This is a genomic window from Ferrovibrio sp. (genome assembly GCF_046297895.1).
Classification (GTDB): Bacteria; Pseudomonadota; Alphaproteobacteria; order Ferrovibrionales; family Ferrovibrionaceae; genus Ferrovibrio.
Genome location: NZ_JBKBHC010000010.1, coordinates 108,553 through 163,073, shown reverse-complemented (window position 1 = coordinate 163,073; position 54,521 = coordinate 108,553). Strand labels below are relative to the sequence as shown.

The window sequence follows — 54,521 nt, the reverse complement described above, 5'->3', positions numbered from 1 at the left end:
CCGTGCCCGCCAGCCGGCCCTCATGATCGGCCACCAACAGCACGGCCTTGCCGGCAGCGATCTCGGCGATGGCACGCTCCCAGAAGGCGCGTGCCTGGGCGTCCGAAAACGGCGTCAGGAAATTCACCGCCGCGCCATCGTCGACGCAATCCTTCAGCACCTCGGCCAGGGCGGCGATCTCGGCCTTTGCTCCGGCGGCATCAAGCTTGCGGATGACGGGAATCATGCCCGGCGTCATGCCTGCAGCATCCTCTGCAGGAACACCAGGTCGAGCCAGCGTTCGAATTTCCAGCCGGAATCGCGGATCAGGCCCGTGCGCTGGAAACCCAGCTTCTCATGCAGGGCCAGGCTGGCCGTATTCTCCGCCGTGATGCCGGCCACCATGCTGCGCAGGCCATGTCCGCGCGCCACCGCGATCAGCTCGCCCAGCAGCAACCGGCCGATGCCCTGGCCGCGCCGGTTGAGTGCGATGTAGATGGCATTCTCCACCGTGAACTGAAAGGCGGGCCAGGGGCGGAACTGGCCATAGCTGGCATAGCCCAGCACGACGCCGCCGTCTTCGGCCACCAGCACCGGCAGGTCCTGTTCGGCTTTCATCTGCAGCCACGCGATCTGTGCCTCGGCGCTGCGCGGCTCGTAATCGAACACTGCGGTGGTGTTCACCACGGCATCGTTATAGATGGCGCGGATGGCTTCGGCGTCGTCGGGTGTGGCGTTGCGGATGGCGATCATGATGGCTTGCGTCTGGCGATGATGACGAGGTAGCGGCAGGGGGCAGTCGTTTCGTTGGCGAAGGCATGCGGCTGGTCCAGCGCGCAATGCAGGCAGTCGCCGGCCTGGATGGCAAAGCGGTCGTCGCCGCTCTCGAAGATCAGGATGCCGTCCTGGCCCAGGATATGCTGGTCATAGGCGTTGGCGGGCAGGGCGGGATAGGCGATGCGCGCGCCGGGCGGTAGACGGCCCTCCACGATCTCCACCATCGAGCCGGTGCCGGCCGGCGTCACGGCGCGGCGTTCGAAGCCGGTTTCGGGGTCGCGCCATTGCGGCTGGGCTTTGCCGGGCAGCAGCACGAGGCTCTTTTCCTCGATGGCCGCCATCAGGCCCGACAGCGTGATATCCAGTCCGGCGCAGAGCCGGCCCAGCACGGCGGCGGTGGGGCTGGATTCCCGGCGCTCGATGCGCGAGATCATCGCCCGGCTCACCCCGGCCCGTTCGGCCAGTTGCTCCAGCGTCAGGTCCAGCGCCTCGCGCCGGGCCCTCAGGCGCTGGGCGATGCGGGCCTCGATCTGGTCGGGGTCGCTTGATTTCTCATTCATGAGAAAATTTCTACTTTCATGGAAATTTCTGGTCAAGACCGAGCAGTGGGAAGTGTCATATTGATTTTTAGCCTATATATACCTATTATGTTCTCGTTGAGCAATTGAATCCGGAGGCCGCGATGCCGAAGGCGCGGGACGGTGCCGGCCGCAGGCCAAGGCGGCATATCGACTGGCAGCAGGCCGCGCGCCTGATGGCCGAGGGGCAGACGCCGGCTGTCGCCGCCGCCGGGATCGGCGTTTCCGAAAACCGGCTGTGGCGCCATTTCGAGACCAGCGCCCATTTCCGCGGCCTGATCCTGCAGGCGGGGGAAAGGCGGCGCTGCCTTGCCCTGGCGCTGCAGGCCGCCAACGGGGCCGACGATGCAGCCCCATGATCGGCGATAAGCGTCCCTATGTGCCGATACGCCGTGATACGCGCCGATATGCAAAACGAACCGGAACGAACCGGAACGAACCGAAACGAACCGGGGCGAACCGAAACGAACCCCGGCGAACCGCAACGAACCCGAATGAACCGAAACGAACCGAAACGAACCGAAACGAACCGGATCGGGTTCCGGCGAACCGACGCGGCCGCAAAGGCAAACGGCCTGTTCAAACCGGGGCCTGTCCCTATCTTCCATCGTGTAGGGCATCGGGAAGGAACCATCATGCGTCGCATCGCCTTTGCCGGCATTGTCGGCCCTTCGCTCGGCCTTCTGCTCGGTGCCGTCCTGCCGCCGCCGGCCACCGCCCAGCCGGCGTCGCCGGTCTTCCGCACCGAGGAAGCGACGGTGAGGGTCGTCACCGTCGCGCGCGGGCTGGAGCATCCCTGGGCCATGGCCTTCCTGCCCGATGGCCGCCTGCTGGTCACCGAGCGGCCGGGCCGCCTGCGCGTGGTGGGCAAGGATGGCCGCGTCTCGCCGCCCTTGGAAAACCTGCCGCCGGTTTTCGCCAGCGGCCAGGGTGGCCTGCTGGATGTGACGCTCGATCCCGCCTTCGCATCCAACCGCATGCTCTATTTCACCTATGCCGAGCCGGGCCATGGCACGGAGCGCAGCAGCGCCGGTACGGCGCTTGCCAGCGCGCGGTTCGGCGGCACGCGGCTGGAGGATGTGAAGGTGCTGTTCCGCCAGCAGCCCAAACTCTCCGGCGGGCTGCATTTCGGCAGCCGCGTGGTGGTGGGCCCCGACGATAAGCTGTGGCTCGGCTTAGGGGAACGCTATCGCCGCGACGAGGCGCAGAATCTCAATGTCCATCTGGGCAAGGTGATCCGCCTCAACAAGGATGGCGGCGTGCCGGCCGACAATCCGTTCGTGGGCCGCAATGACGCGCGGCCCGAGATCTGGTCCTACGGCCACCGCAACATCCAGGGGATGGCGCGCCATCCGCAGACTGGCGTGGTGTGGCTGCACGAGCATGGCGCACGTGGCGGCGACGAGATCAACATCCCCGAGCGCGGCCGCAATTACGGCTGGCCGGTGATCACCCATGGCGTCGATTATTCCGGGGCGAAAATCGGCATCGGATCGGAAGCGCCCGGCATGGAACAGCCTTTGCTGCACTGGACGCCGTCGATCGCGCCCTCAGGCATGGCCTTTTACGGCGGCAGCCGGATTCCGGCCTGGCGCGGCAACCTGTTCGTCGGCTCGCTCAATTCGTTTTTCCTGGTGCGCGTGGTGCTTGACGGCACAAGGGTGGTGAAGCAGGAGCGTCTGCTGGCCGGGCTGGAGGAGCGCATCCGCGACGTGCGCGAGGGGCCGGATGGCTATCTCTACATCGCCACCGACAATGCCGATGGCCGCATCCTGCGCATCGAGCCGGTGAATTGAGGGCGCCACAGGATTAAAGCGCGTCAGCCCATCTCGCCGGTATTGGCGTTGTAGTTGTTGATCACGCGGTGCAGCACGTCCAGCATGTTGCGCTGGATCGGGTCCTGGCCGTTGAGGATCAGGGTCAGCGCCACGCGGGTGATGCCGAGTTTGCTCGCCACCTGGTCCAGCGTGATGCCGCGGGCGCGACAGGCCATGGTCATCTGGTCGAACGAGCCGCGGTCGAGGAAGACCCGGCCCCATTCGTCGCGGCCGGTCAGGCGGATCGGCTTGATCTCGGCCTTGGCCGGCTGGGCGGCGGCGCGGCGCGGCGCGGCGCTGGCCGCCGGGCCGGAATTGGCGCGCACCGGGGCATTGCCGCTGCGCTGGGGCGGCCGCCAGTCGGGGTCGCGCTCAAAGACCTCAAGCTGCGGCGCCTGGTCCATCAGGTGCCGCAGCATCTTGCGCATGTGGTCGAGCAGGCCGCCGGCGGTGCCGTCGGCCTCGGGGCCGTCGATCAGCAGGCCGCTCAGTTCCTCCAGCCGTTTCAGGCGCGAGTCGAAGAATTCGCGCGCGCCATAGGGCAGGGCGGTGCGCGCCTCGATCAGGTTCTCCAGATAGCTCTGCTTGACGTCGATCTCCATCTTCAGGATCTTCGCCCGCATCTGCGCCACATAGCGGCGCAGCTCGTCGCGCCGGCCGGTGCGCAGCACCGACAGGCGGCCCTCGGCCACCTCGGCGGCCTGGTGGAACTCGTCGACCAGGGTGGAGAATTTGCGGAAGCCCGAAACCGAGTTGCGCTTCTCGCCCGGATCCTCGGTGAACTTGAAGATCTGGATGGCGCGCTGCTCGATGCGCGAAACCAGTTCGTTGGCTTCCTGATTATGCGCGTGGCTGTCGGCGGTCATCGTCAGGATAGTGTCCGGCGCGGGTTACGGTAACTTTAATTTTTTACCACAATCCGGCGGCAGGGCGAACCGGTTGGTTACCGTCCAAAAGGATAGTACAGGCCGCCGCTGCGGGATTATGCCGCTTTGCGCAGGCCCTGCTGCGCCACCCAGGCCTCGGTGCGCTCCAGCGCCCGCTCGAAACGGTCGAACAGGGCGTCGATCTCGCTTTCCGCGATGATCATCGGCGGGCAGAAGCCGATCACGTCGCCCGCCATGGCGCGGATGATCAGGCCTTCCTCCTGGGCGAAGGCCATGCAGGCCGCGCCCACGCCGGCCGTCGGCGCGAAGCTGCGTTTCGTGGCCTTGTCGGCCACCAGCTCGGCGGCACCGATCAGGCCGGTGCCGCGCGCCTCGCCCACCAGCGGATGCTCGCCCAGCCGTTTCAGGTGCGCCAGGAAGCGCGGCGAGACGCGGTTGACATGGCCGTAGATGTCGCGCTCCTCGTAAAGCTGCAGCGCGCGCAGCGCCACCGCGGCCGCCACCGGATGGCCGCCATAGGTGAAGCCGTGGCCGAAGGTGCCGATCTTGCCGGAGTTGTCGCGGATGGCGCTGTAGACATGCTCGGGCACCAGCACCGCCGAGATCGGCAGGTAGGCGCTCGACATCTGCTTGGCGCAGGTAACGAAATCCGGCTTGTAGCCGAACCGCTCGGCGCCCCACAGCCGGCCGGTGCGGCCGAAGCCGCAGATCACTTCGTCGGCAGCGCTCAGGATGTCGTATTTCTTCAGCACCGCCTGGATGGCGGGGAAGTAATTCTCCGGCGGCAGGATCACGCCGCCGGCGCCCATCACCGGCTCGGCGATGAAGGCGGCCACCGTGTCGGGGCCTTCGCTCTGGATGAAGTTTTCCAGGTTGCGGGCCAGGCGGGCGACGAAATCGGCCTCGCTCTCGCCGGGTTCGGCGAAGCGGTAGTAATGCGGGCAGTCCACGTGCTTGATGCCGGCAATCGGCAGGTCGAAGTCGCGGTGGTTCGCCGGCAGGCCGGTCAGGCTGGCAGTGGCGACCGTGACGCCATGATAGCCCTTCACGCGCGAGAGGATGGTCTTCTTCTGCGGCCGGCCCAGCGCGTTGTTGTAGTACCAGACCAGCTTGATCAGCGTGTCGTTGGCGCCCGAGCCGCCCTCGGCGAAGAAGACCTTGCCCACCGGCACCGGGCTCATGCTTTTCAGCTTCTCGGCCAGTTCCACCACCGGCGCCGTCGTCTTGTGGCCGAAGCCGTGATAGTAGGGCAGCTTGCGCATCTGCTCGATGGCGGCGTCCACCAGGGCCGCCTCGCTGAAGCCGAGGCCGGCGCACCACAGGCCGGCCATGCCCTCGATGTATTCCTGGCCCTGGTCGTCGTAGACATAGATGCCCTTGCCGCGCTCGATCACCAGCGGGCCGGCGGTCTCGTGCTTCACCAGGTTGGTGTAGGGATGCATGACATGGGCGATGTCGCGGGCGGCCATCGAGTTGGGCAGGGTCGGCATATGGGCGGTCATGGGCGGCATCCTGATGCGGGGCCGTCAGTAGACGGCGAAACGCCGCGGCTGTCAAAATGTCACGGGCCGGCTAAAGTCGGTGCATGACCCTGCCGACCCTGACCCTGACTTCGCCGGCCGATGGCCTCGTGCTGCAAGGCTATGAATGGCTGCCGCCCGACCCGGCGGCCTGCCGGGCCGTTGTGGTGATCGCCCATGGCATGGCCGAGCATGCCGGCCGCTATGCCCGCTTCGCCTCCGCGCTGAACGCCGCCGGCTTTGCCGTCTATGCCTTCGACCATCGCGGCCACGGCCACAGCGCGCGCAGCCTGGCCGAACTGGGCCATATGGCCGACCGCGATGGCTGGAACCGCGCCGTGGCCGACCTGGCTGCCGCCTGCGCCCTGGCGCAGCAGCGCCATCCCGCGCGGCCGCTGCTGCTGTTCGGTCATTCCATGGGCTCGTTCATGGCCCAGCAGATGCTGTATGAACACGGCGCCCAGCTGGCCGGCTGCGTGCTCTGCGCCTCCAACGGCAAGCCGCCGTCGATCGCTGCCCTGGGCCGGCTGGTGGCGCGGCTGGAGCGCCTGCGCCGCGGCCGTCGCGGCATCAGCCCGCTGATCCAGAGCCTGTCCTTCGATGCCTTCAACAAGCGGTTCCAGCCGGCGCGCACGGAGTTCGACTGGCTCTCCCGCGATCCGGCCGAAGTGGACAAGTATGTTGGCGATCCCTTCTGCGGTTTTCCGATCACGGTGCAGGCCTGGATCGACTTCCTGGACGGATTGAGCGAGATGGCGCAGCCAGAGAACCAGCGCCGGATTCCCAAAACCCTGCCGGTCTTCGTCATCGCCGGCAGCCATGACCCGGTCTCGGGCGGCGGCAAGGGGTTGCGGCAGTTGCTGGACGCCTATGCCGCGGCGGGCATGACAAGGGTGGCCAGCCGCTTCTATCCCGAGGCGCGGCACGAGCTGCTGAACGAAACCAACCGCGATGCCGTCACCGCCGACATCATCGCCTTCTTCGAGGGGTGCCTGACCGCCGCCGGCGCGCGTTAGGCCGATCCGGCGCCGCCGGCCGCATCCTCGTCGGCCAGCGCGGCCAGATTGCCGTAAATCCTGTTCAGCAGGGCCTTGAGCTGTTCCGCCTCGGTGGCACTCAGACCCGCAAGCGCCGCCCGCTCCAGGCTGGCGGCGGCGGGGGTGAGCGCTACCGTGAGGGCGGTACCGGCATCGGTGAGCCGGATCGCAATGGCGCGGGCATCGCCGGCATCGCGGTCGCGCGCCACGAGGCCCCGGGCCTCCAGGCCGCCGACCAGACGCGAGAGGGTGGAAATCTCGATGCTGGTATGCCGCGCCAGTTCGGTCAGGCGCTGACCGTCACGTTCGCACAGCGCCGCCAGCACGCGCCAGTCCTGCAGGCTGATGCCGGCATGGCGCAGTTCGGCGCCGAAGCGGCTCGCCAGGGAAACGCCGGCGCGGTTGATCAGATAGGGAAGGTAGTGGTCGAGCCTGAGTGGCGCGGGCGGCGCGGCTTGCGTCACAGAGCTCTGCGTCTCGGGGGCCGGTTTCGCTGACGCGGCCATCGGCGGCGCGTGGCGGGTCAGGCGCCGAGCTTGCCCAGCACCGCCTCGATCTTCTGCTTCATCGTGGCGGCGTTGAACGGTTTGACCATGTAGTTGTTCACGCCGGCCTGAATGGCGGTCTTGACCATTTCGGTATCGCGCTGGCCGGTGGCCATGATGAAGGGCATGCGCTTGGTGAGCGGGTTGCTGCGGATGGTCTTCAGCAGGGTGAGGCCATCCATGCCGTCCATGTTCCAGTCCGAGATGATCAGGTCGAATTTGTTCGAGTTCATGGCCGTCAGGGCCTCGGTGCCGCTCTTGGCCTCGACCACGTTCTTGATACCGATCTCCTGAAGGCAATAGCGGGCAATGCCGCGCATGCTCATCTGATCGTCAACGATCAAAACCCGAAGATTGCTCGCCGAAGGCATCTGGTCCCTCGCTCTTCCTCAACTCGCTGGGCCGGCCCATCCTGGACCGGGGGCGCCCACACTGTGGATAACATCATGGTATCTAGCGCAAAAAACAAGGTTTCTCAACGCTGTTTGCACCGGTTCAGAATCTCCTGCGCGATATGGCCGATGCCGGCTTCCACCTGCACCGCCCCCATCAGTTTGGCCGCCTTGGGCATGCCGTAGACCAGGCTGGTCGATTCGTCCTGGCCGATGGTCTGGGCGCCGACTTCCAGCATTTTCTTCAGGCCGACGGCGCCGTCCTTGCCCATGCCGGTCAGGATCACGCCGATGGCGTTGTGGCCGGCATGCTCGGCCACCGAATTGAATAATACGTCAACCGACGGACGATGCCCTGAAACCGGCGGATCATGGTTAAGCTTGGTGTAGTAGTGGCCGCCGGAACGATGCAACGTCAGGTGATAGTCGCCCGGAGCGATGTAAACATGGCCGGGGAAGACGCGCACGTTGTCCTTGGCCTCGGTGACGGTGACGGCCGAAAGCGAGTCGAGGCGGGCGGCGAAGCTGCCGGTGAAGCGCGGCGGCATGTGCTGGGTGATCAGGATCGGCGGGCTGTCGGGCGGCATCACGGTTATGACCTCCTTCAGCGCCTCGACGCCGCCGGTGGAGGATCCGATCGCCACGATGATGTCGGTCGAGTTGAAGCCCGGACCCGGGGTCAGCCGCTTCGGCGCGGCGCCGTCGACCGGCCGGTTGCGCGCCACCACCCGCGCGGTGGAAGCCATCTTCACCTTGGCGATCAGGTCCTGCCTGATCTCCTCCAGGGCATGCTTGATGTCGAGCGTCGGCTTGGGCACGAAATCGACGGCACCCATTTCCAGCGCCTGCATGGTGATCGAGGCGCCCTTCTGGGTCAGCGTCGAGACCATCACCACCGGCATCGGCCGCAGCCGCATGATCTTTTCCAGGAAGGAGATGCCGTCCATGTTCGGCATCTCGACATCCAGGGTCAGGACATCGGGATTGAGTTCCTTGATCATCGTGCGGGCGACCAGTGGGTCGGGCGCGGCGCCAACCACATCGATCTCGGGATCGCTGGACAGCGCCGAGGTCAGCAGCTGCCGGATCAGCGCGCTGTCGTCAACGATGAGAACCTTGATCTTTTTACCCGCCACGATGTTGCTCCCAGGGCCTGCCGGCCTTACGCGATCTTGCGATGGATGTTGCGGCCCAGCAGCTTGAACCGCTCGGTGATGCCAAACAGGTTCTCGGAATGGCCGATGTAGAGGAAACCGCCGGGCGCCAGCAGATTGGCATAGCGGTCGAACAGCACGCGTTGCGTGTCCTTATCGAAATAGATCACGACGTTGCGGCAGAAAATCACGTCGAAGGGGCCCTTCATCGGCCAGTTGCCGATCAGGTTGAGGTGCTTGAAGCTGATCAGGTTGCGGGCTTCCGCCACCACGCGCACCTTGTCCTCGCCATAAGGCTCGAAATACTTCTTGGCGATATCGGGCGCCATGCCTTCCAGCGCGCCGGCCGGATAGATGCCCTCGGACCCGCGCCGCACCATCTCGGTGTCGATGTCGGTGGCCAGGATCTTGGCGTCCCACTGCTTGATGTCGGGCATCGCGCGCAGCAGCGTGATCGCCGCCGAATAGGGTTCCTCACCCGAGGAGCAGCCGGCCGACCAGATACGCAGACGGCGGCCCTGGCTGACGGCGCGGGCGCGGATTTCCTGCAACGCGGTGGTGGCCAGATGCTCGAAGTGGTGGTTCTCGCGGAAGAACTTGGTGAGATTGGTGGTCAGGGCATTCAGCGTGGTGCCCAGTTCGCCGGTGCCCTCGGGCGAGCCGATGAATTCGATATATTGCCGGAACGTTTTCATGCCCAGCTTGCGCAGGCGCTTGGCCAGGCGGGCATAGACCATGTTATGCTTGGTGGGGCCGAGTTCGATGCCGGTTTTTTCCTTCAGCATCGAGCGCAGGAAATCGTAATCCCCTTTCGAGAAGCTGAATTCCCGATCCTCGACGCTGGGCGTGTCGGCTGTTTTGGTGTCAACCGCCATGGGTGCTCCGTCGGCTCAGGCCGCGGCTCCGCTGGTTTCGGACGGACCGGGCAGCATCGGCTTGCCGCTGGCCCCGTCGGCGGCCTCCAGCATGCGGCCGGAGAACATGCGCTCCAGGCCGATCAGGCCGACCATGCGTTCGCCCACCGTGATCAGGCCTTCCATGAAACCGAGGCCGCTGACCTGCTCCATGCTGGGCATGGGGCGGATTTCATCCTCGTTGATGGTGATGATGTCCGACACCGCATCGACCAGGATGCCGACGATGCGGGAGGCGACCGACACGATGATCACCACGTTGTATTTGGTGGGTTCGGTGCGGGGCATGCCGAAGCGGGCGCGCAGGTCGAAGATCGGCACGATGGCGCCGCGCATGTTGATCACGCCGCGCACCACCTCGGGCGTGTTGGGCAGCGGCGTGGTTTCTGACCAGGCGCGGATCTCGCGCACGGCCATGATGTCGACGCCGTATTCCTCGTTGCCGACGGTGAACGAGACGAGCTGCACGGTGCGCAGCGAGCGGCCGGCATGATCAGTGGCGGTTGCGCCGGTGGTGGGGCGTTCTGCCGAAGCCATCTGCGTGCCTCCTGGTGTTTACGCGCTGGCCTGCAGGGCCGGCGCTGCGAGGCGGGCCTGCGGGGAGGGGCGCTGCTGGGTTTCGTTTTCGGCGATGTGCTTGATTCCGGCGACGTCGAGAATGAGCGAGACGCGGCCGTTGCCCAGGATGGTGGCGGCGCCAACGCCGCGGATCGGATCGAAATTCTCTTCCAGGCTTTTGATGACCACCTGCTGCTGGCCGATGATCTCGTCCACCACCAGGCCCATTTTCGAGCCGTCTTCCATCTCGACGATGATGACCAGGGCCTTGGTCGGATCGTCGATGCCGCCAGGCACCTTGAAGATGCGGTGCAGATAGACCAGCGGCACATATTCGCCACGGATGCGCAGCAGTTCGCTCTGGTTGGCCACCACATTGATCTGGTCGGGCTCGGGCCGCAGGCTTTCCACGATATTGGCCAGCGGCAGGATGTAGGACTGGATGCCGACCTTCAGCACCATCCCGTCCAGCACGGCCAGCGTCAGCGGCAGGGTGAGGATGAAGCTCGATCCCTGGCCGGGCCGCGACTGGATATGCACGCGGCCGCCGAGCGACTGGATGTTCTGGCGCACCACGTCCATGCCGACGCCGCGGCCGGAAATGTTCGACACGGTATCCGCCGTCGAGAAGCCGGGCAGGAAGATCAGGTTGTCGATTTCCTCGTTGCTCAGCACGGCATCGGGCGCGATCAGCTTTTTCTCGATCGCCTTCTTCATCACCTTGTCGCGGTTGATGCCGCGGCCATCGTCGGTGATCTCGATCACGATGCGACCGCCGCGCTGGTCGGCCGAAACATGGATCACGCCTTCCGGCGACTTGCCGACCGCAACGCGATCATCCGGGCTCTCGATGCCATGGTCGCAGGAATTGCGGATCATGTGGGTGAGCGGATCGCCGAGCTGCTCGATCACCGTCTTGTCGATCTCGGTGTTCTCGCCGCTCATATCGAGGCGGATCTTCTTGTTGGTCATCATCGCCAGTTCACGCACCAGGCGCGGCAGGCGCGCGAACACGCTTTTCACCGGCTGGGCGCGCATCGCCATCACGCTTTCCTGCAGATCGCGGATGTGATGCGACAGCTCGGCCAGGCCATTGGCTAGTTCGGGATGCTGGTCGGCATGCAGATGCTCGGTCTGCTGCGCGATCATGGCATGGGTGATCACCAGCTCGCCCACCATGTTGACCAGCTTGTCGACGCGGTCGAGATCGACGCGGATCGAGCGCACCGCCTTGGTCTCGGCGGCACCGCCAGCGCCCGCGGCATCGGGCTTGGCGGCGGCCGGCTTGGCGGCAGCCCCGTCGCCGGCGGCGGCCTTGGCTTCGGGCCTGGCTGCGGCGGCAGCGGCTGGCTTGGCGGGGGCTGCGGCAGCGGCCGGGGCCTCGGCCTTCGCCGCGGCTTCCGGCGGCGCTTCGGGTGCAGCGGCCGGGGGATTCAGGCAGGTGACCTCAAGCTGGCAATCGTCGATCACGAATTCGAAGACGTCGCGGATCGCCTGTTCGCCCTTGTCGGTCTCGATCTCGAATTCCCACTTGATGTAGGCGCCTTCCGGATGGATCTGGTCCAGCGCCGGCACGGCCGAGGCATCGGCCTTGGCCAGAAAGCCGCCGAGTTCCTTCAGCTCGCGGATCAGGATCAGCGGCTCGTTCGCGCGCTGATACAGCGCATCGCGCGGCGTGAACTTCACCATGTATCGCAGCAGCGGCGCCTTGGCGCCTGCGGGGGCCGCCGCAGGCGCGGCAGCCGGGGTGGCAGCCGGGGTCGCCGGTTCGGGCGCGGCGGCTGGCGGTTCGGCCGCAGCCGCAGCCGCGGCCACGGCATCCGGGCCGCCGGCCTCAAGCTGGGCGTCGAGCGCAGCCAGTTCGTCGTCGGCGGCGTGGGGGTCGGCATTCACGCCCACGGTGGCCGCCAGGTCGATCAGCGACTTGCGGCCTTCATTCTCATGCTCGTCCGGCAATTCGGTGCCATTCTGGGCCGCCTTGACCAGGTCGGACAGGATGTCGGCGCAATGCAGAACCAGCAGGACGGAATCCGGCGTCGGCTCCAGCCGGCCGTCGCGCATCAGATCCAGCACGGTCTCGAAAATATGGGCGAAGTTGACCAGACGGTCGAAGCCGAAGGCGCCGGCGCCGCCCTTGATCGAGTGGATGGCCCGGAACACGGCGTTCAGCGTGTTGTTGTCGCCTTCGCCGGACTGGAGCGCCATCAGATGGCCTTCCAGGTCGCCAAGCAGCTCCTCGCATTCGGCGAAGAAAGTCTGTTTGAATTGGGCTAGATCATCCATGGCGCGTCCCGCTTCTGCTCCGCGTCACCCCCAACGCCGCCCTTACGGGCTGACCTTGCGGATCACCTCCAACAGCTTGCCGGGATCGAAGGGCTTGACGATCCAGCCCGTTGCACCGGCGCTGCGGCCTTCTTCCTTCTTCGACTGGCTGCTTTCGGTGGTAAGGATCAGGACCGGCGTCGCCTTGTTCTTCGGCTTCTTGCGCAGTTCCTTGATGAAGGTGATTCCGTCCATCACCGGCATGTTGATGTCGGTGATGATGACGTCGACGTCGTTGGTCTCCAGCAGGTCGAGACCTTCCTGGCCATTCTCGCCCTGGATCACATCGAAGCCGCCCTGCTTGAGGGCGAACTGCAGCATCTGCAGCATGGTCTTCGAATCGTCGACGGTGAGCACTCTTTTGGTCATGTCTGTACCGGCCATTTCATGAGAAACGAGAACAGGCCCAAATCGTCGAAGGCGGAAACGAAGGCATCGCTCGGCGACTTCACGATGAAGGGGATGCCATGCTGCTCCATATGCTGGACGGCAGACAGCAGGATCTGGACGCAGGGGGTGGACAGGCGTTCGACGGCGGAGGCGTCAATTACAACCTTGCCGCCGGAGGCCATAATCTCGTGGAAACTGTGCAGCAGAGGTTCGGCGGTGCGCAGATCCATGCTGGCAACCAGGCCGAGCTGGGTCGCATCGTCAGACTTCGTGATCGCGAACGGGTCCATTCACCATCCCCCTGGCTTCCCGCTGAACGGGAGCCTGCCGCAGCCAACCAAACGACAGCGGGCCTTGATGCGGCAAGCCTAGCCGAGGGATAGCTGTGACGGAAGGGGGATTGCCGGATAGGTTACCAAAAAACCACAATTTCGTCCGAGGCTTCGGACGCGATTGGTTTTATTGGGTGCGGCCCAGATCAATTGTCATATGCTGGCGCGAGCGCATCGCCAGAACGATCTCGTGATAGCGCTGACGCAGTTCCTGACGGGTGCCGCCGGCGAGCTGGAACATCAGCATGATCGCGCTTTCCAGGTCGTCGGCGCAGCGCCCGACGCTGTCCAAATCGCCATCGGCCATCTCGGTCTCGCCAAGTTGGCGTAAATAATCGACGATCCAGAGCGAATGAACCGCAAGTTGTGCGAGCGACAGGCCGTGGAAGCGGGTTTCGGTGTTGAAGCGCTCGCCCATGCGGGGCAGGCGGCCCGCCGGCGCCGCGGCCTCGGCGTCCAGCCCCTCGATATCCTCCACATCCACGTCGATCACCGGATCGTCCTGGATCGAGGACGGGCTGTAGCCGGCATCCTCGATGCCCGAATCCACTTCATCGAACAACCCTTGATCGAGATCCACGGGTGTTCCTGTCCCAACAGTTGAGTCTCAAGGCGGCGAATCGGCGCGGCCCGATTCGGTTAAAATCTACCCGTGGCGATTCAGGGGGTCAAGAAAGAACCGCTAAATCGCGGGCTTATCCTGAATGAGGGCCACAATCTGTAGCGTTTGCCGCTGTTTTCCGGGATTAGGCGGTCTTGCGGAAGCGGGCCTTGCGGCCGGCTCAGGTGCCGATCCGGGCGCCGGTCTTCAGCACGACCTTTTCCAGGCCCGACACCAGTTCGCGGCCGATGGCGCCACCATCCCCGCTGATCTTCTGGCTCAGCACCACATACAGCGCGTCGATATGCGGTGACACCACCGCGCTGCTGACCCGGGCCTGGCTGTCACCAAGGCAATGCTCCAGGTAGTTGCTGAGGAAATGGGTGATGGTGGTGACCAGCGGGTAGCCGAAAGTGCCGCCCAGGCCCTTCATGTCCCAGCAGATGCGCAGCATGCGCTTGACGCCCTCGGGATCGTCCAGGTTGGTCTGCTTCATTTCCTCGAAAGCGGCGCGCATGCGGCCGAGATCGTCGTCGGCCCATTTGGCATACATCTTGTGGCCGAGCACCTGGATGGCGATCTCGGCTTCCTTGAGCGCTTCCTTGTCGATGCCGCCCGATCCCACCTTCATCTTCAGATAATTCGGGGGCGTGACGAACTGGGCCTCGCCCGCCGGCTTGGAAGAGGCGGCCCCTGCCGGTTTCTCCGGGGGCGGATTGGCGCTGTCTTGGTCAGCCATGCTTGCTATCGGCCATACTTGCTATCGGCGCTCCTGATGCGGCGGAAAAGCGACCACCACGGTAACGGTCGCAGGGTAAACGGCATGCCGGGCGGTCGCAACAGAATCGTTTGTAATGCACATGGCGGCTAGAACAGCTCAACTTCGCTTTTCTGCTGCTTCGCCGTGCGGTCCTGGCCCTGGTCGCCGCTGCCCAGCAGGTAATGCTGGAAATGTGCGCGCACCTGTTCCAGCGTCTGGCTGGCGATCAGGCCCTCGCCCCAGCCGGCGGCGCGATTGGTCAGGCGCGGCGCCCAGTTGCGGCCCGACTGGTCGCGGATGATGTCCTCGACATAGCGGATGGCATTGATCACATGCTGCTGGCGCTGGCTGCGCAGGTCGTCGGTCTGCATCAGGCTGACCACTTCGCCCATCACCGGTGAACCGGGCAGCTGCTTGCCCAGTTCGACCAGCTTGTTGGCGAAGGCCTGGGCGTTGGCGCTCTGCACTTTCTGCAGATCCTCGACCTCTTCCTTCAATGCCAGCAGGACAAGGGCGATGAAATCGAGCAGTTCACGCGGCGATGCCGGCTGAACTGCGGTCGTTTCGTCGCCTTCTGGCTTAAAATCTTGCGGCGGTGCTGGAGCCTTCCCCATAGAATAATTCTTTCATAAGCGGCGTGAATTTGCATTAGTCGGCCGACAATCCTCGGGCCTGTCAATTTGCCGGCAGCCCATCCGTACGACTTCCAGTTGTTCATGGGGGCATTTTTTTTCGATAACCATCCAAAATTCTAGGGAGATTTGACCGCGGCGCTGGCGTATGAGGGTGTGGCAAGACGCTACAGGCATGCTAACTACCGGTCAGGGCTGGCGGCGGGGCGACAGATTCAATGGACCCGATCGATATCAAAGAGATGCTGCATCACCATCATCTCTGGCTGAAGGGGATGCCGACCGGCAAGCCGGCCGATTTTTCCGGCCGTGACCTGGCCGGGGCCGATCTGTCGGGCGCCGATCTGCGGCGCGCCAGTTTCCGCAATGCGATCCTGCGCGGGGCCAGCCTGGCCAAGGCGGTGCTGGTGCAGAGCGATCTGTTCAAGGCCGACCTCAGCGACGCCAACCTGCAGGAGGCCGACCTGACCCGCGCCGACCTGCGCGGCGCCACCCTCGAAAACGTCAACATGGCCGGGGCGAACCTGACCGGCGCCAATTTCCGCCGCGGCCTCGAAATCGGCCAGAATCCCGCCGAGGCGGTCGGCTTGCTGCGCCAGAACGTCACGGGCAGCAATTTCGCGGGCGCCACCATGATCGGGGTCGACGCCCTGGGTGCCGATTTCAGCGGCAGCAACCTGGCCGGCGCCAACCTGCAGGATGCGGCGCTCACCGACTGCCAACTGGTCAGTGCCGACCTTTCCGGCGCCGATCTGGGCGGTGCCACGCTGGCCGGCGCCAATCTGGTGGGGGCCGAACTCAGCGGCGCCAACCTGGCCGGTGCCACCCTGCAGGGCGCCAATCTCACCGACGCCCATCTGCATGGCGTGGATTTGAGCGATGTGGAGACCTTCGGCGCCAATGTGGTGATGGCCAACATGGCGGCCGAGCCGGCGGCCGCCGCGCCGAAACCGCTGACGGAGCAGGAAATCCACGCCCTGCTGGCCGAACACAAGCGCTGGGTCGAGGGCGGCGACGGCCGCCCGGCCAACCTGCGCGGCCAGGATCTGAGCGGCTTCGACCTGCGCGGCCTCGACCTGTCGGGCATCAAGCTGCGCGGCGGCGCGCTGCGGGATGCCAAGCTGGACCAGGCCGTGTTCAAGTTCGCCGATCTCTCGGGCTGCGACCTGCGCGGCGCCAGCGCCCTGGGCACCACCTTTGCCGGCTGCAACCTGACCGGCGCCGACCTGCGCAATGCCCGTCTTTCCGCCAGCCGTTTCGGCAGCGCCGAAATCCTCAGCGCCAAGGGCGAGAAGACCGGCCGGCGGATATACACCGATCTGTCAAATGCCCGCCTGACCGGTGCCGTCTATGAAGGGGTGGACTGGGGCGACGCCATCCTGCACGACGCCAGCGGCCTTGAACCATGACCTGCCCCCAGCCATGATGGCCCGGCCATGAATACCACCTCAGGCATCCTGCGACGGCCGCCCAACGCCGATACCGGCGCGGCCGGTTCGGCCGGCGAGCGTCGCCGGTATTACGATCCCGTGCTGAAGGTGAATGTCGTTCAGGTGTTCCAGGGCGACTTCTTCGTGTCGACGCGCGAAGGCGAAATGCTGGCCACCGTGCTGGGCTCCTGCGTCGCCGCCTGCATCCGCGATCCGGTGGCCGCGGTGGGCGGCATGAACCATTTCCTGCTGCCCGACAAGGGTGGCGACACCAATCCCGATTTGCCGTTCTCCGCGTCGCTGCGCTACGGTAGCTATTCGATGGAGCAGTTGATCAACGGAATCCTGGCGTCCGGCGGCCGCCGCGAGCGGCTGGAAGTGAAGATTTTCGGCGGCGCCAATGTGCTGGCCGGCCTGCGCGGCATCGGCCATCAGAATGCCGACTTCATCGAACGCTACCTCAAGGCCGAAGGCTTCAAGGTCACCGCCGCCGACCTGCGCGGCAACCTGCCGCGCAAGGTTCAGTATTTTCCGTCCAGTGGCGTGGCCCGCGTCAAGCAGATCGAGGATGCCAGCGCCAAGACGGTGTTCCAGCGCGAAACAGCCAAGAAGATTACTGCCGTGCAGACTCAGGCCGGCAGTATCGAGCTGTTCGACTGAGGTCGGCTGAAGGGCTTCGCGCGCAATGGCATACAAACTCAATAACGTCGCGGTGCTGGTGGTCGACAGCAACCACAACCACATGCAGCTTATTAAGGAGGTTTTGCGACCGCTTGGTGTCAACCGCATCGCCGAGTGCACGAATGCCAAGGATGCGATCACCTATCTCGAAACCAACGTGGTCGACATCATCTTCACCGAATGGCACATGGACGGCGAGATGGACGGCCTAGGCTTCGTCGAATGGGTACGCAAGAACCCGGCCTCGAAGAACGTGTTCGTGCCGATCGTGATGGTGACGGCGCAGTCGGAAGAATGGAAGGTGATGAAGGCGCGCGATGTCGGCGTTACCGAATTCCTGGTCAAGCCGTTCTCGGCCAAGACCATGGCGCGGCGCATCACCGTGGTGATCGAGTATCCGCGCCAGTTCGTGCGCACCGACGATTTCTTCGGCCCCGACCGCCGCCGGCACAAGATTTCCAACTATACCGGCGAGGAGCGGCGCAAAGACATGCTGGAAAAAGGCGACCAGCAGATGGACGAAGACGCCGTCCAGAGCCTGCTCAACGAGCTCTAAGTCGCCGGATTTCCCGGTTTCCGGCGCGGCGTGGGGCAATCGCGGCTTGACGTAACGGCGGGGCGGGACCAAGATTCGACCAATCGGTGCGCATCGTCAGGGAGGTGTCCGTTCCGGCATGAGCGAGGTGATCACCTTGCAGCGATTTCGGCGTCCGGAGGCGGTGGAGGTCTTCTCCGCCGGTTCGGTCGCGAATGTCCCTGCCGATACCGTCATGGTCGTGCGGTCCACAGATCCCCGACCGCCCGAAGCCCGCGCCGCCGAGAGCGCGGTTTTTTTTGACCGGCGCGAATTCAACCTGATCCTCAATCTCTATGCCCGTATGGTCGGCCAGGGCGAATGGCGCGACTACGCCATCGGCCATGATCGCGAAAGCTGCAGCTTCGCCGTGTTCCGCCGCACCGCCGACGGCCCGCTCTACCGCATCGTCAAGACGCCGAAGCTGGCGCGCAAGCAGGGGGCCTTCAGCATCGTGGCGCAGGGCGGGCGCATCGTGCGGCGCGGCCGCGACCTTGCAGTGATGCTGCGATTCTTCGAGCCCAAGCGCGAAGCCGAATTCTGATCTACACAGCAAAAGGCCCCCGCCGCGTGGCGAGGGCCTGATTCTTTCGGCCGCTGATCCGTTCGATCAGGCGGTCTTTTTGGCCTTCTTGGTCTTGGCGACTTTCTTCTCGCCGGTCTTTTTCTTTTCGGCCTTTTTGGCAACCTTCTTTTTCTCGGCTTTCTTCGCCGGTTGCGAAGTCTGGGCTTCGGCGGTCGGGGCGAAGGCGGGCGCTACGGCGCCGGCCAGGAAGCCAGCCATCACAAAAGCGGCGGCGATCGTCTTCATGCGGTTCAACATCGGGGTCATCCCATGCTTTGTGCTGCATGCGGAAGGCCGAACCGGAAAGCGAATCGGACAGGCCGCTGCATCGCCGGCATTCTCGCTCTGCCGGATTCCGGCCGCAATGCGTGAATGTTTTGCGCGCCGCCTGTTTCGTTTACAGGAATTTTATATCTGCGCGAGCTGCGCCAGTTCGCGCCGGTGTTTCGGCACATTGGGCCGCTCGGCGGCACGTCGCTCGAAATAGGGCTTCACCGTTGCGATCTCGCCGGCCTTTGCGCCCGCGCGCAGCCAGAGCTGCCAGAACAGGTCGCGCTGCGCATGGCTGCCGCCGATCTGCTGCAGGCCGTCCAGCGCCGGCTTCAGGCGCGTGAAGGCCGTCCGCCAGTCGCCGCTGCCGTAAGCGGCCACGCCCTCGGCCAGCGGCAGGCCGACAGCATGCCAGATGCGGCCCATCAGCCGTTCGGGATTTTGCCGCGCAACGTAATCGCGCAGACTGGCCAGCATATCCGCGGCGGCGACGGCGCGGCCGGCCCGCGTCAGCCCCAGCAGGTAATGCGCATCCAGAAAGGGTTCGACATGCTCGGGCCCGCGCTTGCCGATGTATCCGGCCACGTCCTGCCAGCGGTCGCCGACATCCAGGCCGGCGAATTCCAGCCGCGCCAGCAGGGCCACGGCATTCACCTGGTCCTGGCTGTATTCCTTCCACACGCCCCAGACGCGGTCGTCGTAGAGCCGGAGTGCCTGTTCCGGCCGGTCGCTGTCGATGGCAAACAATGCGGCATGCCACCAGTTGTGACTCAGCATGAAGGAATTGCGGTCGGCCCAGGTATCGGCCAGTCCGCTCATGAAGTCGAAACCCTCCGCGCAGCGACCCTGGGTTTCCATCACATGGGCGATGGCGTGATGCGCCCAGGGTTCGGCGCGTTTCATGGCAATCGCCTGGCGGGCGGCAGTCTCGGCCTCGTCCAGCCGGTTCATCTCCTCCAGCGCGAAGGCCAGCATGCCATGCATCTCCGGCACATGCCGATGCACCGGCAGGGCGGCCTCGGCGACTTCCAGCATGCCGGCCAGGTCGCCGACATGGAACATGTGGAACTGGGTCATCTTCACGGCGGCCAGATCCTGCGGCCAGCGGCGATTGATCTCGCGGCACAGCGCAATCGCGGTTTCGGCATCGCCATCCACCCAGGCGGCAACCTGCGCATGCCACAGTTTTTCCCGCTCGGTTGCCGTGTCGAGATGCGGTTCGGCCTGCCGCAGCCAGGGCGCGGCCTTCACCGACGATTGCCCGGTCTGCAGAAACATCTCCAGTGCGGCGGCCTTGGCCTGCGCCATCACGCAGGCTGGATCGGTCTTTGCCGCCTCCCACACGGCCGCCGCCGTGGTGCCATAGGTGATGAAGCTGGTGTCGAAGGTATCCAGGCCGGCGACAACCGCCGGATCGTCAGTGGCAACCGGAAGAGCCCAGCGGTCGTTGAGCATTATTTCGCCCGGCTCATTTGGCGGCGTCCTGCCAGTCGTTGATCTTGTCCAGCGGATAGATTGGCCGGCGCAGGTTCTTGTAGGGGATGATGCGGTTGTCGGAGGTGGTGACGCCCTCGCCGTCTAGCGTGAAGGTGGTCTTGGCCAGCGGTGCGAAGCCCGCGCGATAGTGGATGCGCGATTTCAGCAGCAGGTAGCGCTTGTGCTGCGGGTCGATGCCCACCGAAGTGAAGACCCCGGTGTCCCAGGGCTCATGATGCCGCGAAACGACGACGATCTGCATCCTGCCCTCGACTTCCAGCACGGCGGTCGGCCCCATCATCACCTTGTAGCCGTTATACATCGGGCCGCGCACGATCCATTCGCCGTCGGTAATCGTGCGCACGCGGCCGGTCAGCTTCAGCGGCCGGCCCTTCAGCTTCAGCGACGGCATCTCGCTCTTGCCGCCCAGCTCCAGCGTCACGGTGGCGCCCACGCCGGCCGCCTGCATGATGCGAACGGCCTCGGGGTCCCACACCGCGCCGACGGCCACGTCCTCCAGGCCCTGGCGCAGCACTTCCTCGATCACCATCATCACGTCCTGGGTGCCGCCCGAGCCGCAATTGTCGGCATGGTCGAGCAGGATCACCGGACCATCCTTGATGGCCTTGGCCTTGGCCACCGTCTCGGCCAGGTCGCGGTGCCGGTAGACATGCAGATCGCGCTTGTCCCACACCCTGGCGGCGATCGCGTCGGCGGCGGCATCGGCCTGTTTCTGGTCGTTGCCGATGGTGATCACCGTGGTGCCGGCATCCCTGATATCGGCCATGGCGAAGCCGCCGAACACGCTGGCGGCCGGCAGGCCCTTGGCTTCCTCGTCGCGGCAGGCCTGGATCGCCGATTTCATCGGCTCGTCGTCGGTGCCCTGGCAAAGCGTCTGCGACAGCAGCGGCAGCTGGCGCAGGGCCATGGCCGGTTTCGGCCGCCGGCCGGCGATGAAGTCCATCACCACGCGCCCGACCTGTTCGGCCACCACGTCCATGTCGACGTGCGGATAGGTCTTGTAGCCGATCAGGCCGGTGCAGTTCTCGACCATCTTTCTGGTCAGGTTGCAATGCAGGTCCAGCGTCACGGCGATCGGCAGGTCGGGCGCGATCTGGCGGATGCGCTCCAGCAGGGTGCCTTCGCCATCCTCAGTGCCCTCGGCCACCATGGCGCCGTGCAGGTCCAGCAGGCAGCCGTCGCAGCCGGCCTTCACGGCCTCCAGGATCGGATCGGTCAGGCGCTTGTAGGCATCGGCGGTGACCAGGCCGCCCGGCATCGCCTCGGCCGCCATCGGCAGCACCACTTCGGCGCCATGTTCCCGCGCCAGCTTGAGATAGACGCCCAGCGGCATGTTGGTCTTGGCATAGGCGTCGATGGCGGCCTGGCCGGTATAGAGCCCCCAGGACTCGAAGCGGGCGAAATCGGTGACGATCGGCGAGAAGGTGTTGGTCTCGTGTTTCACCATCGCGAGGACAAGCTTCATGGGGCGGGTGATCCTTGTTTCGTAAGCAGACGAACAAGCTTAAGTCCGCCGGATCGGCCTTGTCACGGGGGAAGCGAATGGTCCGGGCTTGGTTCGGGGCGGGGACGGGCCTGGACCCCGCACAAGAAAAGGCCCTGCTGGTTTCCCGCCGGGGCCCCAGAATGCACATGAAAAGAGGCCCCGGCGGTTTCCCGCCGGGGCCTCTGGCCGTCTTCTCGGATGTTAGGCCGGGATCACTCGTTCTTCTGGCCGAAGAGCTGCAGCAGGGCCATGAAGATGTTGATGAAGTTCACGTAAAGCGACACGGCGCCAAAGATGGCCTGCTTGGTCATCACGTCGGCCGGATTGCTTTCATAGAACTCCGACTTGATGCGCTGGGTGTCGTAGGCGGTCAGGCCGGTGAAGACCAGCACGGTGATCGCCGAGATGGCGAACTGCAGCACGCTAGAGCCCAGGAAGATGTTCACCACGCTGGCGATGATCAGGCCGATCACGCCCATGAACAGGAAGCTGCCCATGCCGGTGAGGTCGCGCTTGGTGGTGTAACCCCACAGGCTCATCGCACCGAACATCGCGGCGGTGATGAAGAAGATGCGCAGGATCGACTGGCCGGTGTAGACCATGAAGATGGTCGACAGCGACACGCCCATCGTGGCGGTGAAGGCCCAGTACAGGCCCTGCACGGCGCCGGCCGACAGCTTGTTGGCGCCGAAACTCATGACCAGCAGCAGGCCGAGCGGCGCGAGCATCACCACGAAAGCCAGACCGCTGCCGAACAGGGTCTGCATCAGGGCCGGCGACTGCGAAACCAGCAGGGCGACGATGGCGCTGAGCGCCAAGCCGGAACCCATGTAGTTGTAAACCCGCAGCATGTAGGCGCGCAGCGCCTCGTCGATCGCCGGACGGTCGATCGTGGTGGCGCCGTAGCCATAGCGCGGCTGGTTGAACGGCGTCGACATGTGTAAGCCTCCTAGGGTTATGGATTATGCTAGGCAATATTGTCGGTGCGGATGCCGAATTCAAGGGTAAACGCCAGCTCGCTCTCACGATTAAGTCATTCATCTGCCATGCTTTCAGGTATCCGTTTACCGCAGAGGGCCAAATGACGCGGTTTGTGATCCCGCGCACTCGTCAGTAGGCCGATTATCCCGTAGAACCGCGTGGCCTCTTCCGGCGGAAAACCGCCCCTCCTGGATCGTCCCGTGTTTCGCATGGCCAGTTCCGACAAGCCGCACGCGCTGTGGCGCCTGACGCTCATTCTCGGCGCGCTCAGCGCCTTCACCCCGCTCGCGGTGGACATGTACCTGCCCGGCCTGCCGGCGCTGGAGCGCGCCCTGGCCACCGATGCCGGCAAGGTGCAGCAGACCCTGTCGCTGTTTTTCCTCGGCCTGGCCATCGGGCAGCTCTTCTATGGCCCCTTAAGCGACCGTTTCGGCCGCCGCCTGCCGCTGCTGGCCGGGAACCTGCTGTTTGTGGCGGCTTCCGTCGCCTGCGCGCTGGCGCCCGATATCGACAGCCTGATCGCCGCCCGTTTCCTGCAGGCCTTCGGCTCCTGCGCCGGACTGGTGATCGCGCGTGCGATGGTGCGCGACCTGTTCGAGCCGCGCGAGGGCGCACGGGTGATGTCGCTGCTCATGCTGGTGATGGGCGTCGCGCCGATCCTGGCGCCGCTCATGGGCGGTTATGTGCTGGTGTGGTTCGGCTGGCCGGCGATCTTCTGGTTCCTGGCCGGCTTCGGCCTGTTCGTCCTGGCGGCGGCGCGGCTGTGGCTGCCCGAGACGCATGTCGCCGCGCCGGAGCGCCGACTCACGCTGGGCTCGGCCCTGCGCGACTATGGCGCTTTGCTGACGCAGCGGCGCTTCATGGGCTATACCCTCAGTTCCAGCCTGGCGATGGCCGGCATGTTCGCCTATATCGCCGGCTCGCCCTTCGTGTTCATCGATCTCTACGGCGTGCCCGCCGATGCCTATGGCTGGATCTTCGGCATCAACGCGGTCGGCATCATCGGCCTGTCGCAGGTCAACCGCGCCCTGCTGCGCCGCTTCACGCTGGATGCTGTGCTGGTCGTCGGCATCGCCGTGACCGCCCTGGCCGGCCTGCTGCTGCTGGCGATGGCGGCATTTTTGGCCGGCGGCCTGTTCGGCCTGTGGCTGCCGCTATTCGTCTATATCGCCAGCCTGGGTGCGGTGCTGCCCAACGCGGCCGCCAGCGCCCTGGCCGGCGAGGCGCACCGCGCCGGCACGGCGGCGGCCCTGATGGGTACCCTGCAATTCGCCTCCGGCGCGGTCACCAGCGCCCTGGTCGGCCTGCTGCACGACGGCAGCGCCCTGCCGATGGCCATCGTGGTGGCGGTCTGCGGCCTGGGCGGTTTCGCCGCGCGCCGGCTGCTGGTGCGGTAGCGAGCCGCTGGTTTTGGCGGCCGTCGTTTACGGTTTCTCAAAACCGTCCGGCCTTCTATGATTTCCGTGAATCCCGCGAAACCGATAGAGCCGCCCATGACATCGCCCGCGCAACAGATGCAATTCTCCGCCGCGCCGCCCGAGCGGCTTCTGCGCAGCGCCATCCGGCGCATGCGGCCCTATATCGCCTCGGATCCGGGCTTCATGGAGCAGAATGCCCGCGGCATCGTGGCCGACCTGCGCCAGACCTTTCCCGACCTGGCCCCGCCGGAGGCGCCGCTTGGCGACGCGGCGCGGATCTTCTCGAAAGCCGGCCTGCTGAAGCTCGGCACCTTCGTCGGCCCCGAGAAAATCGCCGACATCCGCGCCCATTTCGCCGACAAGACAGTCGTCTATGAAAACGAGAACCGCGATTATGTCGGCGAGGGTCCGGTCGACGCGGCGCCTGCGAACACCTTCGTGGCCAACCACGGCATCCGCGACATCCTGACCTGCCCGCATCTGGTCGACATCGCCAACGACCCGGCCATCCTGTCCATCGTGCGCGGCTATCTCGGCTTCGAGCCGATCATCGACACCTATTCCGTCTGGCATTCCTATGCCGGCCGCGGCATTCCGGGCAGCCCGCAGACCCTGCATCGCGACAAGGACTGCTTCCGCTTCTGCAAGCTGTTCGTCTATCTCAGTGACGTCGACGAGGAATCCGGTCCCCACGTCTATCTGCCGAATTCCCATCGTCCGGACCGCTTCGCCGAACTCTACCGGGCCTCGACCAACGACCAGCACAATCCGCTGCAGTTTTTCGTCGGCGGCCAGCGCAACCATGCGGCCTATCTGGAACAGGTCTTTGCCGGCCGCTTCGAACACCTGACCGGCCCGGCCGGCTCATCCTTCCTGGTCAACACCTATGGCCTGCACAAGGGCGAGCCGCCGAAGTCGCGCAACCGCATGCTGTTCCAGGTGTTGTATACGCTGCTCCCCTACGGCGACGTGATGGGTACCGCGACGGGGGCGCTGCCGCTGAAAGAGCTGCCGACGCATTGCGCGCCGACGCCCGATTTCATGTATCGCAATCAGCTTTACATCTGCTGAGACGCCGTTCTCGGCGCACAGGCCGTCAGCGCGCCATAATCAGCGCGCTGGGCGCCAGCGGATCGCCGTGCCAGGCAGGTCCGGCCGGTGCGCGAGGAAATGTGGCAATTCCTCCTCGATCACGATGCGGCCGGCCTTGGCCAGCGCATGCAACTGCGGCACCAGCGACTGGTTGTAGCCCTTGCGGGCGACCGATTTGCGCATCCGCCGGTCGACCTCCACAGCCACGGCATCGGCATCGGCGGCCAGTCCGTATTGCCAGCCCACCGGCTCGATATGCAGCACGCCGGCCAGGTTTGGCATGGCGATCAGGTGATCGAAGAAGCTGTCGGGCAGATAGGTGATCTGCTCGATGCTGTAGCAACTGAAGACAAACAGCCTGCCGGCATCGCGCAGATCATCGAGCGCGGCGTTGTAGTAGTCGAAAGGCGCGGAACGGAACTGAATCTCGGGAGCCAGCGCCGCCAGCTTTTCGGCGCAGGCGCGGCCGGCCGCGGTGTATTCCAGCGCATGCAGCCGCACCGCCGCCGGCAGGCCGCTATGCCAGAGCGCGAACAGGTTGGAGCCGGTGCCGCTGCCCAGTTCGGCGATGTCGGTCACGCCGGCGGGCAGGCTGCGGCGCAGCAGCCACAGCTTCTGGGCCTCGAACAGGCGGTATTCCAGGCTGCCATCACAAAGCGGGCTCTGCGCGATGCGGCCGGCAATGCGATAGCCGATTTCCTCCAGCGCCGGCTTGTTGGTTTCCGGCTCGCCGGCAAAAAGTTGCGCCATGATGCGGGGCAGGCTGCGTTCGCCACTGGCGATCAGCCGGTCAATCGCGGCGCGGGTCTCGCTCCAGTGATGTTCGTAGGCATTGCCCGCGCTGTCGCGGCGGTTGGTGACCATTGTGTTGTCCTCCACCGGCCTGGCCGGCACTGCCGTCGCAGCCGGCGCCGCGGCAGCGGCAGCCGGCTGGGATCCGGTCGCTACCGGTTCGGTTTTCAGGAAATGCGTCAGGAAGGTGGACATGATGGCTTCCACCTTTTTCGGCCGCACATGCCGGCCGTCCTCCTCGAAGGCTTCCGGATCGGTCATGCATAATTCGAAGGAGGGAAAATAATGCACGTTCTTGAATTCGCGGCAGATCTGCGCGGCCACGGCGCGCAGGGTGGATTTGCTCTCCATGTTCGCCACCACGATGTCGTGCGGCGAAAAGGTGCGCGACAGCGCCACGGGCGACACCGTGAGCACGATGTTGCGATCCGGGAAGGCATTGAAATACAGGCTGCAGAGCCGGCGCATGTTGTCCAGGTTCTGCTCGTAGGTTGAACCGAAATAGCGGCAATCCTGCATGATCTCGCGCGATCGCAGCTTGGGCGGCTCGCAGACATAGCGGCCGTTGCCGCGCTGCCAGATTTCGGTCAGGCCCATGGTCAGCACCAGCACGTCGGCGGTCATGATGCCGTCGCGTATGGCGCCTTCCATCAGGCGGCGCATGGCCAGCAGATCTTCGTGGCTGTGGGCGAAGAGGCGGCGCTTGTAGGGCTCCTGGAAGATCGGCTGGTTGCCCTTTTCCGTTTTCTGGATCGCCGCCCAGACGTCGGAGGGCTCGTGCTGCCACAGGCCGAAGGCCTTCTCGAATTCCTGCAGCATCGAGAAGGTGGTGTAGAACTGGTAATGCACGCGCTCGTCGTAGACGCCCCAGCTCGGCATTTCGTGCGAGGCCGGCGAGACATGCTTCTTGAATTCGCCGGTCAGTTCCGGCAGCAGGGTGAAGCCGCGCTTCGACAGCGCCAGTCGGATTTCGTTGGCAAAGCAGCTGCCCATGGTGAAGACGCGGTCGGCAGCGCCGATCAGGCGGTTGTCGTCCACGCCAATGGTGCGGGTCTTGATGAAATCGTCCCAGGTACGGTTAAGTTTCGTCACGGATTTGGCCTGCCTGTGCCGGTGCGGGCGCTTTGAGCGCCTACCCTACCTCGCACGGAAAGGTTAACGCCCTGTTGCCGCAGGCGCGGCCGGGGCGGGCAGGGCCGCTATTGCGTCCGCAGCAGTGGCGCCGGTTTTGCCGCCAGCGCCTGCCAGGCCCCGGCCAGACCCAACAGCAGGGTGGCGGCCACGCCGCCCAGCGCGGTGGCCGCGGCCACGCCCGGGGCGAAGTAGAAACTGGCATTCATCATCTGCGTCACCATCGCCCAGGCGGCCAGCCAGCCAAGTCCGAAGGCCATCAGGGCGCCGACCAGGCCGACGCTGCCATATTCGATCAGATGGGCCACGATGATGTCGCGCCGCGTGGCGCCCAACGCCTTCAGGATGGCGCCTTCCCGCAGCCGCCGGCGATGCTCGGCCGCCAGCGCGCCGGCCAGCACGATCAGGCCGGCAATCAGCGTCACGCCGGCCGCCCCGCGTACCGCGCCGCCCAGCTTGGCCACCATGGCGTTCAGTTCGGTCAGCACATCCTTCATGCGCACGACCGAGATGTTGGGATATTGCTGCGTCACCGCGCGGAACAGGGCGGTTTCGGCCTCGGGCGTCGCCTTCACGGTGGCCAGCATGGTATGCGGCGCGCGTTCCAGCAGGCCGGGCGAGAAGACCAGCACGAAGTTGATGCCGAAGGAGGTCCAGTCCAGCCGGCGGATGTTGGCCACCTCGGCCTCGATGTCGCGGCCCAGGATGTTCACGGTCAGACGGTCGCCAATCCCGACATTCAGTCCCTTGGCTGCGCGTTCCTCGATCGAGATCAGCGGCGGGCCGTTGTAATCGCGCGGCCACCAGTCGCCGGCGATGAGCGTCGAACCTTCCGGCAAGTCGCGCGCGTAGGTCAGGCCGCGATCGCCCTGCAGCACCCAGCGCTGGTCGGGCGATGCCTCGATCCGCTCGCTGGGCACGCCCTTGATGCTTGAGATGCGGCCACGCAGGTTGGGCACGGTTTCCAGGTCGCGGGCGCCGGGCACGGCGGCGACGGTGGCGCGGAACTGCTCGATCTGCGCGGGCTGGATGTCGACGAAGAAAAAGGCCGGCGCCTCGTCGGGCAGGCGTTCCTCCACCTGGGCATGCAGGTTGCTTTCCACCAGCGCGATGGCGGTCAGCAGGGTGAGCGACACGCCCAGCGACAGCAGCAGCGCGGCGGTGGCCGCACCCGGCCGGTGCAGGCTGGCCATGGCCAGTTTCAGCCGCACGCCGCGCGGCGGCCGGGCATGGCGGGTCAGAGCGGCAATTCCGGCGGCGATCAGCCGGAACAGCAGGAAAGCGACCACCGCACCGATCACGAAGGCCATGGCGAAGCGGCGTTCCTCGGCACCGAACACCGCCAGCGCGGCCAGAAGCGCAAACAGGCCGAGCGTGGCGATCACATAGATCGGCCGCGGCCAGCGGCGGTTCGGCGCCACCAGGTCGCGATAGAGCGCGGCGGGACGGATGTCGGCGGCGCGTGCCAGCGGCCAGATGGTGAAGGCCAGCGCCACCAGCAGGCCATAGCAGGCGGCGAGCGCCAGCGGCTGCCAGTACAGGCCCGGCACCAGCGGCAGCGGCAGCACGGTGGCCAGCGCGCCAGCGGCCAGATTGGGCAGGGCGGTGCCGATGGCCAGCCCGAGCAGGATGCCGAACCCGGCCAGCAGCAGGGTCTGCCACAGATAGACGCGGAAGATCAGTCCGGTGGTGGCGCCGAGCGATTTCAGCGTGGCGATGGTGGGCGTCTTGCCCTCCAGATGGGCATGCACCGCATTGGCGACGCCGACGCCGCCGATCAGCAGGGCGGTCAGGCCGACCAGCACCAGGAACAAGGCGGCGCGATCGAGGAAGCGGCGTACGCCGGGGCTGCCTTCCTTCCAGTCGCGGATGCGCCAGCCCGCATCGGCCTGTTCGGCCTTTGCCGCGGCTTCCACGCCGGCGGCCTCCAGACCGGGATTCAGCCGGATGCGGTAATGCCAGTGCGCCAGCGTGCCCGGCTGCACCAGCCTGGTGGCATCCAGCGCGCTCTCCGCGATCATCACGCGCGGACCCAGCGTCAGTCCCTCGGTGGCGCGGTCGGGCTCACGCGCGATCACCGCGCGGATCACGAATTCTGCCTCGCCGATGCCGAGGCGGTCGCCGATCGCGGCATCCAGGCGGATCAGGGTCTGCGGATCGACGGCGGCGCCGGGCAGGCCATCCTGCACGGCCAGCGCCGTGGCGAGATCGCCGCCGTTTTCGAGCGCCACGCTGCCATAGAGCGGATAGGCGCCATCCACCGCCTTCAACTCGATCAGCGCACGCTGGTCGCTGCGCAGGGCATGGGCCATGGCGCGCATCTGCACGCTTTCGGAAACCTCGCCCTGGCGCTGCAGAAAAGCGGACTCCTCAGGCGTGGCGCCGCGATGGGTGAGGCGGAATTCGATATCGCCGCCCAGCAGGCTGCGGCCGTCGCGTTCCAGGCCGGTGACGATGGCGGCCGACAGCGTACCGATGCCGGCGATCACTGCCACGCCCAGCGCCAGGCAGGCGACGAACAGCCGGAAGCCGCGCAGGCCGCCGCGCAGTTCGCGCAACGAAAACCGCAGCGACAGCATCAGCCCACCGCCTGCCGACGCTGCGGCTCGATGGTCTTGATGCGGCCATCCTCGATGCGCACCACATGGTCGCACAGGGCGGCAAGCTTTTCGTCATGCGTGATGAGGATCAGGGTTGAGTTGAGTCGCGCGGCCTCGCCGAACATCAGGTCGATGATGGCGTGGCCGGTAGCGCCATCCAGGTTGCCGGTTGGCTCGTCGGCCAGCAGCAGCGCGGGTTTCGGCGCCACCGCGCGGGCCAAGGCCACGCGCTGCTGTTCGCCGCCGGAAAGCTGCATCGGATAATGGTCCATGCGGTGCGACAGGCCCACCTGCTCCAGTGCCGTCCGCGCCCGCTCTGCCGCATCGCCGGCGCCGGCGAGTTCCAGCGGCACCGCCACGTTCTCCAGCGCCGTCATGGTCGGGATGAGATGAAAGCTCTGGAACACGATGCCGATGCGGTTGCGGCGCCACAGCGCCAGCCGGTCCTCGCTCATGTCGTTGAGGTCAGCGCCGGCCACATGCACGCGGCCGCCGCTCACGCGCTCCAATCCGGCCAGAACGGCCAGCAGGGTCGATTTGCCCGAGCCGGAGGGCCCCACTATGCCGATGCGTTCGCCGGCCTGCACCGCCAGGTCGATACCGCGCAGGATATTGACCGGCCCGGCCGTGCTGGCGAGAGTGAGCCGGACGTCCTGCAATTCGACAACCGGCAGATTTGCCTTACCTAACGCCATGGGTGCGGTTCACCTTTTCGGGAAAATCATGCGGATTAACATCTTGAACGCAGAATATGGGGCTTTCCTGCGCCTGAGCAATGTCATGCGGGCACTCGCCGTGATCCTGGTCACGGCGCTTCTGCTTTGTGGCGCCGCCTCCGCAGCGCCGCCGATCCGCCTTCTGGCCTTTGGCGACAGCCTCACCGCAGGCTATGGCCTGCCGCCCGATGCCGCCTTTCCGGCCCAGCTGGAGAAGGCCCTCAGGGCCAGGGGGCTGAATGTCACCGTGATCAATGCCGGTGTGTCGGGCGATACCACGGCGGCGGCCCTGTCGCGGCTCGACTGGGCGCTCGCCGACAAACCAACCCATGCCATCGTCGAACTGGGGGCCAACGACATGCTGCGTGGCCTGCCACCCGAGCAGGCGCGGGCCAATCTGGATGCCATCCTGGCAAAACTGAAGCAGGCAGGCATTCCCGTGCTGCTGACCGGGATGCAGGCCGCGCCCAACCTGGGCGCGGATTATGGCCGTCGCTTCAACAGCATCTACCCCGACCTGGCCGCCCGGTACGGCCTGCCGCTGTACCCGTTTTTCCTCGACGGGGTGGCGGCGGAGCCGAAGCTGAACCTGGGCGACGGCATGCATCCGAATCGCGAGGGGGTCAGCGTGATCGTGGACCGCATCCTGCCCCAGATTTTGCGTTTCCTCGGCGCCTGACCCCAATTCGTTGTTGTAAAAGCCGAGTCTGGCCGACAATATGGATTCGCCGCCGTCGCTGGCGGCCTAGCCTCTTCGCCGGGTCGAGTCGGGAGTTTTGTCATGGAGTTCCGTCGCTTAGGCCGCACCGACCTGCGGGTTAGCCTGATCTGCCTCGGCACCATGACCTGGGGCGAGCAGAATACCGAAGCCGACGCCCATGCCCAGCTCGACTATGCCCTGGAGCGCGGCATCAATTTCATCGACACGGCCGAAATGTATCCGGTGCCGCCAAAAGGCGAGACCCAGGGGCGCACCGAGCGCTATATCGGCACATGGCTGCAGGCGCGCAAAAACCGCGACAAGGTGATCCTGGCCACCAAGGTGGCCGGCCGCGGCGGCGGGCCGCGTGGCGATTTCGGCTGGCTGCGCGACGACAAGCAGCCGCCCGACCTGAGCCGCCGGCAGATATTCGAGGCGGTCGACAAAAGCCTGAAGCGGCTGCAGACCGATTATATCGACCTTTACCAGACCCATTGGCCCGACCGCCTGACCGCCAATTTCGGCCGCGCCGAATATCCCTGGAACGACGAGGCGGCGGTGCCCATAGCCGAAACGCTGGAGGCCATGGCCGATCTGGTGAAGGCCGGCAAGATCCGCCATTTCGGCCTCTCCAACGAGACGGCCTGGGGCGTGATGCGCCATCTGACGGCGGCCGAGCGCAACCCGGCGCTGCCACGCATCGCCTCGATCCAGAATCCCTACAGCCTGTTGAACCGCTGGTACGAATCCTCGCTGTCGGAGGTTGCCAAGCTGGAGGATGTCGGCCTGCTGGCCTATTCGCCTCTGGCCATGGGCGTGCTGGCCGGGAAATACCTGGGCGGCGCCAAGCCGGCCGGCGCGCGGCTTACGCTGTTCACCCGCTTCACCCGCTATTCCAGCCCGCAGGCCGAACGGGCCACCGAGCGCTACGTGGCGCTGGCCCAGCGGCACGGCCTCGATCCGGCGCAGATGGCGCTGGCCTTCGTCAACAGTCGGCCCTTCGTGACCAGCAACATCATCGGCGCCACCTCGCTGGCGCAGCTCAAGGCCGATATCGACAGCATCGATGTGAAACTGACGCAGGAGGTACTGGACGGCATCGACGCGATCCATCGCGATCAACCGAACCCGAGCGCCTGAACGGGACGCTCGTTCCGGGCCATAGCGCCCCTATTGCGGAGGGCACAGCCATGATCCGCTTGTTCGTTGCCCTGAGTTTTCCTGACGAGGTGCGCCGTTCCCTGGCCGCCCTGTGCGCCGGCGTGCCGGGGGCGCGCTGGGCCAACCCGGAGCAGTTCCATCTCACGCTGCGGTTCATCGGCGAGGTCGATGGCCGCACGGCCCGCGCGGTCAGCGATGAGCTTTCCAGCATCATCATGCCGAATTTCGAACTCAGCCTATTCGGCGTCGGCACCTTCGGCGACAAGCGCAAGGCCAATACGCTGTGGGCCGGGGTGCGGCCCAATCCGGCGCTCAACCGCCTGCAGGAAAAGGTCGACAATGCCGTGCTGCGCACCGGCCTGCCGCCCGACCGGCGCAAATTCGCCCCGCATGTGACGCTGGCGCGACTCAACAACGCGCCCTTCGACCGGCTCGGGGCGTTTTTGAGCCATCATGCGCTATACAGCGCGCCGCCTTTCCTGTGCGACCGCTTCACCCTCTATTCCAGCTTCCTCTCTTCCTCGGGGGCGATCTACACGCCCGAACACGTCTATCGCCTGGATGGCACATCCATCGGCGAGGAGGGCGACTGGATGGCCGACGAGGCCGAGGAGTGGGAACGAAGCGAGGCTGCCGCTTACGGCTACTGACCGCGACAATGACTCCTGAACGTGCATTCAGGTCCATCGTGATCCTGACCGGTGCCGGCATCTCGGCGGAATCCGGCCTCGGCACCTTCCGCGACAAGGACGGGCTGTGGACCAAATACGACCTGAGCGAGGTGGCGACGCCCGAGGGTTTCGCGCGCAATCCGGTGCTGGTGCACGATTTCTACAATGCCCGCCGCCGCAACCTGCTGGAAGCGCAGCCCAACGCCGCCCATGCAGCACTGGCCGAACTGGAACGGCTGTGGGACGGCGACTTCCTGCTGGTGACGCAGAATGTCGACAACCTGCATGAACGCGCGGGCAGCCGGCGCCTGCGGCACATGCATGGCGAACTGCTGAAAATCCGCTGCGACGATTGCGGGTATGTGACCGAATGGGAACACGACCTCGATCTGGCCACGACCTGCCCGGCCTGCGGCCGGTCGGCCCGGTTGCGGCCGCATGTGGTGTGGTTCGGCGAGATGCCGCTGCATATGGAGGAAATACACGGCGCATTGCAATCCTGCGACGTGTTCGTGTCGATCGGCACGTCGGGCCAGGTCTATCCTGCGGCCGGATTTGTCGCGGAAGTCCGCCGCGCCGGCCGGGCGCATACGGTGGAACTCAATCTCGATCCCTCCGACGGCCATTCCCTGTTTGCAGAGCGCGTGTATGGACCGGCCACCGAGATCGTGCCGGATTTCGTCGCGCGGCTTTTTGCCGGCGCTTGACGCAAATCAAGGCTGTTCCATGCCCGCGATGCTGTAATCAAAACGCTTCCAGATCGGGAAGCGGATGATAGCATTGGAGGCTGATATGAATTTCAGATCCCTGCTGCCCTTCGGTCAGGGCAAGCTGCCCGCCGGCGGCAGCGACGATCCTTTCACCGCGCTGCAACGCGAGATCAACCGCATGTTCGATGATGTCTGGCGCGGCCAGCGCCTGCCGGCGGCTTTCGGCGATAACGGCTACCTGGCGCCGCGCATCGACGTGAAGGAAACCGAGAAGGGCCTGGAGGTCAGCGCCGAACTGCCAGGCGTGGAAGAGAAGGACATCTCGGTCGAACTGCATGACGACGTGCTGACGATCAAGGGCGAGAAGAAGCTGGAAAAGGACGAGAAGCAGAAGGATTACCACGTCATGGAACGCTCCTACGGCATGTTCCAGCGCGTGATCCCGCTCCCCTTCGCGCCGAACCCGGACGAAGTGAAGGCGCAGTTCGCCAAGGGCGTGCTGAAAATCGCCCTGGTCCGGCCGCCCGAGGCGGCGGCGAAGACCAAGAAAATCGCCGTCGAGTCGGCGTGATTCGCGGCTGGGCCGGTTCACGCTGCCGTTACAATTTCGAGTCGCCGCCGGATTCGCTTAGTCTCCGGCGGCGGTTTTCCCACAATTCTGTTGCGGGAATCGGGCTGCCTGCCTAGCTTGGGCAGCGTCACGCCATGACCGCCACGCCGCTCCCACTCAATCGCTTTCCGCTCCGCTGGTATGACGCCACCTTCGCCGATGCGGCGCTGGAGCGGGAATTCCAGGCGGACGAGGCGGCCAATTCGCTGCTTTATGCGCGCTATGCGCTTGGCCTGGCGGCGGCGCTGTTCGCCTGCTTCGCCGTCACCGACTGGCTGTTCTCGCCCACCGCGCTGGCGATGACGGTGATCCGCGCCATCACCATTCTGCTTCTGCTGCTCGGCCTGTTCGCTTCGTTCGATCCACGCATGGTGCCGCGGCACCAGTTGATCATGCAGGGCGGCGCGGTCGCCATCGGACTGGGCTTCGTGGGCATCATCGCCCTGACGCCGGCCGAACTGCTCACCCTTTACCTGAGCTGCGTCATTCTGGTGATGATCGGCATTTTCGTCGTGCTGCGGCTTGGCGTGCTGCGCGCCGCCGTCGCCGTGCTGATCGTCGTTGCGGCGCTGGACGTTGTCTATCTGGTCGCCGGACTCGGCGACCGCCGCGATTTCACCATCTATCAGGTGATGATGCTCAGCGCCTTTGTCATCGGCTATTTCTCGAGCTATGTCTATGAGCGCCAGCGCCGCGTCGCCTATATCGGCCGGCGCGAGGCCGAGCATCAGGCCCGCGCACTGGAACAGACCGCGCGCCGGGCAGCCGAGGCGCAGCTGCGCGCCGAGCAGGCGGCGCGCGTGAAGACCGACTTCGTAGCCCATGTCAGCCATGAACTGCGCACGCCGCTGAACGCCGTGATCGGTTTCGGCGAATTGCTGGAACGGCAGATCTTCGGCCCGCTCGGCAACCCGAAATATCTCGAATATGCCCACGACATCCGCGAAAGCGGCCAGCATCTGCTGTCGCTGATCAACGATGTGCTCGACCTCTCCAAGATCGAGGCGGGCCGCATGGAACTGAGCTGGGAAACCCTGGAGCCGCAGGAAATCGTGCGGGCCAGCCTGGTGCTGGTCTCGGCGCAGGCCAATGCGCGTGGCACGCCGATCCGCATCGAGATCAGCGACGATCTGCCGTCGCTGCATGGCGACGCGCGCGCGATCAAGCAGATCCTGGTCAACCTGTTGTCAAACGCGCTGAAATTCACGCCCTCTGGCGGCGATGTCCGCATCACCGCCGAGGTGGAGGATGACGGTGTGCTGTTCACGGTCAGCGACGACGGTCCAGGCATGACGCCGGCCGAGATCGAGATCGCGCTCACGCCATTCGGGCAGGTCAGCGGCATGGTGGCGCAGAGCGAACGCGGCACCGGCCTGGGGCTGGCGCTGGCCAACCGGCTGGCCGAGCTGCATGGCCATCCGCTGGAAATCCGCAGCGTGCCGGGCCGCGGCACGCGGGTTTCCTTCCGTATTCCGCGCAGCGAAGGGGCTCAGCCCCGCCTGCTCTAGCCGAACCGGCCGCCCTCGTCGGTGGCCGTCTCGATGCGGTCCATGTCGTCGTCCGACAGTCCCAGGTGATGCCCGATCTCGTGGATCAGCACATGGCGCACCACGCGGCGCAGGCTTTCGCCCGTCTCGCACCAGTAATCCAGCAGCGGCCGGCGATAGAGAAAGATCATCGCCGGCAGGGTCCCCGTCTCGCCGCGCTGTTCGGCCAGGAAGCTGCCGCCGCGATAGAGGCCCAGCAGGTCGAAGGGACTCTCGCAGCCCATCTCGGCGAGCGTTTCGTCATCGGCGAATTCCGCCACCTGCACCGGCACGCCGTCGATATAGGGGCCGAGCGCGGAACGCAGGCGCAGCAGCTCCGTCTCGCCCAGGGCGGCAATCTCGTCCAGGCTGGGCGGCAGGCTGTCGGGCGGGAGGGGTATGCTGCGGCTGGTCATGCGGCGGATCGTCCCAAGCGGGGCTCGCGGGTTGAAGGGGCGGGGGCAGCGCGCTAGCTTCCCCGCCAAGTTATGGCCGCAAGGTGACGCGGCGCGAGGAGGATGGCATGGCAATAGCGAAACTGGAAGGCGCCGCGCGCAAAACCGCGCTGCATGCGTTGCCGGGCTGGCAGCCGACGCCGGGCCGCGATGCCATCGCCAAGACCTTCGTCTTCGCCGACTTCAATACGGCCTTCGGCTTCATGAGCCGCGTGGCCCTGCAGGCCGAGAAGACCGATCATCATCCGGAATGGTTCAACGTCTATAACCGCGTCGAGATCGTTCTGACCACGCACGACGCCGGGGGGCTGAGCGAGCGCGATGTCGCGCTCGCAACCTTCATCGAGGCCGCCGCCGCGTCGCTCGGCGGCCGGGCGAAAACGGAGTAGCCGCATCATGAGCGCAGCCAAACGCGGATTGCAGCGCGGATTGCTGATCGTCGCCATCCTGGCGGCCATCGGCGTCGCCGGCCTGGTGGCCATGCAGTGGCTGTTGCCCCACGGCGAACAGCAGAGCGGCAGCGGCCAGGTTTCGATCGGCGGTCCCTTCACGCTGACCGACCAGGACGGCCGCACGGTCAGCGACCGCGACTATGCCGGGAAGTTCATGCTGGTCTATTTCGGCTTCACCCATTGCCCGGATATCTGCCCCACCGGCCTGCAGACCATCGCCATCGCCATGGATGGGCTGGGGGCAGATGCAGCAAGAGTGCAGCCGATCCTGATCAGCGTTGATCCGGAACGCGACACGCCGCCGGTGATGAAGGAATACGTGCAGGCCTTCCACGACCGCCTGGTCGGCCTGACCGGCACGCCGGAGCAGATCGCCAAGGTGGCCCGCGAATACCGGGTCTATTACCAGAAGGTGCCGCTGAAGGAGTCCAGCCTGGGCTATTCGGTGGACCATTCCGGCTTCATCTATCTGATGGACGGCCAGGGGCGGTATCTGACGCATTTCCGTCATGACGTGTCGCCCGAGGATATGGCCAAACGCATCCGCGCCAAATTTTGATCTTATTTTCAGTGCTTTATGAAAATGCACGCATATGTTGCAGCGCAAAATAGATCGTGCGGGCACTGAGGAAACCCACTAGACTGCCCTATATTCACTGGACTGGAGCGATTCGCTAACGCCTTTGCCCCAGACTCCCAGAACCCGGCAGCCTGCCGGTGTTTATGTGGCAGAAGGGTGGGACCGGATGCTCTATCAGCTTTATGAATGGCAGCATGCCGCGCTCCAGCCGGTGCGTGCGCTGGCCGAGGCGCAGACTCAGGCGCTGAAACTGCCCTACCTGCCGATGAACTACAGCCCGGCGGCCCGCACATGGGCGGCCGGCCTGGAAGTCTTCACCAATATCACCCGCCGCTATCCCAAGCCGGCCTTCGGCCTGGCCACGACGAAAGTGGGTGGCGCAGAGCGCAAAGTCACCGAGCGCGTCGTCGTCTCGCTGCCCTTCTGCAACATCCTGCATTTCGAACGCGACGGCTGCGCCGAGCGCAAGGACCCCAAGCTGCTGATCGTGGCGCCGCTATCGGGCCATTATGCCACCCTGCTGCGCGGCACCGTCGAGGCGATGCTGCCCAACCACGAAGTCTACATCACCGACTGGATCGACGCCCGCGACGTGCCGCTGCGCGAGGGTGCCTTCGAACTGGACGACTATATCGACTACGTGCGCGAATTCTTCATGGTGCTGGGGCCGAACTGCCATGTCATGGCGGTCTGCCAGCCCTCGGTGCCGGTCCTGGCTGCCGTGGCGCTGATGTCGGAAGCGAAAGACCCCAATACGCCGCGCTCCATGACGCTGATGGGCGGGCCGATCGACACCCGCATCAGTCCAACCGTGCCGAACAACCTGGCCAAGGAACGCTCCATCGAGTGGTTCGAGCACAGTGTGATCAACCGCGTGCCGTTGCCCCATGCCGGTTTCATGCGGCCGGTCTATCCCGGCTTCATCCAGCTCACCGGCTTCATGACCATGAACCTCGACCGCCATGTCGGCGCCCATGTCCGCCTGTTCCACCATCTGGTGAAGGGCGATGGCGACAGCGCCCGCGCGCACAAGGATTTCTATGACGAATATCTGGCGGTGATGGACCTGCCGGCGGAATACTATCTGCAGACCGTGCGCCGCGTGTTCCAGGAGCACGAGCTGCCGCGCGGCATCATGGAATGCCGCGGCGACAAGGTGAACACCGCCGCGATCAGCAAGACCGCCCTGCTCACCGTCGAAGGCGAGAAGGACGACATCTCGGGCATCGGCCAGACGGCCGCCGCCCACGACATCTGCCCCAACATCCCCAACCGCATGCGCCAGCATCACCTGCAGGCCGGCGTGGGGCATTACGGCGTGTTCAACGGCCGGCGCTGGCGCGAGGAGATCGCGCCGAAAGTCACCGCCTTCATCCGCCAGCACCACAGGGCCTGAATTGCCCTTCCGGCGGCTGGCGCTTTCGCCGCCGCCGCCTTATTTTTCCGCCATGCCCCGCAAGCTCCCCTTCTGGCGCCGCAAGCGCCTGGACCAGATGACGCCATCCGAATGGGAGTCGCTGTGCGACGGCTGCGGCAAATGCTGTCTGTACCGCCTGGAAGACGAGGATACCGGCGCGCTGGAGCAGACCAACGTGGCCTGCAAGCTGCTCAACTGCGCCACCGGCCAGTGCAGCAACTACCCCAAGCGCAAAAAACTGGTGCCTGACTGCATCCAGCTCACGCCCGGCAAGGTGCAGAAGATGAACTGGCTGCCGGCCACCTGCGCCTATCGCCTGGTGGCGGCGGGCAAGGACCTCTACTGGTGGCATCACCTGAAAAGCGGCAGCCGCGAAACCGTGCATCAGGCCGGCATCTCGGTGGCGGGCCGTTGCATCTCGGAGAAACAGGCCGGCGAGCTGGAAGAGCACGTGGTCTACTGGCTCGACGATCCCGGCCCGCCCAAACCTCAAAAATCCGGGCCTAAAAGACGGGCATAATCCTGCCGCAATGGCATGGCAGGATGCCGGCATGATCCGATTGTTCTCTAGCCTTCTGCTCATCTGTGCTGTTCCGTCGGCCCTGGCCCAGCAGCCCAGCGAATGGGACCGCACCAATGCGGAAATCCGACGCATGGAGCAGGGGCGCGAGATGCGCCAGCTCGATTTCCAGCGCCGGCAGGACGAGGAAAGCCGGCGCCAGGATACCGAGCGCCGGCGCGCCAACGAGGAGGAGCGTCAGCGCACCCGCGAGATCGAACAGCGCCGGCTGGAAGACCAGCGCCGCCGCTAGGCCGGAGCGGGGCGATTGACGCGGCGTCACGACTGGCGCGCGTCTTTGCGCCCCGGTAATCTGCCGCTCCCCCGATCGGGCCAAGGATTGGGGATGGCCCGCCGGGCCGGGGAGATTGCCGTATGCTGGATGCCGATCTGATTGCCAGGTTCAAGGCGGTGAAACTGCTGTCGCTCGATCTCGACGGCACGCTCACCGATGGCGGCCTGTATTACGCCGAGGACGGCTCGGAACTGCGCAAGTATTTCGTACAGGACGGCTTCGGCATGCTGCTGGTGCGCGAGGCCGGCATCGAACTCTGCCTGATCACCATGAGCGACACGCCCTCGATCCAGAAGCGCATCGACCGGCTGAAGATCCGTCACGGCCATATGGGCGTGCGGCACAAGCTGCCCCGGCTGCAGCAGATCTGCACCGAACTCGGCATCGGCCTGGATGCCGTCTGCCATGTCGCCGACGACCTGAATGATCTCGACGTGATGCAGGCCGTTGGTCTGCCCATCGCCGTGGCCAATGCGCGGCCGCAGGTGAAGGCCGCCGCCGCCTATGTCACCGAGGCTGCCGGCGGCCATGGCGCCGTGCGCGAGGTCTGCGACCTGCTGCTGGAATACCGGACCTGATCAAACAAAAAACGGAGGAACTGTCATGGCCATCGATTTCAAGGGCCGCGTAGCCATTGTCACCGGTGCGGGCGCCGGCCTGGGCCGCAGCCATGCGCTGCTGCTGGCGGAGCGCGGCGCGAAGGTCGTCGTCAATGACCTCGGCGGCGCGGTGGACGGCACCGGCGGGTCGTCCAAGGCGGCCGATGCCGTGGTGGCCGAGATCAAGGCCAGGGGTGGCGAGGCAGTGGCCAATTACGACAGCGTCTCCGATCCGGCCGCTGCGGCAGACATCGTGAAAACAGCCACCGATGCCTGGGGCCGCGTCGATATCCTGGTCAACAATGCAGGCATCCTGCGCGACAAGACCTTCGCCAAGATGGAGATCGCCGATTTCGACACCGTGGTCGACGTGCATTTCCTCGGCTCGGCCTATGTCACCAAGGCGGCCTGGCCGGTGATGCAGCAGCAGCAATACGGCCGCATCGTCATGACCTCGTCGAATTCCGGCCTCTACGGCAATTTCGGCCAGTCCAACTATGCCGGCGCCAAGATGGCCGTGGTCGGCCTGATGAACGCGCTGAAGCAGGAAGGCGCCAAATACGGCATCCTGGTCAACACCATCGCGCCGGTGGCCGCCACGCGCATGACCGAAGCCCTGCTGCCGCCGCAGCTACTGCCGCATCTCAAGCCGGAATATGTGTCCCAGGCCGTGGCCTATCTGTGCTCGGAAACCTGCACCGCCACCGGCGACATCATCTCGGCTGGCGCGGGCTTTTACGCCAAGATGCAGATCATGGAATCCCAGGGCATGTTCTTCGGCGTCGATGCCAGGGTGACGGTGGAGGATTTCGCCGCCAATTACGGCAAGATCACCGATATGTCGAAGCCGCAGCATTTCGGCTCGTCGATGGAAGAAGTCGGCCACATCGCCAAGCCCTTCGTGGGCAAGTAGCCGGGCCAGAGTTCAATCCGGCAGGCTGCGCAGCGCCGCATCCCGCAGGATGTCGAGGATGCGGTTCCGCCCGCCGGCATGGGCGCGTGCGGCGGATGCGATCTCAGCCACTTTCGCCGGATCGGCCAGCAATATGCCAAGCGCCGCCGTCAGTTCGGCGGCATCCTGCACCTGCTGCGCCCCGCCGGCATCGAGCAGGCCGGCCACCGCCTCGCTGAAATTGAACATCGACGGCCCGAACAGCACCGCGCAGTCCAGCCGCGCCGGTTCCAGCGGGTTCTGCCCGCCATGCGGGATCAGCGAGCCGCCCATCATCACGATGGGACAGAGGCGATACCACAGCCCCAGCTCGCCTAGGGTGTCGGCGATGTAGATATCGGTTGCCGCCGTCACGGCTTCGCTGCGCGAGCGCAGCGCGATGCTGCTGCCGATTGCGGTCAGCGCGGTTGCGATCTCTGGCCCGCGCTGGGGATGGCGCGGCACGATGATGGTGAGCAGGCCGGGAAAGCGCGATTGCAGCGCGCGATGCACCCCTGCGATCTGTACCTCCTCGCCCGGATGCGTGCTGGCGGCCAGCCAGCGCGGGCGGCTGCCCAGCGTCATCTGCCACTGCATCACCGTCTCTGCGATGGCGGGCAGGGGCGGCGCCGCTTCCTTCAGGTTGCCGGCCTCGATCGCCTCCGTCGCGCCCAGGCGGCGCAGGCGTTCGGCATCCTGCGCGGTCTGGGCATAGATGGTCGCGAAAGCCTGCAGCAGCCAGCCGATCGTGCCCGGCGCCAGGTTCCAGCGTCGGCAGGAGCGCTCCGACATCCGCGCATTCACCAGCAGGGCCGGAATGCGGCGCCGCCGCAGTTCGGCCAGGATGCCGGGCCAGAAATCGGACTCGCTCCACAGCACCAGATCGGGCCGCCAGTGAGCGAGAAAGCGGTCGACGGCATTGGACAGGTCGACGGGCACGAATTGATGGATCACGCCCTGAAGCAGGCCCTGCATGGCGCGCTGCTGCACCAGTGTTGCCGAGGTGACCGTGCCGGTGGTGAGCAGCAGCGTGATGTCCGGCCGTGCCGCATGCAGGTGCTGCAGCAGCGGCAGCAGGGCCTGCGCCTCGCCCACGCTGGCGCCATGGCACCAGATCAGGCGGCCTTCCGGCCGTGCCGTCGCGGCATGGCCGAAGCGCTCGGGCAGGCGTGCGATATCCTCCCGGCCTGCCGCGGCGCGGCGGCGCAGCCATAGATGCACGCCGGGCTCAACCAGGTGCCCGATGCCGCGCCATAGGAATCGCCGCCAATCCATGCCCATGGCGGCGACATTGCCGCAACGCAAAGCCGGACGGAAGGGCTTGCCGGATGCCGCCGGCGCTGTCAGCCTGATCGCAGTCAATCAGGAGAGGAAGCCGGGATGCACAGTGTTCGCGTCGAGAAGCAGGGTGCCGTCACTACAGTGATCCTGGACCGCCCGCAGGCCCGCAATGCCGTCGACCGGCCCACTGCCGACGCCCTGCGCCAGGCTTTCAAGGATTTCGACGCCGACGACAATGCGCGCGTGGCCGTGCTGTGGGGCGCCAACGGTACCTTCTGCGCCGGCGCCGATCTCAAGGCCGTGGCCGATGGCGCCAACCGCAACGACGTGTCGCCGGAGGGCGAGGGCCCGATGGGGCCGACACGCCTGCTGCTCTCCAAGCCGGTGATCGCCGCCGTGTCGGGTTACGCTGTCGCCGGCGGCCTGGAACTGGCCTTGTGGTGCGACCTGCGCGTGGCTGAGGAGGATGCGGTGTTCGGCGTGTTCTGCCGACGCTGGGGCGTGCCGCTGATCGACGGCGGCACGGTGCGGCTGCCGCGCCTGATCGGCCATAGCCGCGCACTCGACATGATCCTCACCGGCCGCCCGGTGCCGGCCGACGAAGCCCTGCAGATGGGGCTGGCCAATCGGGTGGTGCCCAAGGGCCAGGCGCGCACCGCCGCCGAGGCGCTGGCCGCCGAGGTCGCGCGCTTCCCGCAGGCCTGCATGAAGGTCGACCGCGCCTCCAGCTATCGCCAGTGGGACCTCTCGCTCGATGCCGCTCTGCACGACGAGGCCGAAGGCGGCCTGCCGATCATCGAGCAGGAGGCGATCGCCGGCGCGGCGCGGTTCAAGAGCGGGCTCGGCCGCGGCGGGGATTTCTCGTCGATCTGACGTCGTCGCCTGCCGGCAGCAGGCCAAGCATCTTTTTCATCACCGTGGGCAGGGCCGCGTCACCCGGCTGCTGCCATTGTCCGTCGATCTCTGCGGCGGCCCGCGCGTCGACGCGACCATGCAGCGCGGTGATCTTCAGTGCGAAATGGGTGAAGACATGCTCGGCGGCACCCGCCGCTTCCTGCCAGTCGATGGCGGCCGGCGCATGGGACAGCGCATCGCCATTGCGCCATGGCGAATCGCGCCAGGGTGCACTGGGCACCTCCAGCATGCCGCCCAGCAGGCCCTGCGGCGGCCGGCGGCGCAGCAGCACCGCGCCGTCATCGCGCTGCAGCAGGAACGCGATGGTGTGCCGCACCGGCCGCGCTGCCTTTGCCGCCTTGCGCGGCAGCTCTGCCGCGCTACCGCGTTCCTGCGCGACGCAGGATTTGCGCAGCGGACAGAGCGGGCAGTCTGGGTTCTTCGGCGTGCAGATGGTTGCGCCCAGGTCCATCATGCCCTGCGCGAAATCGCCGGGCCGTTTCTGCGGCGTCACGCTTTCGGCCAGTCTGCGCAATTCCGGCTTGGCCTGGGGCAGCGGCGTCTCGATGGCGAAGACGCGCGCCAGCACGCGCTCGATATTGCCATCCATCACGGCCGCTGGTTTGTCGAAGGCGATGGCGGCGATGGCGGCCGCCGTGTAGGCGCCGATGCCGGGCAGCTCCAGCAGGCCCTCCACGCTGTCAGGGAAGACGCCACCGAGTTTTTCGCTTACGGCCCTGGCGCATTTATGCAGGTTGCGGGCGCGCGCGTAATAGCCCAGGCCTGCCCAGGCCTCCATCACGTCCTCCACCGGCGCGGCGGCCAGGTCATGCACGCTGGGCCAGCGCGCGAGGAATTTGGTGAAATAGGGGATCACGGCCGGCACGGTGGTCTGCTGCAGCATGATCTCGCTGAGCCACACGCGGTAAGGCTCCATCGGGGCGGCACCCGGCGGGCTGCGCCAGGGCAGGCTGCGGTGATGCCGGTCGTACCATTTCAGCAATGGTGCGGCGATGTCGACACGACGGGACGCGGGCATGGCGCGACCATAGGCAGGGCATGTTGCTGCGGCAAGCGTTTCTCCGCTTGCCAAGACGGCTGGCGGGCGGCATCTTGCGCCACTCCAGAGAAACTAGGTGTCCGATCATGCGCCGATCAGCCGCTTTCGCCTTCGCGGCGATGCTTGCCTGTTTCGCCCTTGACGGTCGTGCCGCCGGGCCGTCCGAAATCCGCCTTGGCGAAATCCGGCTCGGCACCGTCACCGATCTCTCCGGTCCCGCCGCGCCCTATGGCCATGCGGTGGTGAATGCCCTGCGGCTGCGCTTCGATGCGGTGAATGCCGCCGGCGGCGTCCGCGGCCGCAAGATCCGCCTGATCGTCGAGGACCACCAGTTTCAGGTGCCGCGCGCCGTGCAGGCCGCCGCCAAGCTGATCAAGCGCGACCGCGTTGAGGCTTTCGTCGGCGCGCTTGGCACCGCACAGGTGCAGGCGATGCTGCCGCAGTTGCGCGAAGCCGGTATCCCCAACTTGTTCCCCATGGCCGCCAGCCGCGACCTGGTGCAGGCCAGCGATGCGATCACCTGGATATCCGGCTCGCTTTATTACGACCAGATTCGCGCCGGGGTGAAATGGATGGTCGAGCAGCGCGGCAAGCGTGCCGTCTGCGCGCTGGCGCAGAACACCGATTACGGCGAGGAGGTGCAGCAGGCCCTGCGCGACCAGCTGGCGCAGCACGGCCTGTCCCTATTGGCCGTCGCCACCCATCGCCCCACGGACATGGATTTCACCGCATCGGTTGCACGGCTGCGTGCCGCCAACTGCGATCTCGTGGTGCTGGCCACGCTGTTGCGCGATACGCTGCTGCCGATGGCGGCGGCCAAAGCCGCCGGCTGGAATGTCGATTTCCTCGGGCCTTCCACCACGCATGACCACCTGCTGGCGGCGGCACCCGGCGCTGCCGCCCAGGGATTATACAGCGTGTCGTCGATCGCGCTGCCTGAGAGGGCGACGGCGGCGCCCGAGGTGCAGGCCTGGATCGATGCTTACACGGCGCGCTTCGGGGTGGCGCCGAATGCCGGTGCGATCTATGGCGCCACTATAGCCGATCTGGCCGTGCTGACGTTCGACCGCGTTGGCGACCGGGCCGGCGAGGGGCGCGATCCCGCCCGCTTCGCGCGGGCCATCGGCAGCATCAGCGGCTGGCGCGACCTGTTCGGCGGCACGCTGCAGGATTTCTCCAATGGCCGCCGGCAGGGCACGATGCAGGCCTATGTCTGGCATCTTGGCGGTCCGCGCTATGAACGGTTGACCGAAGCGCTCGGCTATTGACCCCGCCTGGCATAGACTGCGCCGATGGCCGATGAGTCGACGCCAAAGAATGCCAAACCGGGGCACGATCCCGCCAAACGCGCCAACGCCCCCAGGGCGCTGGGCGTGGCCCTCGGCCGTCTGACCAGACCGGTCTTCAAGCAGCGCGGCGTGGCGCTGGCCGAGATCATCAGCCGCTGGGCCGAGATCGCCGGGCCGCTGCTCCATGCCGAGACGCAGCCGGAAAAGCTGATCTATGCCTCGGGCGCCGGCCATGCCGCCACGCTTGAGATCATGGTCAGCCCGGCCTTTGCCCTGGAACTGCAGCATCTGGCTCCGCTGATCGTCGAGAAGATCAACGGCTATTTCGGCTATCGCGCGGTGGAGAAACTGCGACTCCGGCAGATGCCGGTTTCCCGGCCGGCCGGGGGGTCCGAGTCGCCGGCGGCCCCCCGCCGTCCGGCCCGGCCGCTGAGCGGGGACGAACAGGCCCGCCTGGCCGCTTTGCTGGAGGGGGTCGAAGACAAGGCCCTCCGGCAAGCCCTTGAAAAACTTGGGCGATCACTTTTCGGTGCGAGTCGCTGAGCCGCCTTGAGCGCGCCAGATTCTTGTGGATAACGGCAGAGTCCGGTTGCAGGCCGGACGGGCAACCATACAATGCCCCCTAGATGTAGGGGGTCGGAGCATCTCTATGAAATATATACAGCGTTTTATCCTGACCCTGGCGGTGATCCTGTTGGCCGGCCTGGGGGCTGAGGCCCGTGCCCAGGCCACGAATGCAGGCGCCGATCCGCGTCTGCAGGACATGGTGCTGGGCAAGCCCGACGCGAAGATCACCATCATCGAATACGCCTCGCTGACCTGCCCGCATTGCGCCAGCTTCCACGCCGACATCCTGCCGGCGCTGAAAACCGAATACATCGATACCGGCAAGGCCAAGCTGATCTACCGCGATTTCCCGCTGGATAACCTGGCCTTTGCCGGCGCCATCCTGGCGCGCTGCGGCGGGCCGGAGAAATACTTCACCTTCCTCAACGTGCTGTTCGCGCAGCAGCGCCAGTGGGCCACGGCCAGCGATCCCAAGGCCGCGCTGACCCAGATCGGGCGGCTGGGTGGCGTCTCGGCCGATCAATTCGACAAGTGCCTGGCCGACAAGCCGCTGGGCGACTTCATCCTGCAGCAGCGGCTGGACGGCAATCAGAAATTCAACGTCAACTCGACGCCCACGCTGATCATCAACGGCAAGACCGAGGCCGGCGTGCCCTCGCTCGACGAGTTGCGCAAGAAGCTAGACGCGCTGGCGAAGTAATCGCTTAGCGTTTTACGAAAGGGAGTCCCCGTGCAGTTCACCAAGTTGCGCCTGTCCGGTTTCAAGTCGTTCGTCGAGCCGACGGATTTCGTCATCCATCCGGGGCTCACCGGCATCGTCGGTCCGAATGGCTGCGGCAAGTCGAACCTGGTGGAAGCGCTGCGCTGGGTGATGGGCGAGAACTCGGCCAAGCGCATGCGCGGCTCGGGCATGGACGACATGATCTTTGCGGGCACGGCCACAAGGCCGGCCCGCAATATCGCCGAGGTGACGCTCACGCTCGACAACGCCACGCGCACCGCGCCGGCGGCCTTCAACGAACAGGAAGTGCTGGAGATCACCCGCCGCATCGAACGCGAGAAGGGCTCTGACTACAGCATCAACGGCAACGACGTGCGCATGCGCGACGTGCAGCTGCTGTTCGCCGACCTGGCCTCGGGCGCCAATTCCCCTGCCATGGTCAGCCAGGGCCGCGTCGGCGCCATCATCAATGCCAAGCCGACCGACCGTCGCATGCTGCTGGAAGAGGCGGCCGGCATTTCCGGGCTGCATTCGCGCCGGCACGAGGCCGAACTGCGTCTCAAGGCGGCCGAGCAGAATCTGGAACGCGTGGTCGACGTGATCGGCCAGCTCGACAACCAGCTGCAGAGCCTCAAGCGCCAGGCGCGTCAGGCCAGCCGCTATCGCAACATCGCCGGCCAGATCCGCAAGACCGAGGCGATCCTGTTCCATCTCAAGCACCAGGCGCTCAAGCATGCCCTGGCCGATGCCGAGCAGGCCCTGCAGGCGGCCGAGCGCGAAGTGGCCGATCGCACCCTGCAGGTTTCCGAGGCCCACGAGGCCGAGCGCATTGCGGCCGAGGCCTTGCCGCCGCTCCGTCAGCACGAGGCCGAGGCCGGCGCCAGGCTGCATCGCCTGACGGTGGCGCGCGAGGGCCTGGATGCCGAAGCCGCCCGCGCGGAAGAGGCCGCGGAACAGGTGCGCGCCCGTCTGGCGCAGATCGCGTCCGATGCCGAGCGCGAAGGCGCACTGTCGCAGGATGCCGAGGAGACCATTGCCCGGCTGAAGGCCGAGGCGGAACAGCTTGAAGCCCAGCGCGCGGGTGAGGGCGAGGCCCAGGCCGGTGCCGAGAGCGCCGTGGCCGAAGCGCAGGGCCGCGTCGATGAACGCCAGGCCGAACTCGACCGGCTCACCGACCGCGCGGCGGAAGAACAGGCCCAGCGCGCCCGCCTGCGCCAGGCCATCGAGGATGCCGGCCGCCGGCTGGCCCGCCTGCGCGGCCGCATCGAGGAAATCGCCGCCGAGGAAGCGCGGCTGAACGAACAGACCGAGGCGCTGGCTGAGGCCGAAAGCGCCAATGCCGAGGTGGAGGCCAAGCAGGCCGCGGTGGAAGCCGCCCGCGCCGCGCTGGAAGCCGTCGAGACCGACCATGCCGGCAAGCTGGATGCCGCGCGTCAGGCCTATGAGGCCGTGGAAGCCGAACAGGCCCGCCTGATCGATGCCGCCCGCGCCGCCCTGGAGGCCGTCGAGGCCGAACACGCCCAGAAGATCGAGGCCGCCCGCGCCGCCCTGGCCCAGGCCGGCAACGAGCATGAACAGAAGATCGAGGCCGCCCGCGCCGCGCTGAACGCCGTGGAAGGCGAGCACGCGCAGAAGATCGAGGCTGCACGCGCCGGCCTGAATGCCGTCGAGGCCGAGCAGGCGCTCAAGATCGAGGCGGCGCGTGCCGGCCTCAATGCCGTCGAAGCCGAACACGCCGAGAAGATCGCCGCCGCGCGACGCGGCGTGGAACAGGCCGAGGCCGAGCGCCAGGCGGTGGCGCAGGCCGAGCAGGCCGCACGCGATGCCTGGCAGGGCGTGCAGGGCGAACTCACCCGCCTGAAGGCGGAAGAGGCTGGTCTGACCAAGCTGCTGAAGCTCGACGAAAGCAATCTCTTCCCGCCGCTGATCGACCAGGTGACGGTGGCGCCCGGTTTCGAGAAGGCTCTGGGCGCCGCGCTGGCCGACGAGCTGAATGCCGCCACCGACCCCAATGCGCCGATGCACTGGGATGCGCTGCCGCCGATGCAGGATGCCCCGGCCCTGCCGTTCGGCGCCGAGCCGTTGTCGAAATATGTCACCGGTGCCGCCGCCCTGCAGCGCCGCCTCAGCCAGATCGGCGTGGTGGCCGACGATGCCGATGGCGCCCGCCTGCGCGCCGACCTGAAACTGGGCCAGCGTCTGGTCACGAAATCAGGCGCGCTGTGGCGCTGGGACGGCTTCACGGTAAAGGCCGGTGCGCCGACTTCGGCTTCGGTGAAGCTGGAACAGCGCAACCGTCTGGCCGACCTGCGCGAGGAACTGCGCGGCCTGGAAAGCAGGCTCGGCGATGCCCAGCGCGCCTATGAAGCCGCGCGCCAGGCCACCGAAGCCGCTGCCGCCGCCGAACGCGCCGCCCGCCAGGCCGTGCAGGTGGCGGAAGAAGCCCGCAACGCCGCGCGCCAGCAGGCTTCCGCCGTGGTGCAGTCGGCCGAGCAGACCCGCAACGAAGCCCGCCAGCAGGCTTCCGCCGTGGTGCAGTCGGCCGAGCAGGCGCGCAACGAGGCCCGCGAACAGGCAGCCTCCGTGGTGCAGGCCGCCGAACGCGCCGCCGCCGAGGCGCGCGACCGCGCCGCCCAGCTTGTGGCGGCGGCCGAACGCGAGCGCCAGGGCGCGCGCGACCATGCCAACCAGGGCATCGCCGCGGCAGAGCGCGAGCGCCAGTCCGCGCGCGAGCAGGCCGCCCAGGCGATCGCCATGGCAGAGCGCGAGCGCCAGTCCGCGCGCGACCGTGCCAACCAGGACATCGCCCGCGCCGACCGCGACCTCGACGCCGCCCGCGAATTGCAGGCCGAAGTGGTGCGCAAGGAAGCCGAGCGCCAGTCGCGCCTGGCCGCACTGGCCGAGCAGAAGCAGCAGACCGAGGCCGAGATCGCCGAGACTGAAGCCGCCCGCACCAACGAGGAAACCGCGCTGGCCGCCATGCCGCCGGAAGACGAGGTGCGCCAGCTCATCGCCATGGTGCGCGACGAGGTGAACGCCCTGCGCCAGGCGCTGGCCGAGCGCCGCGCGGCGCTGGAGCAACTGCGCCGCGACTCAGAGGCACGCGCGCGCAGGCTGGAAGCCATCGTCATCGAGCATCGTGCCGCCCAGGCCCGCAACGAAAGCGCCGCGCACCAACTTGAACAGCTCGGCGCCCGTCAGGCCGAGGCTACGGCCGAACTGGAAAAACTGGAGCAGATTCCGCGCGAGCTGGAAAGCCGCCGCAATGCCCTGCTGGAACAGATCGGTCAGGCCGAGGCCGCCCGCAACCAGGCCGCCGACCATCTGGCCAATGCCGAGGCCGCACAGCAGCTCGCCGCCAAGACCGCGCGCGAGATCGAACAGCTGCTCGGCGCCGGCCGCGAGGCGCGCGTGAAGGCGGAATCCGACCTGGAGCATCAGCGCGTCAGCCTGGACGAGCTGGCGATCCGGGTGCGCGAGGTGCTCGACTGCACGCTTGAGCAGGTGCTGAAGGCCGGCGAGGTGGAAGACGACGAGGAATTCCCTGAGCTGCCGCAGGTGGAAAACCGGCTCGAGCGCCTGCGCAAGGAACGCGACAATATGGGCCCGGTGAATCTGCGCGCCGAGCTGGAAGCCAACGAGGTGGAAGAGAAGCTCACCGCGCTCTCCACCGAGCAGACCGATCTGGTCGCCGCCATCGACAAGCTGCGCCAGGGTATCTCGTCGCTAAACAAGGAAGGCCGCGAGCGCCTGCTCGAAGCCTTCGAGAAGGTGAACGGCCATTTCCAGAAACTGTTCGTCGAGGTGTTCGGCGGCGGCAAGGCGCATCTGCAGCTTGTCGAAAGCGACGATCCCCTGCAGGCCGGCCTGGAAATCTATGCCTCGCCACCGGGCAAGCGCCTGCAGATCATGTCGCTGCTCTCGGGCGGCGAGCAGGCGCTCACGGCGCTCTCGCTGCTGTTCGCTGTGTTTCTCACCAACCCGGCGCCGATCTGCGTGCTGGACGAAGTGGACGCCCCGCTGGACGACGCCAATGTCGAGCGCCTGTGCAACCTGATGGAGGCGATGGCGCGCCAGACCTCGGATATCGGCGAGGGCACGCGCTTCGTGGTGGTGACCCACCATCCGATCACCATGGCGCGCATGGACCGCCTGTTCGGCGTCACCATGGCCGAACGCGGCGTCTCCACCCTGGTCAGCGTCGACCTCGCCGGCGCCGAGGCGATGCGAGCCACGGCGTAAAAAGAACGCGTGGATGCCCGGGCCGAACCCGGGCATGACGACTTTTTTGGTTTGTCGAGATGTTAGAGGCTGCCTGCCGGCATGAAGCCGAAGGCGCCGTCCAGCATGGCGCCGCGGAAATCGGCCTTGTCGATTTTCGCGCGTCCCAGGTTGGCGCCGCGCAGATCCGTGCAGATCAGCTTCGCGCCGCTTAAATCCGCGCCGGCCAGGTTGGCCTCGGCCAGGTCGGCGCCGCTCAAATCCGCATGGGCGAGATTGGCGCCCGAGAGGTTGAGCCCGCGCAGCCGGGCGCGGCTGCCGCGGTTGCCATCACTGGCGATCCAGGCGGCATGGTCGGCCACCAGGCCATCCAGCAGTTCCGCGGTGATCGGTCGCGCCACCGCGCCGCCGGCCGCCTCGATGGCATCGGCCATGCCGACGCCCAGGTCGCTGAGCGCGAAATTCGCGCCGCGCAGGTCGGCACCGCGGAAGCTCACGTTTTCCAGCCGGGCGAAGGCGAAGCTGGTGTCCTGCAGGTTGGCCTTATCGAAGCTGGCCTCAGTGAGCATGGCGCCGGAGAAGCTGGCGCCGGTGATGCGCGCCTGGTGCAGGCGGGTGATCTGGCCCAGATCGGCATGGCCGTCGCGATAGGGGCCGAGCTTAGCGTTGTCGAAGCGCGTGCCGGAGAGTACGGCGCGGCTCAGGTCGGCGCCACGCAGGTCAGCCCTGGCGAAATCGGCCTGGGTCAGGTCGGCCGCGGTGAGATCGCAGCCATGCAATTCGGCTTCCAGGAAATTGCTTTCGCGCAGGTCGGAGCAGGAGAGCCGGCAGAAGGGCAACTGCGCCTGGCGCAGGTTGCGTTTGCTGAGCTTGATGGCATCGAAGTCGATACGCTCGAGATGCAGGCGCCGGCCGATCCGCACCGAGCCCGACAGCGACTGTACATACCGCCCATGCGACTCCAGCCGCTCGCCGATATCGGCGGGGCAGGGTGTGTAGGGCGGCGGCAGGGCGGTCATGCGGGTTCCGGGGATCGGTGCCAGAGTATGGCGCACAAACCCGCCGCAGGAGAATAGGGCAGATGCTAAATTTCTCGAAACCGGCGGCCGACCGAAGCGGCCGGCTACTGCGCGGGGCCAAACCGCCCCGGTACAGGCCGGCCCGGTGTAGGCCGGCTTAGAGCAGACCGGCTTAGAGCAGACCGGCGATAACCCGGTCGGGCGGGGCGTGGCCATCGGCGAAGGTCTTGATATTGATAATGACCTTCTCGCCCATATCGATGCGGCCCTCCAGCGTGGCCGAGCCCATATGGGGCAGCAGCAGCACGTTGCTGAGTTCCAGCAGCTTGGGGTTCACCGCCGGCTCGTGTTCGAACACGTCCAGCCCGGCGCCGGCGATCTCGCCCTTGCGCAGCTTGCGTACCAGGGCGTTCTCGTCGATCACCTCGCCGCGCGCGGTGTTGACGATATAGGCCTGCGGCTGCAGCAGATCGAGCCGGCGCGCCGACAGCAGGTGGAAGGTGGCCGGCGTATGCGGGCAGTTCACCGAGATGATGTCCATGCGGGCCAGCATCTGGTCGAGGCTTTCCCAGTAGGTCGCCTCCAGCTCCTGCTCGATGCTCTCATGCACCCGCTTGCGGTTGTGGTAGTGGATCGAGAGGCCAAAGGCGCGGGCGCGGCGGGCCACGGCCTGGCCGATACGGCCCATGCCGATGATGCCGAGCCGCTTGCCCCAGATGCGCTGGCCCAGCATCCAGGTGGGCGACCAGCCCTCGAACTTGCCCTCGCGCAGCATCTGAGCGCCTTCCACCAGGCGGCGCGGCACGGCCAGGATCAGGGCCATGGTCATGTCGGCGGTGTCTTCGGTCAGCACGCCGGGGGTGTTGGTGACTGTGACGCCGCGCTGGCGGGCTGCGGCGAGGTCGATATGGTCGACGCCGGTGCCGAAATTGGCGATCAGGCGGAAATTCGGGCCGGCATGGGCCAGTATGGCGCCGTCGATCCGGTCGGTGATGGTGGGGACCAGTACGTCGGCGGTCTTCACCGCCTCGATCAGCTCGGCCTGACTGAGCGGCTTGTCCGCCAGGTTCAACCGGGTGTCGAACAGCTCCATCATCCGGGTTTCGATCGGGTCCGGCAGCTTCCGGGTCACGATCACCAGGGGGCGCTTTTTCGGCGTTGGCATGACAGGCGTTTCCGGCTCCGCGGGAGGGGAGATTGTGAGCCCTCTCTAGCAGATCGACCCGACCGAGACAAACCTCGGCCGGGTCGAAATCGGCTGCCGCAAGGGTAGCCTTTGGTCCGGGGGTGAAATGCTCTGTTCGTATGCGAACGGAGCCCGGATCAAGGGCTTACTGCCTCGAATTATCGCACATACAGCGGCATGTACTGGCGTATGTTGCGTTCCAGCTCGCGGTTCACGTCCATCATGGTCTCGCGCACCAGGCCGTGGATGATCAAGTCGCGGTCGTTCAGGGTCGCCTTTTCGCTCATCGAGGTGGAGCGGCGCGCCGAGGCTGAGGCCTCGCCGACCCGGAAGCCGCGGCTGTCGCGGACCTCGATGGCCATTTCCACCTCGGTGTCGAAGCGGGCGATCTGGTCCTCGGTGAAGCTGCCGCGCAGGCCCGGCGTCTTCTTCAGGTCCACCTCGGTGACGGCGGCCTTTTTGATGATGACCGTAACGCGGTTCTGCTGGCTGTTGTCCAGGGCGACGCGGTCCCGCGCCCAGCGGGCGGCCACGGCGGCCGGCGGCTGCGGGATGCTCAGTTCGATATGCGGCGGCTGGGCCGAGGGCTGGTATTCCTGGATGGTTTCCACCGAACTGGCGGCGAAGGTCAGCTTCGGCTGGTTCTCGAAGGTGATCTCGGGCAGCAGCAGCTTCTGCGGCGGGGCGCCGGCGCAGGCGGCGACGGCAAGCCCGAGGCCGCAGACCGCCAGCAGGCGGAGCGAATATCGGTGGATGAAATCGAGGCGCATGAAATCTCTCCCGGGTCTGGGGGTATCGAGTATCCCAGATAGGCCGGCAAATGGGGCGAATTCAAGGCCCGGGAATGGCGGGATTCGGCCAAAAGCACAAATTGCCTGGTATCAGATTCAGGCCTTCGCTCCGCTGGCGGAGAAATCGGCGGCAGGAAAATCATAGCCCGCGCTGCAGAACTGGCAGGTCACAGTGATCCGGCCATCGGCATCCGCCATGTCGCCCAGTTCCTCCGCGCTGAAGGTGGACAGAATGCCGCGCACCTTGTCGGAGGAGCAGGTGCAGGCATCGGCCAGGGCCGAAGCCTCGAATACCCGCACGCCGTCTTCATGGAACAGGCGGAACAGCAGGTCGTTCTGGCTGATCGCCGGATCGCACAATTCGTCGGCGCGCGTGGTGGACAGCAGCGCGGTGGCCT

57 protein-coding genes (2 of these 57 only partly in view) are annotated in these 54,521 nt (G+C 66.2%); 27 read left to right on the top strand and 30 right to left on the bottom strand.

Features of this window, described 5'->3' with window-relative positions:
- The 3 genes in view from ACK4FK_RS17520 to ACK4FK_RS17510 are tightly spaced (each overlapping or abutting the next) and all read right to left on the bottom strand, a layout consistent with a single transcriptional unit that may run on beyond the window.
- Nucleotides 1-238, bottom strand: partial view of a GNAT family N-acetyltransferase gene (locus tag ACK4FK_RS17520; protein ID WP_409746559.1) — the 5' portion only. Its footprint begins 296 nt before the window's first position; only the first 238 of its 534 coding nucleotides appear in the window; the start codon lies at nt 236-238; the stop codon falls past the left edge of the window.
- Nucleotides 235-732 carry an N-acetyltransferase family protein gene (locus ACK4FK_RS17515; RefSeq protein ID WP_409746557.1) on the bottom strand — a complete coding sequence of 166 codons (498 nt, stop codon included), beginning with the start codon at nt 730-732 and terminating at the stop codon, nt 235-237. The genes ACK4FK_RS17520 and ACK4FK_RS17515 overlap by 4 nt, the downstream gene beginning before the upstream one ends.
- A complete protein-coding gene (locus tag ACK4FK_RS17510; RefSeq protein WP_409746555.1) occupies nt 729-1,316 on the bottom strand; it encodes a helix-turn-helix domain-containing protein in 588 nt (195 codons plus the stop codon). Before ACK4FK_RS17510 ends, ACK4FK_RS17515 begins: the two co-directional genes overlap by 4 nt.
- 122 nt (nt 1,317-1,438) lie before the next feature.
- Here ACK4FK_RS17510 and ACK4FK_RS17505 point away from each other — a divergent pair, with 122 nt between their 5' ends.
- Both ACK4FK_RS17505 and ACK4FK_RS17500 read left to right on the top strand, forming a co-directional pair.
- Nucleotides 1,439-1,693 (top strand): hypothetical protein, encoded by a 255-nt coding sequence (locus ACK4FK_RS17505; RefSeq protein ID WP_409746553.1) that lies wholly within the window; start codon nt 1,439-1,441, stop codon nt 1,691-1,693.
- 276 nt (nt 1,694-1,969) lie between these two features.
- Entirely contained in the window at nt 1,970-3,130 is a 1,161-nt protein-coding gene (locus ACK4FK_RS17500; RefSeq protein WP_409746551.1) for a PQQ-dependent sugar dehydrogenase, read from the top strand.
- 23 nt (nt 3,131-3,153) lie between these two features.
- Here ACK4FK_RS17500 and ACK4FK_RS17495 read toward each other — a convergent pair whose 3' ends face one another.
- Both ACK4FK_RS17495 and ACK4FK_RS17490 read right to left on the bottom strand, forming a co-directional pair.
- Nucleotides 3,154-4,017, bottom strand: a complete 864-nt coding sequence (locus ACK4FK_RS17495) for a helix-turn-helix domain-containing protein (RefSeq protein WP_409746549.1) — start codon at nt 4,015-4,017, stop codon at nt 3,154-3,156.
- 116 nt (nt 4,018-4,133) lie between these two features.
- Nucleotides 4,134-5,540, bottom strand: a complete 1,407-nt coding sequence (locus ACK4FK_RS17490) for an aspartate aminotransferase family protein (RefSeq protein ID WP_409746547.1) — start codon at nt 5,538-5,540, stop codon at nt 4,134-4,136.
- Nucleotides 5,541-5,623: 83 nt separating this feature from the next.
- Here ACK4FK_RS17490 and ACK4FK_RS17485 point away from each other — a divergent pair, with 83 nt between their 5' ends.
- Nucleotides 5,624-6,574, top strand: coding sequence for a lysophospholipase (locus tag ACK4FK_RS17485; protein ID WP_409746545.1), 951 nt, complete (start codon nt 5,624-5,626; stop codon nt 6,572-6,574).
- On the opposite strand, the gene ACK4FK_RS17480 is transcribed toward ACK4FK_RS17485, so the two are convergent.
- The 11 genes from ACK4FK_RS17480 to ACK4FK_RS17430 all read right to left on the bottom strand — a co-directional run bounded on the left by ACK4FK_RS17480 (nt 6,571) and on the right by ACK4FK_RS17430 (nt 15,177).
- Nucleotides 6,571-7,059, bottom strand: coding sequence for a MarR family winged helix-turn-helix transcriptional regulator (locus ACK4FK_RS17480; RefSeq protein ID WP_409746543.1), 489 nt, complete (start codon nt 7,057-7,059; stop codon nt 6,571-6,573). The genes ACK4FK_RS17485 and ACK4FK_RS17480 overlap by 4 nt on opposite strands.
- Nucleotides 7,060-7,118: 59 nt before the next feature.
- On the bottom strand, nt 7,119-7,511 hold the full coding sequence (locus tag ACK4FK_RS17475; protein ID WP_409746541.1) for a response regulator: 393 nt from the start codon (nt 7,509-7,511) through the stop codon (nt 7,119-7,121).
- Between the two features lie 104 nt (nt 7,512-7,615).
- Nucleotides 7,616-8,668 carry a chemotaxis response regulator protein-glutamate methylesterase gene (locus ACK4FK_RS17470; RefSeq protein WP_409746539.1) on the bottom strand — a complete coding sequence of 351 codons (1,053 nt, stop codon included), beginning with the start codon at nt 8,666-8,668 and terminating at the stop codon, nt 7,616-7,618.
- Nucleotides 8,669-8,694: 26 nt separating this feature from the next.
- Nucleotides 8,695-9,561 carry a CheR family methyltransferase gene (locus ACK4FK_RS17465; protein ID WP_409746537.1) on the bottom strand — a complete coding sequence of 289 codons (867 nt, stop codon included), beginning with the start codon at nt 9,559-9,561 and terminating at the stop codon, nt 8,695-8,697.
- A 15-nt stretch (nt 9,562-9,576) separates the two neighbouring features.
- A complete protein-coding gene (locus tag ACK4FK_RS17460) occupies nt 9,577-10,137 on the bottom strand; it encodes a chemotaxis protein CheW (RefSeq protein WP_409746534.1) in 561 nt (186 codons plus the stop codon).
- Nucleotides 10,138-10,155: 18 nt separating this feature from the next.
- Complete coding sequence (locus tag ACK4FK_RS17455; RefSeq protein WP_409746532.1) at nt 10,156-12,441, bottom strand: chemotaxis protein CheA; 2,286 nt, start codon at nt 12,439-12,441, stop codon at nt 10,156-10,158.
- A gap of 42 nt (nt 12,442-12,483) precedes the next feature.
- A complete protein-coding gene (locus tag ACK4FK_RS17450; RefSeq protein ID WP_409746530.1) occupies nt 12,484-12,849 on the bottom strand; it encodes a response regulator in 366 nt (121 codons plus the stop codon).
- Nucleotides 12,846-13,160, bottom strand: a complete 315-nt coding sequence (locus ACK4FK_RS17445) for an STAS domain-containing protein (RefSeq protein ID WP_409746528.1) — start codon at nt 13,158-13,160, stop codon at nt 12,846-12,848. The genes ACK4FK_RS17450 and ACK4FK_RS17445 overlap by 4 nt, the downstream gene beginning before the upstream one ends.
- A gap of 169 nt (nt 13,161-13,329) precedes the next feature.
- Nucleotides 13,330-13,782: a hypothetical protein gene (locus ACK4FK_RS17440; protein WP_409746526.1), complete on the bottom strand. Its 453-nt coding sequence runs from the start codon at nt 13,780-13,782 to the stop codon at nt 13,330-13,332.
- A gap of 202 nt (nt 13,783-13,984) precedes the next feature.
- Nucleotides 13,985-14,542 (bottom strand): hypothetical protein, encoded by a 558-nt coding sequence (locus tag ACK4FK_RS17435; RefSeq protein ID WP_409746524.1) that lies wholly within the window; start codon nt 14,540-14,542, stop codon nt 13,985-13,987.
- Nucleotides 14,543-14,670: 128 nt separating this feature from the next.
- A complete protein-coding gene (locus ACK4FK_RS17430; RefSeq protein ID WP_409746522.1) occupies nt 14,671-15,177 on the bottom strand; it encodes a hypothetical protein in 507 nt (168 codons plus the stop codon).
- Nucleotides 15,178-15,413: 236 nt separating this feature from the next.
- Here ACK4FK_RS17430 and ACK4FK_RS17425 point away from each other — a divergent pair, with 236 nt between their 5' ends.
- The 4 genes from ACK4FK_RS17425 to ACK4FK_RS17410 all read left to right on the top strand — a co-directional run bounded on the left by ACK4FK_RS17425 (nt 15,414) and on the right by ACK4FK_RS17410 (nt 18,424).
- A complete protein-coding gene (locus ACK4FK_RS17425; protein WP_409746520.1) occupies nt 15,414-16,604 on the top strand; it encodes a pentapeptide repeat-containing protein in 1,191 nt (396 codons plus the stop codon).
- A gap of 27 nt (nt 16,605-16,631) precedes the next feature.
- Nucleotides 16,632-17,285, top strand: a complete 654-nt coding sequence (locus tag ACK4FK_RS17420; protein ID WP_409746518.1) for a chemoreceptor glutamine deamidase CheD — start codon at nt 16,632-16,634, stop codon at nt 17,283-17,285.
- Between the two features lie 25 nt (nt 17,286-17,310).
- Nucleotides 17,311-17,862, top strand: coding sequence for a PleD family two-component system response regulator (locus ACK4FK_RS17415; RefSeq protein ID WP_409746516.1), 552 nt, complete (start codon nt 17,311-17,313; stop codon nt 17,860-17,862).
- A gap of 118 nt (nt 17,863-17,980) precedes the next feature.
- The gene (locus ACK4FK_RS17410; protein WP_409746514.1) at nt 17,981-18,424 is read left to right on the top strand and encodes a DUF2794 domain-containing protein; all 444 of its coding nucleotides are present in this window, start codon (nt 17,981-17,983) and stop codon (nt 18,422-18,424) included.
- 66 nt (nt 18,425-18,490) lie between these two features.
- Here the strand turns inward: ACK4FK_RS17410 and ACK4FK_RS17405 are convergent, their stop codons facing one another.
- The 4 genes from ACK4FK_RS17405 to ACK4FK_RS17390 all read right to left on the bottom strand — a co-directional run bounded on the left by ACK4FK_RS17405 (nt 18,491) and on the right by ACK4FK_RS17390 (nt 22,636).
- Complete coding sequence (locus tag ACK4FK_RS17405) at nt 18,491-18,703, bottom strand: hypothetical protein (protein WP_409746512.1); 213 nt, start codon at nt 18,701-18,703, stop codon at nt 18,491-18,493.
- Between the two features lie 150 nt (nt 18,704-18,853).
- Nucleotides 18,854-20,170, bottom strand: a complete 1,317-nt coding sequence (locus ACK4FK_RS17400) for a tetratricopeptide repeat protein (protein ID WP_409746510.1) — start codon at nt 20,168-20,170, stop codon at nt 18,854-18,856.
- A 13-nt stretch (nt 20,171-20,183) separates the two neighbouring features.
- Complete coding sequence (locus tag ACK4FK_RS17395; protein WP_409746508.1) at nt 20,184-21,677, bottom strand: M81 family metallopeptidase; 1,494 nt, start codon at nt 21,675-21,677, stop codon at nt 20,184-20,186.
- Nucleotides 21,678-21,910: 233 nt separating this feature from the next.
- Entirely contained in the window at nt 21,911-22,636 is a 726-nt protein-coding gene (locus ACK4FK_RS17390; protein WP_409746505.1) for a Bax inhibitor-1/YccA family protein, read from the bottom strand.
- Nucleotides 22,637-22,888: 252 nt separating this feature from the next.
- On the opposite strand from ACK4FK_RS17390, the gene ACK4FK_RS17385 reads away from it, so the two are divergent.
- Nucleotides 22,889-24,076: a Bcr/CflA family multidrug efflux MFS transporter gene (locus tag ACK4FK_RS17385; RefSeq protein ID WP_409746503.1), complete on the top strand. Its 1,188-nt coding sequence runs from the start codon at nt 22,889-22,891 to the stop codon at nt 24,074-24,076.
- A 96-nt stretch (nt 24,077-24,172) separates the two neighbouring features.
- A complete protein-coding gene (locus ACK4FK_RS17380) occupies nt 24,173-25,168 on the top strand; it encodes a phytanoyl-CoA dioxygenase family protein (protein ID WP_409746501.1) in 996 nt (331 codons plus the stop codon).
- A 39-nt stretch (nt 25,169-25,207) separates the two neighbouring features.
- Here the strand turns inward: ACK4FK_RS17380 and ACK4FK_RS17375 are convergent, their stop codons facing one another.
- The 3 genes from ACK4FK_RS17375 to ACK4FK_RS17365 all read right to left on the bottom strand — a co-directional run bounded on the left by ACK4FK_RS17375 (nt 25,208) and on the right by ACK4FK_RS17365 (nt 30,407).
- A complete protein-coding gene (locus ACK4FK_RS17375) occupies nt 25,208-27,073 on the bottom strand; it encodes a GSCFA domain-containing protein (protein ID WP_409746499.1) in 1,866 nt (621 codons plus the stop codon).
- A 107-nt stretch (nt 27,074-27,180) separates the two neighbouring features.
- On the bottom strand, nt 27,181-29,691 hold the full coding sequence (locus tag ACK4FK_RS17370) for an ABC transporter permease (RefSeq protein WP_409746497.1): 2,511 nt from the start codon (nt 29,689-29,691) through the stop codon (nt 27,181-27,183).
- The gene (locus tag ACK4FK_RS17365; protein WP_409746495.1) at nt 29,691-30,407 is read right to left on the bottom strand and encodes an ABC transporter ATP-binding protein; all 717 of its coding nucleotides are present in this window, start codon (nt 30,405-30,407) and stop codon (nt 29,691-29,693) included. The genes ACK4FK_RS17370 and ACK4FK_RS17365 overlap by 1 nt, the downstream gene beginning before the upstream one ends.
- A 43-nt stretch (nt 30,408-30,450) precedes the next feature.
- On the opposite strand from ACK4FK_RS17365, the gene ACK4FK_RS17360 reads away from it, so the two are divergent.
- The 6 genes from ACK4FK_RS17360 (at nt 30,451) to ACK4FK_RS17335 (ending at nt 35,788) form a co-directional block, all read left to right on the top strand.
- Entirely contained in the window at nt 30,451-31,107 is a 657-nt protein-coding gene (locus tag ACK4FK_RS17360; protein ID WP_409746493.1) for an arylesterase, read from the top strand.
- Nucleotides 31,108-31,209: 102 nt separating this feature from the next.
- A complete protein-coding gene (locus ACK4FK_RS17355; protein ID WP_409746491.1) occupies nt 31,210-32,268 on the top strand; it encodes an NADP(H)-dependent aldo-keto reductase in 1,059 nt (352 codons plus the stop codon).
- Nucleotides 32,269-32,318: 50 nt separating this feature from the next.
- Nucleotides 32,319-32,939 (top strand): RNA 2',3'-cyclic phosphodiesterase, encoded by a 621-nt coding sequence (thpR, locus tag ACK4FK_RS17350; RefSeq protein ID WP_409746489.1) that lies wholly within the window; start codon nt 32,319-32,321, stop codon nt 32,937-32,939.
- Nucleotides 32,940-32,947: 8 nt separating this feature from the next.
- Nucleotides 32,948-33,667 (top strand): Sir2 family NAD+-dependent deacetylase, encoded by a 720-nt coding sequence (gene cobB, locus ACK4FK_RS17345; RefSeq protein WP_409746487.1) that lies wholly within the window; start codon nt 32,948-32,950, stop codon nt 33,665-33,667.
- Nucleotides 33,668-33,752: 85 nt separating this feature from the next.
- Complete coding sequence (locus ACK4FK_RS17340; RefSeq protein WP_409746485.1) at nt 33,753-34,241, top strand: Hsp20/alpha crystallin family protein; 489 nt, start codon at nt 33,753-33,755, stop codon at nt 34,239-34,241.
- Between the two features lie 134 nt (nt 34,242-34,375).
- The gene (locus ACK4FK_RS17335; RefSeq protein WP_409746483.1) at nt 34,376-35,788 is read left to right on the top strand and encodes a sensor histidine kinase; all 1,413 of its coding nucleotides are present in this window, start codon (nt 34,376-34,378) and stop codon (nt 35,786-35,788) included.
- On the opposite strand, the gene ACK4FK_RS17330 is transcribed toward ACK4FK_RS17335, so the two are convergent.
- On the bottom strand, nt 35,785-36,222 hold the full coding sequence (locus ACK4FK_RS17330; RefSeq protein WP_409746481.1) for a metallopeptidase family protein: 438 nt from the start codon (nt 36,220-36,222) through the stop codon (nt 35,785-35,787). The two genes, ACK4FK_RS17335 and ACK4FK_RS17330, sit on opposite strands and share 4 nt — an antisense overlap.
- 83 nt (nt 36,223-36,305) lie before the next feature.
- Here ACK4FK_RS17330 and ACK4FK_RS17325 point away from each other — a divergent pair, with 83 nt between their 5' ends.
- The 7 genes from ACK4FK_RS17325 to ACK4FK_RS17295 all read left to right on the top strand — a co-directional run bounded on the left by ACK4FK_RS17325 (nt 36,306) and on the right by ACK4FK_RS17295 (nt 41,076).
- Nucleotides 36,306-36,650 carry a 4a-hydroxytetrahydrobiopterin dehydratase gene (locus ACK4FK_RS17325; RefSeq protein ID WP_409746479.1) on the top strand — a complete coding sequence of 115 codons (345 nt, stop codon included), beginning with the start codon at nt 36,306-36,308 and terminating at the stop codon, nt 36,648-36,650.
- A 7-nt stretch (nt 36,651-36,657) separates the two neighbouring features.
- Nucleotides 36,658-37,272, top strand: a complete 615-nt coding sequence (locus ACK4FK_RS17320) for an SCO family protein (protein WP_409746477.1) — start codon at nt 36,658-36,660, stop codon at nt 37,270-37,272.
- Nucleotides 37,273-37,459: 187 nt separating this feature from the next.
- Nucleotides 37,460-38,689 (top strand): polyhydroxyalkanoate depolymerase, encoded by a 1,230-nt coding sequence (locus ACK4FK_RS17315; protein WP_409746475.1) that lies wholly within the window; start codon nt 37,460-37,462, stop codon nt 38,687-38,689.
- Nucleotides 38,690-38,741: 52 nt separating this feature from the next.
- The gene (locus ACK4FK_RS17310) at nt 38,742-39,230 is read left to right on the top strand and encodes a YcgN family cysteine cluster protein (protein WP_409746473.1); all 489 of its coding nucleotides are present in this window, start codon (nt 38,742-38,744) and stop codon (nt 39,228-39,230) included.
- Nucleotides 39,231-39,261: 31 nt separating this feature from the next.
- Entirely contained in the window at nt 39,262-39,522 is a 261-nt protein-coding gene (locus ACK4FK_RS17305) for a hypothetical protein (protein ID WP_409746471.1), read from the top strand.
- 122 nt (nt 39,523-39,644) lie between these two features.
- Nucleotides 39,645-40,142 carry a KdsC family phosphatase gene (locus ACK4FK_RS17300; protein WP_409746469.1) on the top strand — a complete coding sequence of 166 codons (498 nt, stop codon included), beginning with the start codon at nt 39,645-39,647 and terminating at the stop codon, nt 40,140-40,142.
- A gap of 25 nt (nt 40,143-40,167) precedes the next feature.
- Entirely contained in the window at nt 40,168-41,076 is a 909-nt protein-coding gene (locus ACK4FK_RS17295) for an SDR family oxidoreductase (protein ID WP_409746467.1), read from the top strand.
- Nucleotides 41,077-41,088: 12 nt separating this feature from the next.
- Here ACK4FK_RS17295 and ACK4FK_RS17290 read toward each other — a convergent pair whose 3' ends face one another.
- Complete coding sequence (locus tag ACK4FK_RS17290) at nt 41,089-42,456, bottom strand: 3-deoxy-D-manno-octulosonic acid transferase (protein ID WP_409746465.1); 1,368 nt, start codon at nt 42,454-42,456, stop codon at nt 41,089-41,091.
- A gap of 18 nt (nt 42,457-42,474) precedes the next feature.
- Here ACK4FK_RS17290 and ACK4FK_RS17285 point away from each other — a divergent pair, with 18 nt between their 5' ends.
- Nucleotides 42,475-43,248, top strand: a complete 774-nt coding sequence (locus ACK4FK_RS17285; protein ID WP_409746463.1) for a crotonase/enoyl-CoA hydratase family protein — start codon at nt 42,475-42,477, stop codon at nt 43,246-43,248.
- On the opposite strand, the gene mutY is transcribed toward ACK4FK_RS17285, so the two are convergent.
- The gene (mutY, locus tag ACK4FK_RS17280) at nt 43,205-44,308 is read right to left on the bottom strand and encodes an A/G-specific adenine glycosylase (protein ID WP_409746461.1); all 1,104 of its coding nucleotides are present in this window, start codon (nt 44,306-44,308) and stop codon (nt 43,205-43,207) included. The two genes, ACK4FK_RS17285 and mutY, sit on opposite strands and share 44 nt — an antisense overlap.
- 107 nt (nt 44,309-44,415) lie before the next feature.
- Here mutY and ACK4FK_RS17275 point away from each other — a divergent pair, with 107 nt between their 5' ends.
- The 4 genes from ACK4FK_RS17275 to ACK4FK_RS17260 all read left to right on the top strand — a co-directional run bounded on the left by ACK4FK_RS17275 (nt 44,416) and on the right by ACK4FK_RS17260 (nt 51,148).
- On the top strand, nt 44,416-45,597 hold the full coding sequence (locus tag ACK4FK_RS17275) for an ABC transporter substrate-binding protein (protein WP_409746459.1): 1,182 nt from the start codon (nt 44,416-44,418) through the stop codon (nt 45,595-45,597).
- A 24-nt stretch (nt 45,598-45,621) separates the two neighbouring features.
- Entirely contained in the window at nt 45,622-46,161 is a 540-nt protein-coding gene (locus ACK4FK_RS17270) for a DUF721 domain-containing protein (protein WP_409746457.1), read from the top strand.
- A gap of 106 nt (nt 46,162-46,267) precedes the next feature.
- Nucleotides 46,268-46,885, top strand: coding sequence for a DsbA family protein (locus tag ACK4FK_RS17265; protein ID WP_409746455.1), 618 nt, complete (start codon nt 46,268-46,270; stop codon nt 46,883-46,885).
- A gap of 30 nt (nt 46,886-46,915) precedes the next feature.
- A complete protein-coding gene (locus ACK4FK_RS17260) occupies nt 46,916-51,148 on the top strand; it encodes an AAA family ATPase (protein ID WP_409746453.1) in 4,233 nt (1,410 codons plus the stop codon).
- A 62-nt stretch (nt 51,149-51,210) separates the two neighbouring features.
- Here the strand turns inward: ACK4FK_RS17260 and ACK4FK_RS17255 are convergent, their stop codons facing one another.
- From ACK4FK_RS17255 to ACK4FK_RS17240, 4 genes are all read right to left on the bottom strand, one after another.
- Nucleotides 51,211-52,146 carry a pentapeptide repeat-containing protein gene (locus ACK4FK_RS17255; RefSeq protein ID WP_409746451.1) on the bottom strand — a complete coding sequence of 312 codons (936 nt, stop codon included), beginning with the start codon at nt 52,144-52,146 and terminating at the stop codon, nt 51,211-51,213.
- 172 nt (nt 52,147-52,318) lie between these two features.
- Nucleotides 52,319-53,311, bottom strand: a complete 993-nt coding sequence (locus tag ACK4FK_RS17250) for a 2-hydroxyacid dehydrogenase (RefSeq protein WP_409746449.1) — start codon at nt 53,309-53,311, stop codon at nt 52,319-52,321.
- Between the two features lie 179 nt (nt 53,312-53,490).
- On the bottom strand, nt 53,491-54,102 hold the full coding sequence (locus tag ACK4FK_RS17245) for a hypothetical protein (protein WP_409746447.1): 612 nt from the start codon (nt 54,100-54,102) through the stop codon (nt 53,491-53,493).
- Nucleotides 54,103-54,219: 117 nt separating this feature from the next.
- Nucleotides 54,220-54,521: the 3' end of an Hsp33 family molecular chaperone gene (locus ACK4FK_RS17240; protein WP_409746445.1), read on the bottom strand. The gene runs 631 nt beyond the window's last position; only the last 302 of its 933 coding nucleotides appear in the window; its start codon lies off the right edge, out of view; its stop codon occupies nt 54,220-54,222.

What these genes read in the sequence shown, in the direction of transcription:
- ACK4FK_RS17515 (WP_409746557.1), bottom strand. Translation starts at nt 732, where the DNA reads ATGATCGCCATCCGCAACGCCACACCCGACGACGCCGAAGCCATCCGC.
- ACK4FK_RS17510 (WP_409746555.1), bottom strand. Translation starts at nt 1,316, where the DNA reads ATGAATGAGAAATCAAGCGACCCCGACCAGATCGAGGCCCGCATCGCC.
- ACK4FK_RS17505 (WP_409746553.1), top strand. Translation starts at nt 1,439, where the DNA reads ATGCCGAAGGCGCGGGACGGTGCCGGCCGCAGGCCAAGGCGGCATATC.
- ACK4FK_RS17500 (WP_409746551.1), top strand. Translation starts at nt 1,970, where the DNA reads ATGCGTCGCATCGCCTTTGCCGGCATTGTCGGCCCTTCGCTCGGCCTT.
- ACK4FK_RS17495 (WP_409746549.1), bottom strand. Translation starts at nt 4,017, where the DNA reads ATGACCGCCGACAGCCACGCGCATAATCAGGAAGCCAACGAACTGGTT.
- ACK4FK_RS17490 (WP_409746547.1), bottom strand. Translation starts at nt 5,540, where the DNA reads ATGACCGCCCATATGCCGACCCTGCCCAACTCGATGGCCGCCCGCGAC.
- ACK4FK_RS17485 (WP_409746545.1), top strand. Translation starts at nt 5,624, where the DNA reads ATGACCCTGCCGACCCTGACCCTGACTTCGCCGGCCGATGGCCTCGTG.
- ACK4FK_RS17475 (WP_409746541.1), bottom strand. Translation starts at nt 7,511, where the DNA reads ATGCCTTCGGCGAGCAATCTTCGGGTTTTGATCGTTGACGATCAGATG.
- ACK4FK_RS17465 (WP_409746537.1), bottom strand. Translation starts at nt 9,561, where the DNA reads ATGGCGGTTGACACCAAAACAGCCGACACGCCCAGCGTCGAGGATCGG.
- ACK4FK_RS17460 (WP_409746534.1), bottom strand. Translation starts at nt 10,137, where the DNA reads ATGGCTTCGGCAGAACGCCCCACCACCGGCGCAACCGCCACTGATCAT.
- ACK4FK_RS17455 (WP_409746532.1), bottom strand. Translation starts at nt 12,441, where the DNA reads ATGGATGATCTAGCCCAATTCAAACAGACTTTCTTCGCCGAATGCGAG.
- ACK4FK_RS17450 (WP_409746530.1), bottom strand. Translation starts at nt 12,849, where the DNA reads ATGACCAAAAGAGTGCTCACCGTCGACGATTCGAAGACCATGCTGCAG.
- ACK4FK_RS17445 (WP_409746528.1), bottom strand. Translation starts at nt 13,160, where the DNA reads ATGGACCCGTTCGCGATCACGAAGTCTGACGATGCGACCCAGCTCGGC.
- ACK4FK_RS17435 (WP_409746524.1), bottom strand. Translation starts at nt 14,542, where the DNA reads ATGGCTGACCAAGACAGCGCCAATCCGCCCCCGGAGAAACCGGCAGGG.
- ACK4FK_RS17430 (WP_409746522.1), bottom strand. Translation starts at nt 15,177, where the DNA reads ATGGGGAAGGCTCCAGCACCGCCGCAAGATTTTAAGCCAGAAGGCGAC.
- ACK4FK_RS17425 (WP_409746520.1), top strand. Translation starts at nt 15,414, where the DNA reads ATGGACCCGATCGATATCAAAGAGATGCTGCATCACCATCATCTCTGG.
- ACK4FK_RS17420 (WP_409746518.1), top strand. Translation starts at nt 16,632, where the DNA reads ATGAATACCACCTCAGGCATCCTGCGACGGCCGCCCAACGCCGATACC.
- ACK4FK_RS17415 (WP_409746516.1), top strand. Translation starts at nt 17,311, where the DNA reads ATGGCATACAAACTCAATAACGTCGCGGTGCTGGTGGTCGACAGCAAC.
- ACK4FK_RS17410 (WP_409746514.1), top strand. Translation starts at nt 17,981, where the DNA reads ATGAGCGAGGTGATCACCTTGCAGCGATTTCGGCGTCCGGAGGCGGTG.
- ACK4FK_RS17405 (WP_409746512.1), bottom strand. Translation starts at nt 18,703, where the DNA reads ATGTTGAACCGCATGAAGACGATCGCCGCCGCTTTTGTGATGGCTGGC.
- ACK4FK_RS17400 (WP_409746510.1), bottom strand. Translation starts at nt 20,170, where the DNA reads ATGCTCAACGACCGCTGGGCTCTTCCGGTTGCCACTGACGATCCGGCG.
- ACK4FK_RS17395 (WP_409746508.1), bottom strand. Translation starts at nt 21,677, where the DNA reads ATGAAGCTTGTCCTCGCGATGGTGAAACACGAGACCAACACCTTCTCG.
- ACK4FK_RS17390 (WP_409746505.1), bottom strand. Translation starts at nt 22,636, where the DNA reads ATGTCGACGCCGTTCAACCAGCCGCGCTATGGCTACGGCGCCACCACG.
- ACK4FK_RS17385 (WP_409746503.1), top strand. Translation starts at nt 22,889, where the DNA reads ATGGCCAGTTCCGACAAGCCGCACGCGCTGTGGCGCCTGACGCTCATT.
- ACK4FK_RS17380 (WP_409746501.1), top strand. Translation starts at nt 24,173, where the DNA reads ATGACATCGCCCGCGCAACAGATGCAATTCTCCGCCGCGCCGCCCGAG.
- ACK4FK_RS17370 (WP_409746497.1), bottom strand. Translation starts at nt 29,691, where the DNA reads ATGCTGTCGCTGCGGTTTTCGTTGCGCGAACTGCGCGGCGGCCTGCGC.
- ACK4FK_RS17365 (WP_409746495.1), bottom strand. Translation starts at nt 30,407, where the DNA reads ATGGCGTTAGGTAAGGCAAATCTGCCGGTTGTCGAATTGCAGGACGTC.
- ACK4FK_RS17355 (WP_409746491.1), top strand. Translation starts at nt 31,210, where the DNA reads ATGGAGTTCCGTCGCTTAGGCCGCACCGACCTGCGGGTTAGCCTGATC.
- thpR (WP_409746489.1), top strand. Translation starts at nt 32,319, where the DNA reads ATGATCCGCTTGTTCGTTGCCCTGAGTTTTCCTGACGAGGTGCGCCGT.
- cobB (WP_409746487.1), top strand. Translation starts at nt 32,948, where the DNA reads ATGACTCCTGAACGTGCATTCAGGTCCATCGTGATCCTGACCGGTGCC.
- ACK4FK_RS17340 (WP_409746485.1), top strand. Translation starts at nt 33,753, where the DNA reads ATGAATTTCAGATCCCTGCTGCCCTTCGGTCAGGGCAAGCTGCCCGCC.
- ACK4FK_RS17335 (WP_409746483.1), top strand. Translation starts at nt 34,376, where the DNA reads ATGACCGCCACGCCGCTCCCACTCAATCGCTTTCCGCTCCGCTGGTAT.
- ACK4FK_RS17330 (WP_409746481.1), bottom strand. Translation starts at nt 36,222, where the DNA reads ATGACCAGCCGCAGCATACCCCTCCCGCCCGACAGCCTGCCGCCCAGC.
- ACK4FK_RS17320 (WP_409746477.1), top strand. Translation starts at nt 36,658, where the DNA reads ATGAGCGCAGCCAAACGCGGATTGCAGCGCGGATTGCTGATCGTCGCC.
- ACK4FK_RS17315 (WP_409746475.1), top strand. Translation starts at nt 37,460, where the DNA reads ATGCTCTATCAGCTTTATGAATGGCAGCATGCCGCGCTCCAGCCGGTG.
- ACK4FK_RS17310 (WP_409746473.1), top strand. Translation starts at nt 38,742, where the DNA reads ATGCCCCGCAAGCTCCCCTTCTGGCGCCGCAAGCGCCTGGACCAGATG.
- ACK4FK_RS17305 (WP_409746471.1), top strand. Translation starts at nt 39,262, where the DNA reads ATGATCCGATTGTTCTCTAGCCTTCTGCTCATCTGTGCTGTTCCGTCG.
- ACK4FK_RS17300 (WP_409746469.1), top strand. Translation starts at nt 39,645, where the DNA reads ATGCTGGATGCCGATCTGATTGCCAGGTTCAAGGCGGTGAAACTGCTG.
- ACK4FK_RS17295 (WP_409746467.1), top strand. Translation starts at nt 40,168, where the DNA reads ATGGCCATCGATTTCAAGGGCCGCGTAGCCATTGTCACCGGTGCGGGC.
- ACK4FK_RS17285 (WP_409746463.1), top strand. Translation starts at nt 42,475, where the DNA reads ATGCACAGTGTTCGCGTCGAGAAGCAGGGTGCCGTCACTACAGTGATC.
- mutY (WP_409746461.1), bottom strand. Translation starts at nt 44,308, where the DNA reads ATGCCCGCGTCCCGTCGTGTCGACATCGCCGCACCATTGCTGAAATGG.
- ACK4FK_RS17275 (WP_409746459.1), top strand. Translation starts at nt 44,416, where the DNA reads ATGCGCCGATCAGCCGCTTTCGCCTTCGCGGCGATGCTTGCCTGTTTC.
- ACK4FK_RS17270 (WP_409746457.1), top strand. Translation starts at nt 45,622, where the DNA reads ATGGCCGATGAGTCGACGCCAAAGAATGCCAAACCGGGGCACGATCCC.
- ACK4FK_RS17265 (WP_409746455.1), top strand. Translation starts at nt 46,268, where the DNA reads ATGAAATATATACAGCGTTTTATCCTGACCCTGGCGGTGATCCTGTTG.
- ACK4FK_RS17255 (WP_409746451.1), bottom strand. Translation starts at nt 52,146, where the DNA reads ATGACCGCCCTGCCGCCGCCCTACACACCCTGCCCCGCCGATATCGGC.
- ACK4FK_RS17250 (WP_409746449.1), bottom strand. Translation starts at nt 53,311, where the DNA reads ATGCCAACGCCGAAAAAGCGCCCCCTGGTGATCGTGACCCGGAAGCTG.
- ACK4FK_RS17245 (WP_409746447.1), bottom strand. Translation starts at nt 54,102, where the DNA reads ATGCGCCTCGATTTCATCCACCGATATTCGCTCCGCCTGCTGGCGGTC.